The sequence below is a fragment of the Hydrogenophaga sp. FG152 genome (assembly GCF_057809615.1).
Window position 1 is genome coordinate 109664 of the sequence record NZ_JBMDKH010000011.1, and the last position, 54847, is coordinate 164510.

The 54847-nt window shown below is 69.0% G+C and carries 53 protein-coding genes (2 of these 53 cut by a window edge); 33 read left to right on the forward strand and 20 right to left on the reverse strand.

Going from position 1 to position 54847, the window contains the following annotated elements; all coding sequences use genetic code 11:
- The 6 genes from aliB to ACODTB_RS14795 all read left to right on the forward strand — a co-directional run.
- Window positions 1-514, forward strand: the final stretch of a protein-coding gene (aliB, locus tag ACODTB_RS14770; protein WP_291112708.1) for a cyclohexanecarboxyl-CoA dehydrogenase. 638 nt of this gene lie to the left of the window's left edge; 514 of the gene's 1152 nt are visible here — the last part of the coding sequence; its start codon lies off the left edge, out of view; its stop codon occupies window positions 512-514.
- 51 nt (window positions 515-565) lie between these two features.
- On the forward strand, window positions 566-2209 hold the full coding sequence (aliA, locus tag ACODTB_RS14775; protein WP_291112706.1) for a cyclohexanecarboxylate-CoA ligase: 1644 nt from the start codon (window positions 566-568) through the stop codon (window positions 2207-2209).
- 49 nt (window positions 2210-2258) lie between these two features.
- Complete coding sequence (locus tag ACODTB_RS14780) at window positions 2259-3263, forward strand: Bug family tripartite tricarboxylate transporter substrate binding protein (RefSeq protein WP_291112704.1); 1005 nt, start codon at window positions 2259-2261, stop codon at window positions 3261-3263.
- A 13-nt stretch (window positions 3264-3276) separates the two neighbouring features.
- A complete protein-coding gene (locus ACODTB_RS14785; RefSeq protein WP_291112702.1) occupies window positions 3277-4053 on the forward strand; it encodes an enoyl-CoA hydratase in 777 nt (258 codons plus the stop codon).
- 16 nt (window positions 4054-4069) lie between these two features.
- On the forward strand, window positions 4070-5230 hold the full coding sequence (locus tag ACODTB_RS14790) for an acyl-CoA dehydrogenase family protein (protein ID WP_291112700.1): 1161 nt from the start codon (window positions 4070-4072) through the stop codon (window positions 5228-5230).
- Between the two features lie 66 nt (window positions 5231-5296).
- Complete coding sequence (locus ACODTB_RS14795; RefSeq protein ID WP_291112698.1) at window positions 5297-5938, forward strand: response regulator transcription factor; 642 nt, start codon at window positions 5297-5299, stop codon at window positions 5936-5938.
- Between the two features lie 18 nt (window positions 5939-5956).
- Here ACODTB_RS14795 and ACODTB_RS14800 read toward each other — a convergent pair whose 3' ends face one another.
- On the reverse strand, window positions 5957-7306 hold the full coding sequence (locus ACODTB_RS14800) for an esterase-like activity of phytase family protein (protein WP_488929437.1): 1350 nt from the start codon (window positions 7304-7306) through the stop codon (window positions 5957-5959).
- 173 nt (window positions 7307-7479) lie between these two features.
- Between ACODTB_RS14800 and ACODTB_RS14805 the strand changes: the two genes are divergently transcribed.
- From ACODTB_RS14805 to ACODTB_RS14830, 6 genes are all read left to right on the forward strand, one after another.
- Window positions 7480-9234 (forward strand): hybrid sensor histidine kinase/response regulator, encoded by a 1755-nt coding sequence (locus ACODTB_RS14805; RefSeq protein ID WP_291112694.1) that lies wholly within the window; start codon window positions 7480-7482, stop codon window positions 9232-9234.
- A gap of 118 nt (window positions 9235-9352) precedes the next feature.
- Complete coding sequence (locus tag ACODTB_RS14810; protein ID WP_291112692.1) at window positions 9353-10294, forward strand: alpha/beta fold hydrolase; 942 nt, start codon at window positions 9353-9355, stop codon at window positions 10292-10294.
- Window positions 10288-11175, forward strand: coding sequence for a patatin-like phospholipase family protein (locus tag ACODTB_RS14815; RefSeq protein WP_291112690.1), 888 nt, complete (start codon window positions 10288-10290; stop codon window positions 11173-11175). Before ACODTB_RS14810 ends, ACODTB_RS14815 begins: the two co-directional genes overlap by 7 nt.
- A gap of 10 nt (window positions 11176-11185) precedes the next feature.
- Window positions 11186-12130, forward strand: a complete 945-nt coding sequence (locus ACODTB_RS14820) for a hypothetical protein (RefSeq protein WP_291112688.1) — start codon at window positions 11186-11188, stop codon at window positions 12128-12130.
- 26 nt (window positions 12131-12156) lie between these two features.
- Complete coding sequence (locus tag ACODTB_RS14825; RefSeq protein WP_291112686.1) at window positions 12157-12495, forward strand: SEL1-like repeat protein; 339 nt, start codon at window positions 12157-12159, stop codon at window positions 12493-12495.
- Window positions 12496-12582: 87 nt separating this feature from the next.
- Window positions 12583-13533 (forward strand): PDR/VanB family oxidoreductase, encoded by a 951-nt coding sequence (locus ACODTB_RS14830; protein ID WP_291112684.1) that lies wholly within the window; start codon window positions 12583-12585, stop codon window positions 13531-13533.
- Here the strand turns inward: ACODTB_RS14830 and ACODTB_RS14835 are convergent.
- Window positions 13530-14453 carry a LysR family transcriptional regulator gene (locus tag ACODTB_RS14835; protein ID WP_291112682.1) on the reverse strand — a complete coding sequence of 308 codons (924 nt, stop codon included), beginning with the start codon at window positions 14451-14453 and terminating at the stop codon, window positions 13530-13532. The genes ACODTB_RS14830 and ACODTB_RS14835 overlap by 4 nt on opposite strands.
- A 148-nt stretch (window positions 14454-14601) precedes the next feature.
- On the opposite strand from ACODTB_RS14835, the gene ACODTB_RS14840 reads away from it, so the two are divergent.
- From ACODTB_RS14840 to ACODTB_RS14865, 6 genes are read left to right on the forward strand one after another with little or no spacing between them, the layout of a single operon-like run.
- Complete coding sequence (locus ACODTB_RS14840) at window positions 14602-15468, forward strand: ABC transporter ATP-binding protein (RefSeq protein ID WP_488929438.1); 867 nt, start codon at window positions 14602-14604, stop codon at window positions 15466-15468.
- A complete protein-coding gene (locus tag ACODTB_RS14845) occupies window positions 15465-16286 on the forward strand; it encodes an ABC transporter permease (RefSeq protein ID WP_291112680.1) in 822 nt (273 codons plus the stop codon). Before ACODTB_RS14840 ends, ACODTB_RS14845 begins: the two co-directional genes overlap by 4 nt.
- A 47-nt stretch (window positions 16287-16333) precedes the next feature.
- On the forward strand, window positions 16334-17335 hold the full coding sequence (locus ACODTB_RS14850; RefSeq protein WP_291112679.1) for an ABC transporter substrate-binding protein: 1002 nt from the start codon (window positions 16334-16336) through the stop codon (window positions 17333-17335).
- A 17-nt stretch (window positions 17336-17352) separates the two neighbouring features.
- The gene (locus ACODTB_RS14855; protein WP_291112677.1) at window positions 17353-18420 is read left to right on the forward strand and encodes an aromatic ring-hydroxylating dioxygenase subunit alpha; all 1068 of its coding nucleotides are present in this window, start codon (window positions 17353-17355) and stop codon (window positions 18418-18420) included.
- An 11-nt stretch (window positions 18421-18431) separates the two neighbouring features.
- Entirely contained in the window at window positions 18432-19262 is an 831-nt protein-coding gene (locus ACODTB_RS14860) for a creatininase family protein (protein WP_291112675.1), read from the forward strand.
- Window positions 19256-20569, forward strand: coding sequence for an amidohydrolase family protein (locus ACODTB_RS14865; protein WP_488929439.1), 1314 nt, complete (start codon window positions 19256-19258; stop codon window positions 20567-20569). Before ACODTB_RS14860 ends, ACODTB_RS14865 begins: the two co-directional genes overlap by 7 nt.
- 57 nt (window positions 20570-20626) lie before the next feature.
- On the opposite strand, the gene ACODTB_RS14870 is transcribed toward ACODTB_RS14865, so the two are convergent.
- The 3 genes from ACODTB_RS14870 to ACODTB_RS14880 are packed head-to-tail and all read right to left on the reverse strand — an operon-like array spanning window position 20627 to window position 23231.
- Complete coding sequence (locus ACODTB_RS14870; protein WP_488929440.1) at window positions 20627-21655, reverse strand: DUF6396 domain-containing protein; 1029 nt, start codon at window positions 21653-21655, stop codon at window positions 20627-20629.
- Window positions 21652-22764 (reverse strand): class I adenylate-forming enzyme family protein, encoded by a 1113-nt coding sequence (locus ACODTB_RS14875; protein ID WP_488929441.1) that lies wholly within the window; start codon window positions 22762-22764, stop codon window positions 21652-21654. The genes ACODTB_RS14870 and ACODTB_RS14875 overlap by 4 nt, the downstream gene beginning before the upstream one ends.
- Window positions 22758-23231, reverse strand: a complete 474-nt coding sequence (locus tag ACODTB_RS14880; RefSeq protein WP_488929442.1) for a hypothetical protein — start codon at window positions 23229-23231, stop codon at window positions 22758-22760. Before ACODTB_RS14880 ends, ACODTB_RS14875 begins: the two co-directional genes overlap by 7 nt.
- 147 nt (window positions 23232-23378) lie before the next feature.
- Here ACODTB_RS14880 and ACODTB_RS14885 point away from each other — a divergent pair, with 147 nt between their 5' ends.
- Window positions 23379-24368, forward strand: a complete 990-nt coding sequence (locus tag ACODTB_RS14885) for a 2-hydroxyacid dehydrogenase (protein ID WP_291112755.1) — start codon at window positions 23379-23381, stop codon at window positions 24366-24368.
- On the opposite strand, the gene mdeB is transcribed toward ACODTB_RS14885, so the two are convergent.
- Window positions 24352-26985 carry an alpha-ketoglutarate dehydrogenase gene (gene mdeB / locus ACODTB_RS14890; protein ID WP_291112661.1) on the reverse strand — a complete coding sequence of 878 codons (2634 nt, stop codon included), beginning with the start codon at window positions 26983-26985 and terminating at the stop codon, window positions 24352-24354. The two genes, ACODTB_RS14885 and mdeB, sit on opposite strands and share 17 nt — an antisense overlap.
- Window positions 26986-27084: 99 nt before the next feature.
- Between mdeB and ACODTB_RS14895 the strand changes: the two genes are divergently transcribed.
- The gene (locus ACODTB_RS14895; RefSeq protein ID WP_291112659.1) at window positions 27085-27570 is read left to right on the forward strand and encodes an Lrp/AsnC family transcriptional regulator; all 486 of its coding nucleotides are present in this window, start codon (window positions 27085-27087) and stop codon (window positions 27568-27570) included.
- Window positions 27571-27579: 9 nt separating this feature from the next.
- Here ACODTB_RS14895 and ACODTB_RS14900 read toward each other — a convergent pair whose 3' ends face one another.
- Entirely contained in the window at window positions 27580-28365 is a 786-nt protein-coding gene (locus tag ACODTB_RS14900; protein WP_291112657.1) for an IclR family transcriptional regulator domain-containing protein, read from the reverse strand.
- Window positions 28366-28388: 23 nt separating this feature from the next.
- On the reverse strand, window positions 28389-29279 hold the full coding sequence (locus ACODTB_RS14905) for a LysR substrate-binding domain-containing protein (RefSeq protein ID WP_291112656.1): 891 nt from the start codon (window positions 29277-29279) through the stop codon (window positions 28389-28391).
- Window positions 29280-29378: 99 nt separating this feature from the next.
- On the opposite strand from ACODTB_RS14905, the gene ACODTB_RS14910 reads away from it, so the two are divergent.
- The 3 genes from ACODTB_RS14910 (at window position 29379) to ACODTB_RS14920 (ending at window position 32793) form a co-directional block, all read left to right on the forward strand.
- On the forward strand, window positions 29379-30587 hold the full coding sequence (locus tag ACODTB_RS14910) for an MFS transporter (RefSeq protein WP_291112654.1): 1209 nt from the start codon (window positions 29379-29381) through the stop codon (window positions 30585-30587).
- 22 nt (window positions 30588-30609) lie between these two features.
- A complete protein-coding gene (dkgB, locus tag ACODTB_RS14915) occupies window positions 30610-31419 on the forward strand; it encodes a 2,5-didehydrogluconate reductase DkgB (RefSeq protein WP_291112652.1) in 810 nt (269 codons plus the stop codon).
- 144 nt (window positions 31420-31563) lie between these two features.
- Window positions 31564-32793: a low temperature requirement protein A gene (locus tag ACODTB_RS14920; RefSeq protein ID WP_488929443.1), complete on the forward strand. Its 1230-nt coding sequence runs from the start codon at window positions 31564-31566 to the stop codon at window positions 32791-32793.
- Here the strand turns inward: ACODTB_RS14920 and bluB are convergent.
- The 3 genes from bluB to ACODTB_RS14935 form a co-directional block, all read right to left on the reverse strand.
- On the reverse strand, window positions 32744-33514 hold the full coding sequence (gene bluB, locus ACODTB_RS14925; protein WP_488929444.1) for a 5,6-dimethylbenzimidazole synthase: 771 nt from the start codon (window positions 33512-33514) through the stop codon (window positions 32744-32746). The two genes, ACODTB_RS14920 and bluB, sit on opposite strands and share 50 nt — an antisense overlap.
- 145 nt (window positions 33515-33659) lie before the next feature.
- On the reverse strand, window positions 33660-34586 hold the full coding sequence (locus ACODTB_RS14930) for a response regulator (protein WP_488929445.1): 927 nt from the start codon (window positions 34584-34586) through the stop codon (window positions 33660-33662).
- Window positions 34570-37995 (reverse strand): hybrid sensor histidine kinase/response regulator, encoded by a 3426-nt coding sequence (locus tag ACODTB_RS14935; protein ID WP_488929446.1) that lies wholly within the window; start codon window positions 37993-37995, stop codon window positions 34570-34572. The genes ACODTB_RS14930 and ACODTB_RS14935 overlap by 17 nt, the downstream gene beginning before the upstream one ends.
- 148 nt (window positions 37996-38143) lie before the next feature.
- On the opposite strand from ACODTB_RS14935, the gene urtA reads away from it, so the two are divergent.
- From urtA to ACODTB_RS14970, 7 genes are all read left to right on the forward strand, one after another.
- The gene (gene urtA / locus ACODTB_RS14940; protein WP_291120336.1) at window positions 38144-39421 is read left to right on the forward strand and encodes an urea ABC transporter substrate-binding protein; all 1278 of its coding nucleotides are present in this window, start codon (window positions 38144-38146) and stop codon (window positions 39419-39421) included.
- Between the two features lie 113 nt (window positions 39422-39534).
- Window positions 39535-40449, forward strand: a complete 915-nt coding sequence (gene urtB / locus ACODTB_RS14945) for an urea ABC transporter permease subunit UrtB (protein ID WP_291120339.1) — start codon at window positions 39535-39537, stop codon at window positions 40447-40449.
- Between the two features lie 24 nt (window positions 40450-40473).
- Window positions 40474-41682 carry an urea ABC transporter permease subunit UrtC gene (gene urtC, locus ACODTB_RS14950; protein WP_291120342.1) on the forward strand — a complete coding sequence of 403 codons (1209 nt, stop codon included), beginning with the start codon at window positions 40474-40476 and terminating at the stop codon, window positions 41680-41682.
- Between the two features lie 19 nt (window positions 41683-41701).
- Window positions 41702-42445, forward strand: coding sequence for an urea ABC transporter ATP-binding protein UrtD (urtD, locus tag ACODTB_RS14955; protein ID WP_291120345.1), 744 nt, complete (start codon window positions 41702-41704; stop codon window positions 42443-42445).
- Window positions 42446-42458: 13 nt separating this feature from the next.
- A complete protein-coding gene (gene urtE, locus ACODTB_RS14960; protein ID WP_291120348.1) occupies window positions 42459-43148 on the forward strand; it encodes an urea ABC transporter ATP-binding subunit UrtE in 690 nt (229 codons plus the stop codon).
- 41 nt (window positions 43149-43189) lie between these two features.
- Window positions 43190-44416, forward strand: coding sequence for a formamidase (gene fmdA, locus ACODTB_RS14965; RefSeq protein WP_291120350.1), 1227 nt, complete (start codon window positions 43190-43192; stop codon window positions 44414-44416).
- A gap of 113 nt (window positions 44417-44529) precedes the next feature.
- Window positions 44530-44874 carry an FmdB family zinc ribbon protein gene (locus ACODTB_RS14970; protein WP_291120353.1) on the forward strand — a complete coding sequence of 115 codons (345 nt, stop codon included), beginning with the start codon at window positions 44530-44532 and terminating at the stop codon, window positions 44872-44874.
- Here the strand turns inward: ACODTB_RS14970 and ACODTB_RS14975 are convergent.
- Window positions 44864-46546, reverse strand: a complete 1683-nt coding sequence (locus tag ACODTB_RS14975) for an FAD-dependent oxidoreductase (protein ID WP_291120355.1) — start codon at window positions 46544-46546, stop codon at window positions 44864-44866. The two genes, ACODTB_RS14970 and ACODTB_RS14975, sit on opposite strands and share 11 nt — an antisense overlap.
- Before the next feature lie 4 nt (window positions 46547-46550).
- Window positions 46551-47570, reverse strand: coding sequence for a Bug family tripartite tricarboxylate transporter substrate binding protein (locus ACODTB_RS14980; RefSeq protein WP_488929447.1), 1020 nt, complete (start codon window positions 47568-47570; stop codon window positions 46551-46553).
- A 100-nt stretch (window positions 47571-47670) separates the two neighbouring features.
- Between ACODTB_RS14980 and ACODTB_RS14985 the strand changes: the two genes are divergently transcribed.
- Window positions 47671-48582, forward strand: a complete 912-nt coding sequence (locus ACODTB_RS14985; protein WP_291120361.1) for a LysR family transcriptional regulator — start codon at window positions 47671-47673, stop codon at window positions 48580-48582.
- Between the two features lie 6 nt (window positions 48583-48588).
- Here ACODTB_RS14985 and ACODTB_RS14990 read toward each other — a convergent pair whose 3' ends face one another.
- Window positions 48589-49065: a hypothetical protein gene (locus tag ACODTB_RS14990; RefSeq protein WP_291120364.1), complete on the reverse strand. Its 477-nt coding sequence runs from the start codon at window positions 49063-49065 to the stop codon at window positions 48589-48591.
- 190 nt (window positions 49066-49255) lie between these two features.
- Here ACODTB_RS14990 and ACODTB_RS14995 point away from each other — a divergent pair, with 190 nt between their 5' ends.
- Window positions 49256-49504: a PsiF family protein gene (locus ACODTB_RS14995; protein ID WP_291120365.1), complete on the forward strand. Its 249-nt coding sequence runs from the start codon at window positions 49256-49258 to the stop codon at window positions 49502-49504.
- A gap of 14 nt (window positions 49505-49518) precedes the next feature.
- On the opposite strand, the gene ACODTB_RS15000 is transcribed toward ACODTB_RS14995, so the two are convergent.
- The gene (locus ACODTB_RS15000; RefSeq protein WP_291120368.1) at window positions 49519-50124 is read right to left on the reverse strand and encodes a hypothetical protein; all 606 of its coding nucleotides are present in this window, start codon (window positions 50122-50124) and stop codon (window positions 49519-49521) included.
- Window positions 50125-50222: 98 nt separating this feature from the next.
- On the opposite strand from ACODTB_RS15000, the gene ACODTB_RS15005 reads away from it, so the two are divergent.
- Entirely contained in the window at window positions 50223-50447 is a 225-nt protein-coding gene (locus tag ACODTB_RS15005; RefSeq protein ID WP_291120370.1) for a hypothetical protein, read from the forward strand.
- A 28-nt stretch (window positions 50448-50475) separates the two neighbouring features.
- Here ACODTB_RS15005 and ACODTB_RS15010 read toward each other — a convergent pair whose 3' ends face one another.
- The 5 genes from ACODTB_RS15010 to ACODTB_RS15030 form a co-directional block, all read right to left on the reverse strand.
- Window positions 50476-50760 (reverse strand): c-type cytochrome, encoded by a 285-nt coding sequence (locus ACODTB_RS15010; protein ID WP_291120374.1) that lies wholly within the window; start codon window positions 50758-50760, stop codon window positions 50476-50478.
- A 152-nt stretch (window positions 50761-50912) separates the two neighbouring features.
- Window positions 50913-52187: a PQQ-dependent sugar dehydrogenase gene (locus ACODTB_RS15015; RefSeq protein WP_291120377.1), complete on the reverse strand. Its 1275-nt coding sequence runs from the start codon at window positions 52185-52187 to the stop codon at window positions 50913-50915.
- 133 nt (window positions 52188-52320) lie between these two features.
- Window positions 52321-52716 carry a RidA family protein gene (locus tag ACODTB_RS15020; RefSeq protein WP_291120380.1) on the reverse strand — a complete coding sequence of 132 codons (396 nt, stop codon included), beginning with the start codon at window positions 52714-52716 and terminating at the stop codon, window positions 52321-52323.
- Window positions 52713-54380 carry a benzoate-CoA ligase family protein gene (locus ACODTB_RS15025; protein ID WP_291120383.1) on the reverse strand — a complete coding sequence of 556 codons (1668 nt, stop codon included), beginning with the start codon at window positions 54378-54380 and terminating at the stop codon, window positions 52713-52715. The genes ACODTB_RS15020 and ACODTB_RS15025 overlap by 4 nt, the downstream gene beginning before the upstream one ends.
- Window positions 54377-54847: the 3' end of an acyl-CoA dehydrogenase family protein gene (locus ACODTB_RS15030; protein ID WP_291120409.1), read on the reverse strand. It continues 642 nt past the right edge of the window; only the last 471 of its 1113 coding nucleotides appear in the window; its start codon lies off the right edge, out of view; it ends in the stop codon at window positions 54377-54379. The genes ACODTB_RS15025 and ACODTB_RS15030 overlap by 4 nt, the downstream gene beginning before the upstream one ends.

Below are 54847 nucleotides of genomic sequence, written 5' to 3' on the forward strand. Positions count from 1 at the left end.
CGAGAACGTGCGCGTGCCGGTGGACCACCGGCTGGGCGACGAGAACAAGGGCTTTGTGCAGGTGATGCAAGGTTTCGACTTCTCGCGCGCCCTGATCGGCCTGCAGGTGTTGGCGGTGGCGCGTGTGGCCCTGGAGGAAACCTGGGAATACGTCGCGCAGCGCGAAGCCTTCGGCAAGCCTCTGTCGGCGTTCCAGGGGGTGTCGCACCCCTTGGCCGACTTCGACACCCAGGTCGTGGCCGCGCGGCTGTTGTGCCTGCAGACCCTGTGGCTGAAAGACAAACAACTGCCCCACACCGCCGAGGCCGCCATGTGCAAGTGGTGGGGGCCCAAGCTGGCGTACGACGTGATCCACCAATGTCTGCTGATGTTCGGCCACGGCGGCTATGACCGCGGTGTGATGGAGCAGCGCCTGCGCGACGTGCTCGGCTTCCAGATCGGCGACGGCACGGCACAAATCATGAAAACCATCGTGGCCCGCACGCGCGCCGGCCGCCAGGCCGTGCCCGCCTGATTCCCTCTCTCTCTCTCTCTTTTTCCCCAACAACAAGCAGGAGACCAACCGATGGAATTCGACGCCGTACTGCTGCCCGCCCGGCGGGCAGACATGGTGGCCCAGGGCCACTGGCACGACCGCACGGTCAACGACGAGCTGGACGCCTGCGTGGCGGCCTGCCCCGACCAGACCGCGCTCACCGCGGTGCAGGGGGAAGGCGGGGCCGTGCAACGCTTCAGCTACCGCGAACTCGCGCGCATGGCCGACCGCATCGCCGTGGGCCTCACGCGGCTCGGTGTGGGCCGCAACGACGTGGTCGCCTGCCAGCTGCCCAACTGGTGGCAGTTCACGCTGACCTACCTGGCCTGCTCGCGCATCGGCGCGGTGATCAACCCCTTGATGCACATCTTCCGCGAGCGCGAGCTCTCGTTCATGCTCAAGCACGGCGAAGCCAAGGTCGTGATCGTGCCCAGGCTGTTCCGCGGCTTCGACTTCGAGGCCATGGTGACGGGGCTGCAACCCACGCTGCCCGATCTCAAGCACGTCGTGGTGGTGGGTGGGCAGGGCGCGAACAGCTTCGACGCGCTGTTGAGCGGGCCGGCCTGGGAGGACGCGCCCGATGCGCGCGAGATCCTGTCGCGCCACCGGCCCGGCCCGGACGACGTGACGCAGCTGATCTACACCTCCGGCACGACCGGCGAACCCAAGGGCGTGATGCACTCGGCCAACACCGTGATGGCCAACATCATTCCCTACGCGCAACGCCTGCAACTGGGCGCGGATGATGTGGTGCTGATGGCATCGCCCATGGCGCACCAGACCGGTTTCATGTACGGCCTGATCATGCCGATCCTGCTGCGTGCCCGCGTGGTGCTGCAGGACATCTGGGAACCCCGCCAGGCCATCCAGCTGATCCGGCAGGAAGGCGTGAGCTTCACCATGGCGTCCACCCCCTTCCTCACCGACCTGGCCCGGGCCGTGACCGAAAGCGGGCAGGGCGTGCCGACGCTGCGCACCTTCCTGTGCGCGGGGGCGCCGATCCCCGGGCCGCTGGTGGAGCAGGCGCGCGCCGCGCTCGGCGCCAAGATCGTCTCCGCCTGGGGCATGACCGAAAACGGCGCGGTCACCCTGACGCGGCTGGACGATGCCGACGAGCGCTCCGTTCACACCGACGGCTGCCCGCTGCCGGGCGTGGAGGTGAAGGTGGTCGACGTCGACGGCAGCAGCCTGCCCGTCGGCGAGCCGGGCAAGCTGCTGCTGCGGGCCTGCTCCAACTTCGGCGGTTACCTGCGCCGCCCGCACCTCAACGGCACCGATGCCGACGGCTGGTTCGACACCGGCGACCTGGCCCGCATCGACGCGCAGGGCTACATCCGCATCACCGGCCGCAGCAAGGACGTGATCATCCGCGGCGGCGAAAACATCCCGGTGGTGGAAATCGAATCGCTGCTCTATCGCCACCCGGCCATCGCCATGGCCGCGATCGTCGCGTACCCCGACGAGCGCCTGGGTGAGCGCGCCTGCGCGGTGGTCGTGCCCCGGCCCGGCCAGGGCATCGACCTGGCAGAGATCCAGACCTTCCTCAAAGCCCAGAAGGTCGCGGTCCAGTACATCCCCGAGCGCCTGGTCGTGCGCGATGCCATGCCGTCCACACCGTCCGGAAAGATCCAGAAATTCAAGCTGCGCGAGATGCTGCAGGACAGCGCGTCCTGAAACGGCACACAGCACCCGGTCCCTTTCAACCAACACGGAGACAAGCACCATGAGATTCGCCCCCCTTTCTTCTCTGGCCCGCCGGCTCGGCCGCGCGGCCTTCTCGCTCTGCGCGCTCGGCGCGGCCAGCACGCTGCTCGCGCAGACGCCGTCGGCCGCCCCGTGGCCGACCAAGACCATCCGCATCGTGGTGGGCTTCGCCCCTGGCGGCAGCACCGACGTCATGGCGCGCATCCTCGCGCAAGCGATCGGTGAATCGCTGGGGCAGACCGTCATCATCGACAACAAGCCCGGTGCGAGCGGCAACATCGCGGCGGCGGACGTGATCCGCGCCGCGCCAGACGGCTACGCCTTCCTGATCGCGCCCACGTCGGTGGAGACCGCCAACCCCTCGCTCTTCAAATCGACCATCCTCCCCTCGCGCGACCTGATGCCGGTGGGCGGCGTGGGCAAGACCCAGATGTACCTGGTGGCCAAGCCGCAGGTCGAGGCCAAGGACGCGCGCGAGCTCGTCGCCCTCGCCAAGGCGCAGCCGGGCAAGCTGTCCTACGCGTCGGCCGGCGCGGGCACCCCGCCCCACCTCGCCTGCGAGCTGTTCAAGCAGGCCACCGGCACCTTCATCACCCACGTGCCCTACCGCGGCGCGGCCCCGGCCTTGCAGGACGTCATGGCCGGCCAGGCCGACTTCGTCTGCGACCCTGGCATCGCCTTCCCGCACATCCGCGCCGGCAAGGTCAAGCTGCTCGGTGTGGTCAGCGCCAAGCGATCGCCCTTCTTTCCTGACGTGCCCACCATCGGCGAACAAGGCTTCCCGGGCGCCAACATGGACATCTGGTTCGGCATGTGGGCGCCCAACGGCACGCCCCCCGAGCTGGTCGCGCGCATGAGCCGCGAACTGGGCAAGGCCCTGGCGCTGCCCGCCACCAAAACCCGCTACGGCGATCTCGGTGCCGAGCCGGTGCCGCTGTCCACCGCCGAATTCAAGACCTTGCTGAGCGAAGAAGGCGCGCTGCTCTCCAAGTTGATCAAGGACCAGAAGATCGCCGTCGACTGAGCCCTTGAACACCATGCAAGACCAGAGCATCCGGGTAGAGACGCGCGGCCGCGTCGGCCTCATCACGCTGAACCGGCCGCGCCAGCTCAACGCCCTCAACGACGTTCTGATGGACGCGCTGGGCGCGGCGCTGCTGGACTTCGACGCCGATCCCGGCATCGGCGCCATCGTCATCACCGGCAGCGAGAAGGCGTTTGCGGCCGGCGCCGACATCGAGGCCATGGCGGACTGGTCTTTCATGGACGTCTACCAGGGCGCCTTCATCACGCGCAACTGGGAAACCATCCGCCGCGTGCGCAAGCCCGTGATCGCGGCCGTGGCCGGCTACGCCATGGGCGGCGGCTGCGAACTGGCCCTGGCCTGCGACATCGTCGTCGCGGCCGAGTCGGCGAAGTTCGCGCTGCCCGAGATCCGCCTGGCCATGTTGCCCGGCGCCGGCGGCACGCAGCGCCTGCCGCGCGCCATTGGCAAGGCCAAGGCCATGGACATGTGTCTGTCCGCGCGCACGCTGGACGCGAACGAAGCCGACCGCTATGGCCTGGTGTCGCGCGTGGTGCCCGATGCCGAGTTGCTGGACCGCGCGATGGCGCTCGCCGGGCAGATCGCCGGCTTCTCGCTGCCCGCGCTCATGGCTGTCAAGGCGGCGGTCAACCGCGCCTGGGAAAGCCCGCTCACCGAAGGGATCCTGTTCGAGCGCCACGCGCTGTACGAGCGCTTCGCCAGCGCCGACGCGCACGAGGGCATGCACGCCTTCCTGGACAAGCGTCCCCCCGAATTCCAACACCGCTGATCCTCCGATTGAACCCATGTCCCTCGACGCCGAATCCTTCGACATCCTGCTGCCCACCCTCCAGCGCTTCGTGGCCGAGCGCCTCGTGCCGGCCGAGAGCCACCTGGAGGAACACGACGAGGTGCCGGCCGACCTGGTCGAGGACATGAAGGCGATGGGCCTGTTCGGCCTCACGGTGCCCGAGGAATACGGCGGCATCGGCCTGTCGGTGAGCCAGGAAGTGCTGGTCAACCACGAACTCGGCCGCACCGCGCCGGCCTTCCGATCGGTGTTCGGCACCAACATCGGCATCGGCTCCCAGGGCATCCTGATCGACGGCACCGCCGAGCAGAAGGCGCGGTACCTGCCCCAGGTGGCCAGCGGCGAACTGATCATGTCCTTCGCGCTCACCGAGCCCGATGCCGGCACCGACGCGGCCTCGCTCAAGACCCGGGCCGAGCCGGACGGTGACCACTATGTGCTCAACGGCACCAAGCGCTTCATCACCAACGCCCCACGCGCCGGTGCCTTCACCCTCATGGCCCGCACGGGCGGGCCGGGCGCCGGTGGCATCTCGTCCTTCATCGTGCCGGCCGACACCCCCGGGCTCAAGCTCGGCAAGAAGGACAGAAAAATGGGGCAGCGCGGCACCCAGACCTGCGACGTGATCCTGGAGAACGTGCGCGTGCCGGCCACCAACATCATCGGCGGCGTACCCGGCCAGGGGTTCAAGACCGCGATGAAGGTGCTCGACCGCGGCCGGCTCAACATCTCGGCCGTCTCCTGCGGCCTGGCCTCGCGCATCCTGGACGAATCGCGCCGCTACGCGCGCGACCGCAGGCAGTTCGGCAAACCCATCGGTGAATTCCAGCTGATCCAGGCGATGCTGGCCGACAGCCAGGCCGAATGCCTCGCGGGGTGGTCGCTGGTGAAGGAGGTGGCCCGGCTTTTCGAGCGCAAGCCGGTCAACGTCTCCGATCCGGACATCTCCATGCGGGTCGCATGCGCCAAGCTCTTCGCCACGGAAATGGTGGGCCGCGTGGCCGACCGGGGCGTGCAGATCCATGGCGGCGCCGGCTACATCAACGAGTATCCGGTCGAGCGCTTCTACCGCGACGCGCGCCTGCTGCGCCTGTACGAAGGCACGACGCAGGTCCAGCAACTCATCATCGGCCGCGAACTGCTCCGCCAGGACTGAGCGGCCCGCGCGGTTCCTGCACGCGCTGCCCAGCGTCGGCGCGCGCATTGCGAAGACGGGCCGGCCTTGCGCGCGCAAGATGCGGGGGTGTGCCTCGATGCGTCCCCCATCACGATCCTGATCGCCGACGACCACGCGCTGGTGCGCGATGGCATGCGCGGCCTCGTGGCCGGCCTGCTGGGCGAGGTGGTCTGCCTCGAAGTGGGCGACGGCGATGCGCTGATGCGCGCCGCGCGGGCGCAACCGATGGCCGGTCTGGCCCTGGTGGACCTGAACATGCCCGGCATGGAGCGCGGCTTTCGCCTGGCCGAGCTCGCGCACCGCCACCCGGGCCTGCCGCTGGTGGTGATCTCCGCGCTGACCTCGCCCGACGTGGTGCGGCGCACGCTGGAGATTCCCAGCGTGCACGCCTTCGTGCCCAAGAGCGCGCCCTCGGCGCAGATCCTGGCCGCGATCGGAGCGGCGCTGCAGGGCCGCAAGCTGCCCTTCGCGCACCGCTCGCCCGAGGCGCGCCGGCCCGAAGTGGTGCTCACGCCGCGCATGGAAGAGGTGCGCCAGCTGCTGCGCCAGGGCATGAGCAACAAACTCATCGCGCGCACCCTGGGCATCAGCGAAGGCACGGTGAAGAACCACATGAGCGAGATCTTCAAGGCGCTGCAGGTGTCCAACCGCACCCAGGCGGCGCAGCTCGACGCCGACCGCCTGTGAAGCCCGCTCGGCCGGCGCTCAGCGCGCCGACAGGAAGTCGCCCACTTCGAGCAGCACCAGTTCGTTGTCGTCCGCCTTGTTGGGGTCGCGGCTGCTGGAGAACGGCAGGTTGTTGTCGTTGCCCACCACGATGTGCCGCGCATCGACGATGTCCACGTTCTCGATGGTGAAGAACGGGAAGGTCAGCACGCCGTTGTTCAGCGGCTTGCGGGCCAGCTGGTTCGGGTCGGCGATGTTCATCAGGTCGATGTAGCCGATCTTGCGCAAGGGGCCGCCCACGCTGGCCTCGTTCAGCTCCACCTTGTAGACCCGCTTGAACCTGGCCAGGTCGTGGAAGCAGTCGGCGCGCTTCGTGGCTTGCGGGCAGGCCTTGTCGGCCGTGCCTTCGCCGTTGTCGCGCTCGATGATCAGGCCTTCGGTGGGGCTGATCATGTTGAAGTCGCCGATGGCGTGGTGGTTGGCTTCCAGCAGGTACTTCCAGTGGCGGCCGGTCCACTGCTCCGTCTTCACGTCGAACTCCAGCACGCGCAGGTACTGCTTGCCGTCGATGGCTTCCGGCGCTTGGGCGGCCTCGTCCCACACGGCCCCCTCCAGCAGGGGGTAGAGCTTGCTGCCGTCGGGCGATGAGGCCATGCCCTCGAAGCCCTTGGAACGGCGCACCTGGAACTTCACCTCGCCGCCCTGCGCGCCAGGCGTCTTCACCGCCGGGTGGTCGGGCGAGACCACGGTCTTGCCATCCACCTGGGTTTCGTAGACCGCCTTCACGCGGCCCTTCATGTCGGCCTTGATCAGGTAGGGGCCGAACTCGTCGCCGATCCAGAAGTGGCCGTCCGCGATCTGGAAGCTCTCGGTGTCGAGGTCCGAGCCCGTCAGGTAGCGCTGTACCGTGCCCTCGTGCACGATGCGAAAGGGCACCTTCTTGTCGGGGTCGTGCAGGAACACGGTGCCCAGGCGCTTGAACTGCCCGCTCTTGAAGTCCACCCGGTAGTGGTTGAGGAACAGCATGAAGTCGGGCGAGTTGGCCTTGGCGCCGGCGCCGTTGTCCGTCAGCAGCCAGTAGCTGCCATCGGCCATGCGCTTGATGCCCGAGTGGCCTTGAACGGGTTGACCCTTGAAGGGCAGCGAGACCCCCGTGGGCCGGCCGGCGGACAGCCCTTCCACGCTGCCGATGGCCTCGACGCGGCGGTCGGTGGTGAACTTGCCGCTGACGCGCAGTTCGGCCGGCGCGTCCTTGGGCGCTGGGATCAGGGTCTGCGCAGGCAGCAAGGCGTGCCCGGCGAGGGTGGCCGGGTAGGCGGTCTGGGCCTGGGCGGAAAAACCCAGGCCGGCGACGGCCAGGGCGAGCAGGGCAGGGGAGTGCAGTTTCATGAGAGGGTGCCTTCGTTGTATTCAATGGATGCGGATCGGGGCCGAGCTTGCCGCCCTGCCATGACAGCGATGCGACCTTTTGATGACAGTGTGTTGACGGCCTCGCACGCCCTGCCAGGCGTTGGCGCGCGCATTGCGAAGACGGGCGGCCCGCCGGTGCGCAAGATGTCGGCATGCACCGGGACGCCCTTTCCCCCCGCGCGGGCCGGGACGATCAGCCCGACCCCGAGGACAGCGCCCACACGGTGGCCTCGCTCTGGGCCTTGCGCGCCTGCGAGCTGCTGTGCGCGCTCATGTTCGCCACCGCCTTGCCCTGGCAACAGCCGGCCGCGTGGTTCTCGGTCATCGCGGGCATGGGCCTGCTGCGCTGGTGGCACGTCAACCGCCCGGCGTTCCGCGCCCTGCCCAAGGCGCGCCGCCAGCGCGCGTACCGCCTGTACATGTGGGTGCTGATGGCCTTCGTGGGCAGCGCCTGCTGGTTCCTCTACGTGCCCGACAACGTGCCCATGCTCGCGGTGCTCATGAGCTACTTGCTGGGCAATGCCACGCTGATCGCGGTGCGCCTCACGGGCGATGTGGTGCGCACCACCATCGCGCTGTGCCTGGCGGTGCTGCCGACCTCGGTGCGCCTGATCGTCGATGGCCTGGGCGGCCACACGCTGCTGGTGCTGATGGGCATCGGCGGCCTCCTCATGACCATCACCATGGTGTTCCTCTCGCGCGCGCAGGAGATCGGCGTGATGCGCCAGGTGGAGCAGCGGCGCCGCGCCGAGGCGGCAGCCGACACGATCGCGGCGCTGGGGCTGGCGAAGTCGCGCTTCTTCGCGGCGGTGAGCCACGACCTGCGCCAGCCGGTGCACGCCATCGGCCTGTACCTCACGCCGCTGGTGAGCCTGGCCGAGCGCGCGCAGGACCGCGCGGCCCTGCGCGCCATCGACGGCATCGGCCAGTCGTGGCGCGCGCTCGACGACCTGCTGTCGCAGGTGCTGGACCTCACGCGCATGGACTCGGGCGTGGTGCAGGCCGAGCTGCGGCCCACCGAACTCGCGCCACTGGTGGCGAGCCTGGTGCGCCAGCACAGCGCCGTGGCCGAGGCGGCGGGCGTGCGCATCGTCGCGCTGGTGCGCCCCGAGGCCTTCGCGCTGGCCGATGGGCTGATGCTGGTGCGCGTGCTGTCCAACCTGATGGACAACGCCATCAAGTTCTCGCCCGCCGGGGCCACCGTGCTGGTGGCGCTGCGCTGGGGTGGCGGTGGGTGTTGGCGGCTGCAGGTGCGCGATGCGGGCCTGGGCATCGCGCCCGAGGCGCAGGCGCGCATCTTCGAAGAGTTCGTGCAGATGCACAACGAGGCGCGCGACCGCCGCCAGGGCCTGGGCCTGGGGCTGGCGATCGCGCGGCGGCTCGCGCTGCTGATGAACGGCGACATCGTGGTGCGCTCGGCGCTGGGGCAGGGCAGCTGCATGACGGTGAGCTTGCCGCGCGCCGAACCGCCACCCGAGGCCGCGCCGGCGCCGGCACACGAAGCGCATTCGATGCCGGGTGCGCTGCTGCCCTTGCCCGGGCACGCCGTGCCGTCGCCCGCGTTCGCGGTGGAGCGCGTGCTGCTGGTGGAAGACGACTCGCTGGTGGCCGGCGCCACGCGAGACCAGCTCGAGGGCTGGGGTCTGCAGGTCCTGCACGTGGAGACGGCGGCCGAGGCGCTGGCGCAGGCGGCGCATGGCGACGTGGCCATCTGCGACGTGCGGCTGCCGCACGCGGCCTCGGGCCTGGACCTCGCGCTGACCCTGCGTGAGCGGGGCCAGCGCGTGCTGCTCATCAGCGGCGAGACGCACGCGGCCTTGCGCGAATCGGCCGCGCGGCACCGCCTGCCGCTGCTGATCAAACCGGTGTCCAGCGCGCAGCTTCACGCGGCCTTGCAAGGGCTGTAGGTGCGTGCCCCTGCCCTTCGGGGCATGACCAATTTCACGTGGTTGCGCAGCGGGTGCGTCGGTAGATTCAAAACCCTGCCACGCCGTCCGTGTGGCGGGCCCGACCGAAGGAACCCCCATGAGACACCAGTTCTCGCCCGATCTCGAATCGCCCCACGCGCCCCCCGCCTTGGTGCCGAGCCCACGCCCGCCGCGCGTGGGCCGCTTTGCCGAAACGCGCGGCACGCCCTTGCTGCGCAGCGCCTACCGCTGGTTGTGCCGCTGCGCGCCCGCCGTGGCCGCGCGCCTGGCCTACCGCCAGCTCGCCACGCCACCGCGAGCGGCGCTCGGCAAGTGGCCGCTGGCGGTGCGCGAGCAGACGCGCCTGCGCCGCCTGCCGTGCGGCGCGGGTGAGCTCGCGGTGTACGAGTGGGGGCAGGGGCCGGCGGTGCTGCTGGTGCATGGCTGGGGCTCGAACGCCATGCACCTGGGTCGCATGGTGGGCCCGCTGTTGAACGCGGGCTTCCGCGTGGTGGCCTTCGATGCACCGGCACATGGGCGCTCGTCGGGCCACCGAACCGACATGGTGGAGTTCGCCAACGCCGTGGCGGCCGTGGCGCGCCACGCCGGTCCGCTGCACGCCGTCATCGGCCATTCCTTCGGCGCCGCGATGGCGATGTTCGCCGCCCGCGACTGGGGCATGGCCACCTCGCGGCTGGTGCTCATCAGCTCCTTCAACCACTGCAACTGGTTCGTCGAGATGTTCGCGCGGCACATCGGCCTCACGCCCGAGGTGCTGGGGCGCGTGCGCGAGCTCTTCGTGCAGCGCTACGGCGGCCGGCTCGACTGGGGGCGCATGTCGGTGCTGGAGATGGCGCGCCAGGCCGGTCTGCCCGCGCTGCTGGTGCACGACGAGACCGACGAAGAGATTCCGTTCGAGCACGGGCTCTCGCTCGCGGCCGCGATGCCCTGCACGCAGTTCAAGGCCATGCACGGCCTGGGGCACCACCGCGTGGCGCGCAACCCCGAGGTGATCCGCCGCGTGGTGGATTTTCTGGCCCAACAGGAGCCGTCATGCTGAGCGCCGCGTCCTCGTCGTTTCCACGCCGCCTGGCCCTGGTGCTGGGCAGCGGCGGTGTGCGCAGCATCGCCGCCCTGGGCATCGCCGAGCGCCTGGCGCGTGAAGGCATCCGGCCCGATCTGGTGGTGGGCTGCAGCTCGGGCGCGCTGTTCGGCGCGCAGGTGGCGCAGGGCCTTCACGGTGAAGAGGCCGTGCGCATGGCCACCACCCTGTGGTCGGCCGAGCTCACGCAGCAGCGCCGCTGGCGCGCCTACCTGCAACTGGTCGCGCCGAAACTCGCGGGCTTTGGCGAGGGCTTCGCGCTGCGCGACGACCGTCTGATCGCCGAGCGCATCGGCAACGCCTTCGGCGACACGCACCTGGAGCACCTGCCCACGCCATTGCGCGTGGCCGCCACCGACGCCGCCACCGGCCAGGCCGTGGTGCTCACGCAAGGCCGCCTGGTGGACGCGCTGCGCGCCAGCATGGCCGTGCCCATCCTGTTCCCCAGCGTGGCCATCGGCGGGCGGCGCCTGGTCGATGGCGTGCTCTCCGACCCGCTGCCCCTGGCGGCGGCGGCCGATGCGCGCGTCGTGCTCTCGCTCGGCTTCTTCGGCGGCCTGCCGCGCCGGGTGGACCGCGTCTCGCGCCTGGTGGCGCAGACCAGCACCACGCTCATCAACAACCTGATGCAGGCGCGCACCGAGGCCGCACAGGCCCGGGGGCAGAAGCTGATCGGTCTGGAGCTGGACCTGGAGCGCCCGGTCGGCCTGTGGGAGACCGCCGCCATGCCGGCCCTGTTCGAGGCCGGCTGGCGCGCGGCCGAGGCGCGACTGCTCGACATCGTGGCCGCGCTGGAGGCCGCGCAGGCGCCCGAGCGCGAGCTGACCTTCATTGAATGAACCCCTTCCCATGGAACTCAGACGCATGACCCACACCACCGTCCACACCGAGCGCTACGCCCATTGCATCGCCGCCTCGCGCCGCGTGCGCTGGGACATCGAGCACGACGTGATCCGCGCCCGCCGGCTCGACTTCGGCAAACCCTTCCTGCCCGACGGGCTCTCGCGCATCAGCCGGCTCGATTTCCTGAAACCCGCCGAGCAGCTGCGGCTGAGCCAGGTGCAGGGCCGCACCTACGCCAACATGTTCGGCTTGGTCGAGCGCTTCATCGGCATCCAGATGCTCTCGTGCAGCCGCCACCACTGGTTCGGCGACCAGGTCGCACTGGAGGCGCTGGTGCGCTTCACCGACGAGGAACTCAAGCACCAGGCGCTGTTCCGCCGCGTCGAGCGCCTGGCGGCGACGGGCATGGCCGAAGGCTACGAGTTCCTGCCCACCGCGAACGCCGTGGCCTCGCAGGTGCTGGAGGCCTCCACCTGGGCGGTGCTCGCGCTCACCTGCCACATCGAGCTCTTCACCCAGGTGCACTACCGCCAGAGCATCCAGCCCATGGAAGACATCGCCGGGCTCTACAAAGACGTGTTCCTCTTCCACTGGAAGGAGGAGTCGCAGCACGCCATCCTCGACGAGCTGGAGTGGGAGCGCGAACACGGGCGCCTCACGCCGCGCGAGCGCGACGTGGCGGTGGACGACCTGATCGGCCTGCTGGGCGCCATCGACGGCATTCTGCGGCAACAGGCCACCGCCGACGCCCGCTACTTCAGCGACACCAACCCGCGCCGCTTCGCGCCGGGGCAGGACGCCCGCCTCGTCGCCGGCCTGCTGGACGCCTACCGCTGGCAGTACATCGGCTCGGGCCTGCAGTCGCCGCGCTTTCGGCAACTGCTGGTGGCCATGACCACGACGCCCCAGCTGCAGCGCATCCAGGCGGCGCTGGCGCCGCTGTTGTCCTGATCCTTTTCACCCACCCGGAGATCCCCATGTCACACCCCCCCCTTCGCCGCGCCCTCTGCCTCGGTGCCATCCTGCTGGCCGCCGCCAGCCACGCCAGCGCGCAGCCCATCGGCATCGAGCAGGCCCACCATGCCCACCACGTCGGCGACTACGAACGATCGCTCGCGCTCTACGAACGGCTCGCCGCGCAAGGCGACGCCGAAGCCGCCGAACGCGCGGGCTACATGCTCATGCAGGGGCCGATCGCCTACGGGCCGCGCGTGCCGCGCGATGTGCCACGCGCCACGGCCTGGCTGGAACAGGCCGCGCACGCGGGGCGGCCGCACGCGCTCTTCCTGCTCGGCCTGGGCCACGGCACGGACTGAGCCGTGCGCAGGGCATGCGCTGGGTGGATGCGGCCCATGCGCCGTGCGCGCTTGTCGGGGACAGGGCGCGCTCCAGATACTGCGCGCATGAATCAGAACCTGTTGTTGAATGTGGTGGTCAGCGCCGTGTCGCGCCAGACCGACGAAGTGTCCTGCTTTGAACTGAGTGGCCTGGAGGGGCCCTTGCCCGTGTTCGAAGCCGGCGCGCACATCGACGTGCACACCGCCGCAGGCCCGCGCCCCTACTCGCTGTGCAACCTGCACGAGGCGAACGGCCCCTACGTGGTGGGGGTGAAGCGCGAGGCGGCCGGCCGGGGCGGTTCGCGCTGGATGCACGACACGCTGGCGGTGGGCACCCGACTGGTGATCGGCGCGCCCCGCAACCACTTCCGGCTGGTGCCGGAGGCGGCTCACCACTGCCTGCTGGCGGGTGGCATCGGCATCACGCCCCTGGTGGCCATGGCGCGCGAACTCGGGCGCCGGGGCCGCACTTTCAAGCTGGCCTGTTTCGCGCGCAGCCGCGCCCATGCGGCCTTTTTCGACAGCCTGCGGGCGGCACCCTGGGCCAGCTCGGTGCATTTTCATTTCGACGACGCGCCGGCGCAGCAGGTGGATCTGGCGGCGTTCTGCGCCGGCCAGCCCGAGGGCACGCACTTCTATGTGTGCGGCCCGGCGGGCTTCCTGGCCGCGGCCCGGCGCGCCACCGGTGAACGCCCCGGTGGGCAGGTGCACGAGGAGCGCTTCGCGGCCGAACCGCCGGCGAACCCGAAGGGGCTCGACCGCTACACCGTGGTGCTGGCGCGCAGCGGCCGCAGCGTGCGGGTGGAGGCGGGGCAGACCCTGCTGCAGGCGCTGCGGGGCGCGGGGCTGAACCCGCTCACCTCCTGCGAGGCCGGGGTGTGCGGCAGCTGCGTGACGCCCTACCTCGCAGGCCAGCCCGTGCATGGCGACGCCTTCCTCAGCGCGCACGAGCGGCAGCACCAGCTGGCACTCTGCTGCGCCGGGTCGCTCGGCGAGCGCCTCGTGCTCGACCTCTAACCCGCGCCCTTGAGGTCGAGCATCACCTGTTCCTTGAACCAGATGTGGTCCCGGTGGTGGTGCGTGCGCTCGTGCCAGTACAGGTAGACGTCGTAGGGCGGCAGCTCGATCGGCACCTCCACGGTGGCGAGCGCGAAGCGCTCGCAGAAGCGCCGGGCCAGTGACTCGGGGATCAGGGCCACCATGCCGGTCTTTTCGATCAGATACGGCACGGAGAGGTAACTCGGCGTCGTGAGCCGGATGTGGCGCGCCAGCCCGAGTTGGGACAGGGCCTTGTCGACCGCGTCGCCAAACGCGTGCACCGTCGGTTTGATCACGACGTGGTCGAGCGCGGCGAAGGCCTCGGGGCTGAGCGTCTGGGCGGCGGCCGCGTGGCCTTTGGCCGCAACGCAGGCCACGCGGTCGCGGAAGATCACGCGGTGGCGCAGGTCCTCCACCGCGGGCGGCAGCATGCCCACGCAGAAGTCGGCTTCGCCGCTCTCCAGAACCTGGTTGAGGTTGCGCGGATGCACCGGGTGGCAGACCGAGACCGAGATGCCGGGGTAGTTCTGCGCCAGGCGCGTGACCAGGGGGTCCATGAACACGCATTCCAGGTAGTCCGTGGCGACCACCCGGAAGTTGCGGCGGGCTGTCTCGGGGTCGAACGCGATGGCCTGCCCGAGCAGCTGGTCCATCTCGTGGAGGATGCGCAGCGCGAACTCGCGCAGCTGCATGGCCTTGGCGGTCGGCACAAGCCCGACCTGGGCCTTGACCAGGATCGGGTCCGAGGTCAGTTGCCGCAGCTGGCTCATGGCCCGGCTCATGGCGGGCTGGCTGATGTCCAGCGCATCGGCGGCGCGCGTCACCTGCGAGTGATCGACCAGCGCGACCAGGCACCGGAGCAGGTAGAAGTTCAGCGACAGATCATCTTTTTGGCGCATGGTTTTCATACACAGTCCGCATGGACTGGGGGTTGGCACATCGGGATACTAGTTCAACCTTGGCGCGGTGGCGCAAGGCACGAGAGTCCAGGGACATTCCAGGCAACACCGGTTCGAAGAGGCCGGTCACCCACGAGGAGCAACAGGTTTGGACACCGCAGTTTTGAACGCCTTGAACACCGCGAGGGCCGAGCTGCCCCGGTGCGATGGCAAGGGCCTCTACCACCGGGGCGCGCCGATCATCCAGGTCGACAACGTCAGCAAGCGCTATGCCAATGGCACGGTGGCCCTCGAACGGGCCCGGCTGGAGATCTGGAGCGGCGACTTCGTCACCCTGATCGGTCCCTCGGGATGCGGCAAGAGCACGCTGCTGCGCATCCTCTCGGGCCTGGGCGCGGTCACCGAAGGATCGATCCAGTGGTGGGGCGAGACCACCCCGGTGCTGGAGCGGCCCGACCAGAAGCTCGCCTTCGTCTTCCAGGACCCCACGCTGATGCCCTGGGCCCGCGTGTTCGAGAACGTGGCCCTGCCGTTGGAACTCAAGGGCACGCTGGACCGCGCCACGATCCGCCGCAAGGTAGAAGATGTGTTGAATCTGGTCGGTCTGGGGGCCTTCGAGCAGTCCTACCCGCGTGAGCTGTCGGGCGGCATGCAGATGCGCGTGTCGATCGCACGAGCCCTCGTCACCGAGCCCAACCTGATGCTGATGGACGAGCCTTTCGGTGCGCTGGACGAGATGACGCGCAACAAGCTCAACGACGACCTGATGCGCATCCAGCACGAGCGCAAGCTCACGGTGGTGTTCGTCACGCACAGCCTGCACGAGGCGGTCTACCTGTCGTCGCGCGTGGTGGTGATGGCGGCCCGGCCCGGGCGCGTGATCGCCGAAGTGGGCATCGACGCGCCTTTCCCCCGGGGCACGGCCTTCCGCCTGTCCGCGGAGTACCTGCAGTACATGACCCGCCTGAGCGCCGCGCTGGACGCGGCCAGCCGGGGCGAGGAGATCGCACCATGAAAAGCCCGGACATTTCCCGCAACGCCGCGCGCCAGGTGAACTGGGGCTCGAGCAAGCTGCCGGTGCTGGCCATCGGCGTGGGTCTGCTGGCCGTGTGGCAGCTGGTGGTGGTGGCCCTGTCGCTGCCGGTGTATGTGCTGCCGGGACCGATCGACGTGCTCAAGGCCTTGTACGCGGACTCGGACCTGCTCTTCACCGGCCTGCTGTTCACGCTGAAGGTCACGGTGCTGGCCTTCGCGGTGGCGGTGCTGCTGGGCGTGGCGATCTCGTTCCTGCTGTCGCAGAGCCGCCTGCTGGAACAGAGCGTCATGCCCTACATGGTGATCCTGCAGGTGACGCCCATCGTGGCGATCGCGCCGCTGATCATCATCTGGGTCAGCAACACCTTCGTGGCCCTGGTGACGATCGCCAGCATCACGGCGCTGTTTCCCATCGTCTCCAACATGACGCTGGGCCTGCGCTCGGTGGCGCCCAACCTGCAGAGCCTGTTCCGCATCTACCGGGCCTCCAACTGGCAGACCCTGACCCGGCTCAAGCTCAAGGCCGCGCTGCCCTACTTCTTCGCCGGCGCGCGCATCAGCAGCGGACTGGCGCTGATCGGTGCCGTGGTGGCCGAGTTCGTGGCCGGCACCGGCGGCACGCAGTCGGGGCTGGCCTACATCATTCTCGAATCGGGCGTGCAGCTGAAGGTGCCGCGCATGTTCGCCTCGCTGTTCCTGATCTCGCTCACCGGCATCGTGCTGTTCGCGCTGATGGTCTTCATCTCGAACCGCGTGCTGGGCGCGTGGCACGAGAGCACCGTCAAGACCGAGCACTGAGTTTGACCCGTTCCGTTTTCGACCCACCCCCCAACAGGAGTTCTCCCATGAATGTCCGATCGATTCTTGGTTCGGCGCGCGGCGCCCTGGCCGCCTGTCTCGTGTCGCTGACCGCCGTGGCGCTCCCCGCGCAGGCACAGGCCCCGCGCGAGGTCAACGTGGCGCTCAGTTTCTACGCCTCCGCCGAACACGGCGGCTACTACGCGGCGCTGGCCGAAGGCATCTACGAAAAACACGGCCTCAACGTGAAGGTGACGCAGGTGGGCCCGCAGGGCAACAACATGCAACTGATGGTCTCGGGCCGCATGGACTTCGTCAACGGCTGGAGCATGCGGGCCCTCAACGCGGTGCGCGAGGACATCCCGCTGGTGTCGGTGGCCGCCGTGTTCCAGCGCGACCCGCAGTGCCTGGTGCACCACCAGGGTGCGTACGCGAAGCTCGAGAACATGAAGGGCGCGCCGATCCGCGTGGCCCAGCTCGCGCGCGGCAGTTTCTGGCCCTGGCTGAAGGCGCGCCACGGTTTCGACGACAGCCAGCTGCGGCCGTTCGACACCAGCTACGCGGCCCTGCTGCAGGACCCCAGGATGGTGCAACAGGGCTTCATCACCAACGACGGCTTCCAGTTCAAGCGCCAGAACCTCGCCATGGACTGCCTGCTGCTGGCCGACGAGGGCTGGTCCAGCTACAGCTACACGATCGACACCACCCAGCGGCTCATCAAGGAGAACCCCCGGCTGGTGGCCGACTTCGTCAAGGCCACGGTGGAGGGCTGGCGCGCCTTCTTCAAGGACCCTGCGCCGGCCTCGCGCCTGATCAAGGCCAACAACCCGCAGATGAGCGACGAGCAGATCGCCTACGCCATGGCTCAGATGAAGCGCCATGGGCTGGTCGAGTCGGGTGACGCCTCGGGCGGCCGGATCGGCGCCATGAGCGATGCCCGCTGGGCGGCCTTCTACCAGGAGATGGTGGCCGCCAAGGCCCTGCCCGCCGGACTCGACCCACGCAAGGCCTACGACCTGCAATTCATCAAACAGCTGTACCCCCAATAACCGAGAGAGACACACCCATGCTGATCACCCAACAACCCATGTTCCGCCACTTCTGGTACCCCGTCATGCCGACCCACCTGCTGGACGCCGGCCACCCCAAGGCCTTCCGGCTGCTGGGTGAAGACATCGTGCTCTGGAAGGTGGGCGAAGGGCGCTACGCCTCGATGGAGGACCGCTGCTGCCACCGCACCGCCAAGCTCTCGATGGGCTGGCTGGAGAACGACCGCATCGTCTGCGGCTACCACGGCTGGGCCTACGACTGCACGGGCCAATGCGTGTCCATGCCGCAGAGCCCCGAGGCCCAGAAGATTCCCTACAAGGTGAAGAGCCACCTGACGGAGGTGCGCTACGGCTACGTCTGGGTCTGCCTGGAGCCCGATCCGATCAACACCATTCCGGTGCTGGAAGAAGACGGGGCGCCGGGCTTCCGCCTGATCCACGAGTTCTACGAACCCTGCCGCGCCACCGGCCTGCGCCTGATGGAAAACTTCTTCGACTTCTCGCATACCGGCTTCGTTCACAAGGGCACCTTCGGCAACATGGTGGACGCCAAGCCGCGCAAGACCGAGATCGAGGAAACCGAGCACGGCCTGGTGCTGCGTGGCGATGTGCCGGTGCTCAATGCCGACGAACACATCCAGCGCGTGGTGCGCGACAGCGGGCTGGAGTCGGTGCGGCACATGGTCAGCCAGTGGTACATGCCCTTCATGCGCAAGTCGCAGATCAACTACCCCAACGGCCTGATCCATTCGCTGGTGACCTCGGCCACGCCCATCGACGACGAGCGCTCCATGCTGTGCCAATGGATCTACCGCAACGACACGGAAGCCGAGGTCAGCGCGGCCGACTGCATCGAGATGGACCGCCGCATCACCAACGAGGACATCCTGATCCTCGAAGGGCTGGACCCGGACGTGCCGCTGGCACCCGCCCACGCCGAGGAGGCCCACATGTACACCGACCGGCCGGGCCTGGCGATGCGCCGGCGGCTGCTGAAGATGATGGAGGCGCGCGGCGAGAAGGAGGTGCGCACGCCGCGCAACCTGGCGCGTTTCGGCATCCGTGTCGAAACCGCCTCGGCGTGAAGGGCGCTGCCATGGCCGAGACCTTCTCCGCCACCGTGCCCTCCCGCTTCTGGGCCGACCTGACCAGCGAGGCCTTCTCGCGCCTGGACCGGGCCAGCGTGATCGCCGTGCTGCCCGTGGGCGCGATCGAGCAGCACGGCCCGCACCTGCCGATGTCGGTGGACACGGCCACCGTCAACGCCATGGTGGCGGCCACGCTGCCGCACCTGGGCGCGGAGCTGCCGGTGCTGTTCCTGCCCACGCAGCCCATCGGCAAGAGCAACGAGCACTCGCGCTACCCGGGCACGCTGACCCTGTCCGCGCAGACGCTGATCACCCTGTGGAGCGAGATCGGGGCCTGCGTGGCCGCCGCCGGTGTGCGCAAGCTGGTGCTGTTCAACAGCCACGGCGGGCAGGAGTCCGTCATGGACATCGTGGCCCGTGACCTGCGCGAGCGCTTCGACATGCTGGTGGTGTGCGTGAACTGGTACCAGCTCGGCCTGCCCGATGGGCTGATCGGCGACGACGAGATGCGCCACGGCATCCACGCGGGTGAGCTGGAGAGTTCCATCCTGCTGCAGATCCACCCCGAGTTCGTGCACATGGACCGGGCCAAGGACTTCGCCAGCACCGACCGTGCCCTCAGCGAGGGCTCGCGTTACCTGTCCTACGTGGAGGGCAAGGCCCGCGTCGCCTGGCAGACGCAGGACCTGAACCCGCAGGGCGCCTGCGGCAATGCGATGCTGGCCACGGCCGAGAAGGGGCGTGCCACGCTGGACTTCGTGGGCGGCCAGTTCGCCCAGGTGCTCGAAGACGTGCATCGCGTGCCCCTGGTCTCGCTGCACAGCGCCACGGCGTGGTAGCCGGGGCAGCGGCGTTTCCGGCGGGCGACTGCTGGCTGGCCCGCGCGCGCGTGCCCGAACCGCTGCTCGACGCCGCAGCGCGCGAGGCCTTCGCGCCGGCCGCACCGGGCCTGCGCACGGTCTGCCTGCGCATGCGGGGCGGCCGCATCGATGCGCTGGCGCCGGCCGTGGCGGACGACGGCCTGCCGGTGGTGGACCTCGCCGACGGCATCGTGAGCTCGGGCTGGGTGGACCTGCACACCCACCTGGACAAGAGCCACACCGCAACCCGCATCGGTGGTCACCACCACACGCTGCGCGAAGCCGTAGCCGCCTCCGGCGAAGACCGCGCGCGCTGGACGGCCGCGGACATCCGGCGCCGCATGGAATTCTCCTTGCGCACGGCCCACGCGCACGGCACGCGCGCGATGCGCACGCACATCGACTGGGTGAGCGCGGCCACACCGCCGGCCTGGGCCGTGGGCCAGGCCCTGCGCCGCGCGTGGTCGGACCGCATGGAGCTGCAACTGAGCTCCCTCTCGCCGCTGGCCCTGTTCGCCGACACCGGCGCAGGCGCCGCCGTGGCGGCGGTGGTGGCCGAACAAGGCGGCGTGCTGGGCGCCTCGGTGCACCCCATGCCGGGCCAGCGCGGCCTGCTCGAACGCGTGTTCGACCTGGCCGTGGCGCACGGCCTGGACCTGGACTTTCACGCGGACGAACACCTGCAGAACGACATCGAAGGCCTGCGCGGCATCGCCCGCCTGACCACGCGCCATGGCTGGCAGGGGCGGGTGACGGTGGGGCACGCCTGCGCCCTGTCGGTGGTGCCGGCCGACGAAGGCCACGCCGTGCTGCGCGCGCTGGTCGAGGCCGGCGTTGCGCTGATCGGCCTGCCGCTGGCCAACCTGCAACTGCAGGACGGTGGCGAAGGCCGCACGCCGCGCCTGCGCGGCATCGCGCCGCTGCGGGAGGCGCGGGCGCTGGGCGTGGCGGTCAGCCTGGCCTCCGACAACGTGCAGGACGCCTTCGTGCCCTTCGCCGATTTCGACCTGCTGCAGGTGCTGGCACTGGGTTCGCTCGCGGCCCACCTGGACGACCCGCTCGCGCGCTGGATCCACAGCATCACCACCACGCCCGCCGCCGCGATGGGGCTGGCCTGGGATGGCCGGCTGCGCGTGGGCGCACCGGCCGACCTCGTGCTGCTGGCGGGCCGCAACAGCGCCGAGGCCTGCGGCCGGCCGCAGCGCCGCGTGCTGCACCGGGGCCGCCTGCTCGACGCTGGCCTGCCGGATTTCCGGGAACTCGACGCACCCGGGCCCACGAACTGAGCCGCTTGGTGCGAGGACTTGGTCTTTTCTGAAGGATGTTCGACGGCAGGAGTTTCTTCAGGTCGTGATGGGTGTGCCAGAGCCCACTTCGCAAGCCTGCATCAACCACCAGCCCACCTGGTCGTCTTCCACGGGCAGGCCCTGTGCGCCCAGGCGGGGCATGCGCTCACCCTGCTGCACGAATGCCTGGCGCTTCCAGTTTTCGTTCAACACGGCCGTGCTCAGCAGCGGTGCTGCGGGGTGCGCCTTGTCCAGTGCGTAGGGCTGCCAGATGCCGCTCTGCGGGCAGCGCTCCCCGCTCAGGCAGGTGGTGCGCGTGGCCGTGGTCAGGGCATGCACGAGATCGGCGCGCGCCAGCCAGTCTGGCGGCAGGCGCTGGGGCAGGGCCACGCCCACGAAGTGCCAGTCCACGAGGTCGTGCACCCAGTCCTCGTGCGGCACATCGGTGTGGCCCATGGTCAGGCGCATGAACTCGCCTTGCTGGAAGCGCAGGGGCGGCAGTTGCGCGAATTCGCTGCGAAGCTGGGGGGCGCGGGGGTTGTGGTGGGGGCGGTCGGGCAGCACACGGGCCTGCCAGTAGCCGGTGTGCGGGGCGCGGGTCACGTCGCTGCTGTAGCGCGACCCGAGCCAGACGGTGGTGATGCCCTCCAACGGGGTGCGGCGGGCCAGGTTGGCCAGTTCGGCGGGCAGCTGCACGCTGTGGCCCGGGGGGATGTGGGCGCGGTCATGGGGCGGGAGCTGGTGGGCCGAGGTGGTGAGCGGCTGGGGGGCGAGGCGAACGCCCTTGGCGGCGTCGATCAGGCTCTGGCGCTGACCGTCCCAAGGCGGCAACACGGCCGGCGGTAGGGGGAGGACTTTGTCGAGGTTGGGGAAGCGCAGGTCGGGGTTGCGCCGCAGTGCATCGCCCAAGGTGCCATAGCGGTCGGCGCGAATCCTGTCAATTGCACGGCCCACGATGGGTTGACCCGTTCTAAACTTCACCGACAGTGCATCTGCCGCTTTCGCGTTGCCGAACTTGACTGCGCTGTGCAGCGCCGCCAAGGCACGTCCGTAGTCGTCACCCAGGGAGGCATCGTTGCCATTCAAGGCCAACCCCAACTCGTATGCCGCCTGCCCATGGCCCTGCGCCAAGCCGCACCCCAGCATCTTGAGCGCCACAGTGCGGTTTTCCCAGAATCCGGCTTGCGGGTTGTTGTACGTGGCATCCAGCGCCTTGCCCAGATAAGCCATCGCACTCGGGCTGCCCATGTCCGCCGCCAGTTGCCAGAACGCGTAGGCGCGGCTGGCGTCTCCACCAGCGGCAGGCGCAGTTCGTCGCGCCAGGCGCGCTTGAGGGTCGGCGGCACCGGCCCGCCGCCCGAGAGGCCCATGCGCAGGCGGCCGGGCGCGCGGCCGCGCAGGGCGCTTTCGGTGCGCAGCTCTTCCAGCAGCGTGGGGTTGCCCACCAGGATGCTGGCCTGCGCCTGTTCGAGCGCGTCCCAGCCGGCGGTCTGGGTCCAGAACCGCATGACGTGCACGGTCGCGCCGCGCGAGAGCGCGGGCAGCAGGTTGCCCACCAGCTGGTAGGAGCTCGACAGCGCGGTCGGGCCGAACGAGACGTCTTCCGCTCGCACGCGCAGGCGTTCGGCAATGCAGCGGCTGGCGCGCACCGTGGGTTCGTGGCTCAGGCAGGCGCCCTTGGGTTTGCCGGTGGTGCCCGAGGTGTAGGAGAGGTGGGCGATGCCGGTCTCGTCCTCGGGGTCGGGCGGCGCCGCGAAGGCCTGGGCCATCAGCTCGGGCAGGGCGTGGGCGCCCGGCTGCGCGCCGTCCATGCACACCAGGTGGTCGATGCCCGGCACCTGGGCCACGGCCGCGAGCACGGCGTCGCGCATGTCGTGGGTGTAGATGAGCACGCGCGGGCGGTGGTCGGCCAGGTAGTAGGCCAGGTCGTCCTTGAACTTGACGTTCACCAGCGCCGCGATCGCGCCGATGCGCCACGCGCCCAGCATGGCCAGCAGGTAGTCCATGCCGTTGTGCGCGAACACCGTGACGCGGTCGCCTTGGCGCACGCCCAGGTGCGCGAGCGCGCCGGCCATGCGCTCCATCTGCGCGACGGCCTCGGCGTACGACAGGCGGGCCTGCCGGTCCACCCAGACGAAGGCGGTCTTGTCGGGGTGGCGCATCGCGCCGTCGGTGATCAACTGATGCATCAGCATGGGGAAAGTCCTTTCTGTGGGGTGGAGGGGTGGGCGGTCTCTGCGGCGCTGGCTTCCTCGCAGCGCACGGTGACGTCCAGGCTCGCCAGGTCCTGCACGTATTCGAAGGACGCCTGCAGGCCGTCGAGCCATCGCAGCGCGCTCGCGTGCGACCGCAAGACCATGGCGCCCTGGTAGACGATGGTGTTGCCCCGCCGTTGGCCCTGGCCCCGGCTGCGCGTCGTGACCGTGCCCGCGCCCAGGAAGAGCGCGCCACGCCCTTGCCACTGGTAGTGGCCGTCGGGGCCGAGGCGGCCGATGAAGCTGCAGGCCGCGCTGCCCGGGCCCAGGCGGGCGGACGCGAGCGCGGCGCTGAAGCTGATTTCCATGCGCGGTCCATCGGGCGCGGGCCGCAGCACGCGCCGCGATTCGACGCGCCCCTGAAGCAACATGAACGGGGCGATGGTCTCGGTGGGGGTGGCGGGCATGGGGGGCTGAAGAATGGGCACTGGCCGCCGAGTATGGGAACAGGGCCCTTGGCATTCCATGCCCGCGCCCGCATGACGCCGATCCGCTGAATGCATGGACCGAAGGACCGGGTGCTCGGGATACTGGGCCACACCATGAACCCACGCTTGCCCAAACCCCGCCTGCTGATCGCACGCGCCGTTTTTCCCGAAGTGATCCAGCGCCTGGAGGCCTGTTTCGAGGTGGACAGCAACCAGGCCGACACCGTGCTGGATGCCACGCAGCTGGCCAGGCGGCTCGGGGACAAGCACGCGCTGCTGTCCACGGCGGGCGATGTGATCGACGAGGCCTTGCTGTCGCGTTGCCCGTCGCTGAGCATCTGCGCCAATCTCGCGGTGGGCTTCGGCAACCTGGACCTGGTGGCGATGTCGGCGCGGGGCATCGTGGCCACGCACACGCCTGGCGTGTTGACCGAGACCACGGCCGACTTCGGCTTCGCGCTGCTGATGGCGACCGCGCGGCGCCTGGGCGAGGGGGAGCGCTGCGTGCGCGAGGGCCGATGGACGAAGTGGTCCGTCGACTTCATGGCCGGGCAGGACATCCACGGCAGCACGCTCGGCGTGCTGGGCATGGGGCGCATCGGGCAGGGCGTGGCGCGCCGGGGCGCGCACGGCTTCGGCATGCGCGTGATCTACCACAGCCGCACGCGCCTGAGCCCGGCCGACGAGGCCGCGCTGCCGGCCCGCCTCGTCGGCATGGACGAACTGCTGCGTGAGGCCGATCACCTGGTGCTGACGCTGGCCCACACCGCCGCCACGCACCACCTCATCGATGCCCGGGCGCTCGCGCACATGAAGCCGGGTGCCACGCTGGTGAACATCGCGCGCGGCGGCGTGGTGGACGAGGCCGCGCTGGTCGAGGCCCTGCGAAGCGGCCGCATCGCCGCGGCCGGGCTGGACGTGTTCGAGCACGAGCCAGCGGTGCACCCGGGGCTGCTCTCGTTGCCCAACGTGGTGCTCACGCCGCACATGGCCAGCGCGAGCCGCGCGACCCGCCTGCGCATGGCCCACCTGGCGGCGGACAACCTGATCGGATTCTTCGAGACCGGCCGGGCGTTGACGCCCGTGCCGGCCCCCGCGCTCAGCGCGCCGGCCTGAGCAGCGCCGCCGTCGCCTGCCGCGCGATGTGCTCGGCGTCGACCTGGAAGAAGGCGCGCAGCGCGGCGCGCGTGTCGCTGCGGCCAAAGCCGTCGGTGCCCAGCGTGTGGAAAGCCCGACCTTCGGGCACGAAGGCGCGCACGCTCTCGGGCACGGTGCGCACGTAGTCGGTGGCGGCGATCACCGGGCCCGCGCTGTGGGCCAGCAGTTGCGTGAGGTGCGAGCGTTCGCCGCGCGCCACACCGTCGCGCGCGAGCTCGCTCCAGCTGGTGATGCTGAACACGTGCACGCCGATGCCTTGTCCGGCCAGTTGCGCGGCGGCCTTGAGCACCTCGGTAAAGATCGCGCCCGAGCCCAGCAGGGTCACCTGCTGCGCCGCCTGGTCGGGCCCGAAACGGCCAAAGCGGTAGCCGCCCTGGAGCACGCCCTCGGCCGCGCCTTCGGGCAGGTCGGGCTGGGCGTAGTTCTCGTTCATGAGCGTGACGTAATAGAACACGTCCTGCTGCTCCACCAGCATCTCGCGCATGCCCGCGTCCAGAATGACGGCGAGTTCGCCCGCGAAGGCCGGGTCGTAGGCCTTGCAGTTGGGGATGGTGGCGGCCACGAGGTGGCTGCTGCCGTCCTGGTGCTGCAGGCCTTCGCCGCCCAGCGTGGTGCGCCCGGAGGTGGCGCCGAGCAGGAAGCCGCGCGAGCGCTGGTCGGCCGCGGCCCAGATCGCGTCGCCCACGCGCTGGAAGCCGAACATGGAGTAGTAGATGTAGAACGGCAGCATGGCCAGGCCATGCACGCTGTAGCTGGTGGCCGCCGCCGTCCAGCTGGCGATGGCGCCGGCCTCGCTGATGCCTTCTTCCAGGATCTGCCCGTCCAGCGCCTCGCGGTAGCTGAGCACCGAGCCGATGTCTTCGGGCGCGTAGCGCTGGCCCACGCTGCTGTAGATGCCGACCTGCTTGAACAGGTTGGCCATGCCGAAGGTGCGCGCCTCGTCGGCCACGATGGGCACGATGCGCGGGCCCAGTTGGCCATCCTTGAGCAGGCTGCCGAGCATGCGCACGAAGGCCATGGTGGTGCTCATCTCCTTGCCGTCGGCCTTGAGCGCGAAGGCGGCATAGGCGTCGATCGCGGGCACGGGCACCACCTCGCAGGCGGTCTCGCGCCGGGGCATCGAGCCGCCCAGGCGGGCGCGGTGCTCGCGCAGGTAGCGCATCTCGGCGCTGTCGTCGGCGGGTTTGAAGAAGGCCAGGCCCGTGGCCTGCTCGTCGCTCAGCGGCAGGTTGAAGCGGTTGCGGAATTCGATCAGGTCGGCGCCGTCGAACTTCTTCTGGCTGTGCGTGGTCATCTTGCCCTGGCCTGCGCTGCCCATGCCGTAGCCCTTCTTGGTCTGCGCCAGGATCACGGTGGGTTGGCCGGTGTGCGCGGCGGCGGCCGCGTAGGCGGCGTGGATCTTCACCAGGTCGTGGCCGCCGCGTTTCAGGCGGTCGATTTGCTCGTCCGTCATGCCCTGCGCGAGGCGGGCCAGTTCCTCGTTCTGGCCGAAGAAGTTGTCGCGGTTGAAGCGGCCGTCCTTGGCGGCGAAGGTCTGCATCTGGCCGTCCACCGTGTGGGCGAAGGCGCGCACCAGCGCGCCGGTGACGTCGCGCGCGAACAGGCCGTCCCAGTCGCTGCCCCACACCAGCTTGATCACGTTCCAGCCCGCGCCGGCGAAGAGTTTTTCCAGCTCGTCGATGATGCGGCCGTTGCCGCGCACCGGGCCGTCCAGGCGCTGCAGGTTGCAGTTGACCACCCACACCAGGTTGTCGAGCTTCTCGCGCGCGGCCAGGGTCAGCGCGCTCATGCTCTCGGGCTCGTCCATCTCGCCGTCGCCGAACACGCCCCACACACGTCGCTTGTCGACGTGCACACCGTTCTCGTTGCGGCCGTCGCAGTTCTGCAGGTTGCGGTGCGTGAGGTAGCGCATGAAGCGCGCGTGGTAGATCGAGCTGATCGGGCCGATGCCCATGGAGCCGGTGGGGAACTGCCAGAAGTCGGGCATGAGCCAGGGGTGCGGGTAGCTGGAGAGGCCGCGCGCGCCGCTGGCCGGCGCGGTGATTTCCTGGCGGTAGTGCAGCAGGTCGGCTTCGTTCAGCCGGCCTTCGAGGAAGGCGCGCGCGTACACGCCGGGCGCACTGTGTGGCTGGAAGAACACGAGGTCGCCGCCGTGTGGGTCGCTGCGGGCGTGGAAGAAGTGGTTGAAGCCGGTCTCGAACAGGTCGGCCGCGCTCGCGTAGCTCGCGATGTGGCCGCCGAGTTCACCGTAGGCCTGGTTCGCGCGCACCACCATGGCCAGCGCGTTCCAGCGCATCAGCGAGGCCAGACGTTCCTCGACGGCGAGGTCGCCGGGGAAGGCGGGCTGGTCCTCCACCGCGATGGTGTTCACGTAAGGCGTGTTCAGTTCGGGCTGCCAGCCGATGCGCTGCTGGCGCGCCAGGCGCGCGAGTTCGTCGAGGATCTGCCGCGCCCGCGCGGGCCCCTGGCTGGCCGCCAGCGAGAGCAGGGACTCGCGCCACTCGAGGGTCTCCTGCGGGTCCGGGTCGGCCGACAGGGACTCGCTGAAATGCAGCTGCTTCGAAACGTCGTTCATGGGGTTCTCCTGGATCCGCCACTGTAGGCGCGCCCCGCTGGCAGTTGGTGTCAATCGGACGCACGGATGCGCGACCGCCAGGCATAAAATGTGTCGATCATGAAGTCAGACGGCACAAACCACTTCGATGTCACCGATCTGAAGATTCTGGAAGAGCTTCAGAACGACGCCAGCCTGTCCAACGTCGAGCTGGCGCGGCGCGTGCACCTCTCGCCGTCGCCCTGTCTGGCGCGGGTGCGGGCACTGGAGGCGCGTGGGCTGATCCGCCAGTACGTGGCGCTGCTGGACGCGAAGCAGCTCGGGCTGCACCTCAACGTGTTCATCTCCATCAGCCTCAAGCAGCAGAGCCGCGAGGCGCTGGAGGAGTTCGAGGCGCGCATCGGCATCCGCGACGAGGTGATGGAGTGTTACCTGATGACGGGCGACGCCGACTACCTGCTGCGCGTGGCCGTGCCCGACATGCCGGCGCTGGAGCGCTTCATCCTCGAGCAGCTCTCGCCGATCGCCCAGGTCGAGAAGATCCGCTCGAGCTTCGCGCTCAAGCAGGTGCGCTACAAGACGGCGCTGCCGCTGGACGCTGCCTGAGGGGCGCGCTCACAGCAGGGGCCGCGCGCTGCGCGCGGTGTCCTGCAGCACCGGCAGGATGCGCTTGACCGCGAGCTCGCTGGTCTCGTTGTTCATGGGCATGGTCACGCTCATCGCGCCCAGCAGCTCGTCGTTGTGGTCCCACAGCGGCACGGCGATGCCCCGGTAGTTCATCTCCAGCTGCTGTTCCGAAATCGCCCAGCCCTGTTCGCGCGCCTGCAGCAGGTTCTGGTGCAGCTGCTGTTTGTCCAGCACCGTGTGCGAGGTGAAAGGGCGCAGCGTCTGCGCCGCGAGCCAGGGTTCCCAGAAGCCTGGCCCGAGCGCGGCCAGGATCACCATGCCGGCGGCCGTCAGGTGCGGTTGCACGCGCGAGCCCAGCATGTAGCCGGTGTTGAGTTGGCGCTGCGTGCCGCTGCGCGCGATGTAGACCAGCTCGTCGTGGTCCAGCACCGCGCCGTAGGCGACCTCGCCGGTGCCGGCGGTCACGCGCTGCAGGTAGGGCTGCACGGCGCGCGGCAGGCGCGCCGATTCCAGGTAGGCCTGGCCCAGGCGCATCACGCGTGGCGTGAGCCAGAACAGCTTGCCGTCGGTGGTCACGTGGCCGGTGTGCACCAGCGTGAGCAAATACCGGCGGGTGGCGGTGCGCGTCATGCCGCAGCGCTGCGCGGCCTGGCTGGCGGTCAGGCGCGAGTGTTCGGCGTCGAAGGCCTCGATGAGGTGCAAGCCCTTCTCCAGGCCGGCGATCCAGTCGCGGCGTTCCATGTCCTGGGGGGCGTTGTAGGGCGGTGGTGGCATGCGGTGGATTCTGCCGGCTGCGTTCAGGCGCTGGCCAGGCGCAGCGCGAGGAAGTCCACGAAGCAGCGGATGCGCGAGGCCAGCTCGGTGTTGCGGTAGTAGACCGCGTGCACCGGCTGGCGTTGCTCCAGCGTGTCGCGCATCAGCACCTGCACCAGGTCGCCCCGCGCGCGGTCGGGCCCGGTCATGAAGTCGGACAGGCAGGCGATGCCCGCGCCTGCGAGCGCGAGCTGGCGCACCGTCTCGCCGCTGGAGGCGGCGATGGTGGGCGTGATCGCCAGGCCGTCGCCATCGGGGTGGCGCAGCGGCCAGGTGTTGAGGACCTCCGGCTGGGTGAAGCCCAGCAGCGCGTGCCGCGCCAGGTCCTCCACCTTGGTCGGCCGGCCGGCCTTCTTCAGGTAGGCCGGGCTGGCGTACAGGCGCAGGCGGTACGAGGTGAGGGGCCTGGCGTGCAGCGTGGAGTCGCGCAGCGTGCCGATGCGCACCGCCACGTCGGCGCGGTGCTCGATCAGGTCGATGATGCTGTCGCCGCTGTGCAGCTCCAGCTCGATGTCGGGGTACTCGGCCAGGAAGTCGTTCACCAGCGGCACCAGCACGTGCAGGATGAAGGGCGAGGCCGCGTTCACGCGCAGCTTGCCGGCGGGCTTGAGGTGGCGGCAGGCCAGCTCGTCCTCGGCGGCTTCGACCGACTGCAGGATCTCGCGCGCCCGCGCGAGGAACAGCTGGCCTTCTTCACTCAGCTCCAGGCGCCGCGTGGTGCGCCGCATCAGCGTGGTGTGGAGCTTCTGCTCCAGCCGGCTGAGCGCGCGGCTGATGCCCGAGCTGGTCTGGCCCAGCTGTTCGGCGGCGGCGCTGATGGAACCCGTGTCCACCACGGTCCTGAAGGCAAGCAGTTCATCGAGGGTGGTCTTCATTCTTGAATTTTCGGCACAAATGTTGTTCCAGGCAACCGCTTTTTCTCAAGAAATAACCGGCCCACACTGCGAACCTTTCCAGCCCTTCGGAGTGGTTTCATGCCTTTAGCCTTGCTCGCGCTGACCATCAGCGCCTTCGCCATCGGGACGACCGAGTTCGTCATCGTCGGTCTCATCCCCACCATCGCGGCCGACCTCGGCGTGAGCCTGCCCTCGGCCGGCCTGCTGGTCAGCCTGTACGCGCTGGGCGTCGCCGTGGGCGCGCCGGTGCTCACCGCGCTCACCGGCAAGCTGCCGCGCAAGACGCTGCTGCTCTCGCTGATGGCGCTCTTTACCGTCGGCAACCTGCTGGCCTGGCTCTCGCCGGGTTACGAGACGCTGATCGCCGCGCGCGTGCTCACCGGCCTGGCGCACGGTGTGTTCTTCTCCATCGGCTCGACCATCGCCACCGGCCTGGTGCCCAAGGAGAAGGCAGCCAGCGCGATCGCCACCATGTTCAGCGGCCTCACCGTGGCGCTGGTCACCGGCGTGCCGCTGGGCACCTTCATCGGCCAGCACTTCGGCTGGCGCGCCACCTTCCTCGCGGTCGCCGCGTTGGGTGTGATCGCCATCGTCGGCAGCCTGCTGTTCGTGCCGCGCAAGCTCGCGCACAGCCAGCCCGCCTCGCTGCTGCAACAGCTGGCGGTGCTCAGGCAGCCGCGCCTGCTGCTGGTGTACGCGATGACGGCCGTGGGCTACGGCGGCACCTTCGTGGCCTTCACCTACCTCGCGCCCATGCTGCAGCAGGTCACCGGTTTCCAGGCCAGCGCGGTCGGCGGCGTGATGCTGGCCTACGGTCTGTCGGTGGCGGTGGGCAACATCTGGGGTGGCCGGCTGGCCGACCGCAGGGGTCCCATCCCCGCGCTGAAGCTCATCTTCTCGCTGCTCGCGCTGGTGCTGCTGGTGCTGACCTTCACCGCCGCCAACCCCTGGCTGATGGTGCTGACCGTGCTGGCCTGGGGCGCGGTGGCCTTCGGCAACGTGGCCGGCCTGCAGGTCTACGTGGTGCAGCAGGCCGAGCGCTTCGCGCCGCGCGCCATCGACGTGGCCTCGGGCCTGAACATCGCGGCCTTCAACCTCGGCATCGCGCTCGGCGCCTGGGGCGGTGGCTGGATCGTGGACGGCATCGGCCTGCGCCACACCCCCTGGATCGGCGCCCTGGTGGTGCTCGGCGCGCTCGGCCTGACCGTGTGGAGCGGCCGCCTCGATGCGCGCGACCCGGCGCCCCAGCGAACCGCTTCACGCGCCGCCTACGCCGGTGGCCACTGAAACCTCTTTCGAAAGACATACCATGAACAACACCATCCCTTCCTTCGGCCTCGGCACCTTCCGCCTCAAGGGCCAGGTCGTGATCGACTCGGTGCGCCAGGCGCTCGAACTCGGCTACCGCCACATCGACACCGCGCAGATCTACGGCAACGAAGCCGAAGTGGGCCAGGCCATCGCCGAGAGCGGCGTGCCGCGCAGCGAGCTCTTCATCACCACCAAGATCTGGACCGACAACCTGTCGGCCGACAAGCTCGTGCCCAGCCTGCGCGAGAGCCTGCGCAAGCTGCGCACCGACCACGTGGACCTGACGCTAATCCACTGGCCCTCGCCCGCGGGCGCCGTGCCCGTGGCCGATTCCCTGCACGCGCTGCAGGCCGCGAAGGCGCAAGGGCTCACGAAACACATGGGCGTGTCCAACTTCAGCGTGAAGCTGCTGCAGGAGGCCATCGCCGCGGTGGGTGCAAAGGCCATCGCCACCAACCAGGTCGAGCTGCATCCCTACCTGCAGAGCCCGAAGCTTGTCGCGTTCGCGCGCGAGCAGGGCATCCACCTCACCTCGTACATGACGCTGGCTTACGGCAAGGTGCTGGGCGATGAGGTCATCACCGCCATCGCACAGGCGCACGGCTGGACGCCGGCGCAGGTCGCGCTGGCCTGGGCGTTGCAGCGCGGCTTCGCGGTGATCCCGTCGTCCACGAAGCGCGAGAACCTGAAGGGCAACCTGCTGGCGCCCACGCTGCGCCTGAGTGAAGAAGAGATGGCGCGCATCGACGCGCTGGACCGCGGCGAGCGCCTGGTGAACCCGGAAGGCCTGGCGCCGGCCTGGGACTGAACGCCGGGCTCAGGCGCCAGGCACGGCGGACGCGACCCCGCGCTTGAACGCGCGGCTGAATACCGCTTCCGACCCGTCGCCATGGCGCGATGAAAGCGGTCCGTGCAGTCGGTCCCTCGCTCCGGACCTTGCTGTTCATGGCACATGCTTGCTGCGAACTTGGGTCGCGAGGGACTTCCAGGGGCCGAGTCGGCCTGGACGCGCGCCTGGCCGGGCTCCAAGCCCTACGATGGCCGCGTGAAGGACTTGAGATACTTCGACCCGCACCGGCACGCGACCTGGCTGGAGCTGTTCTTCGACCTGATCTTCGTTGTCGCCTTGCGCGACGTCGGCGAGATCCTGGCGGAAGCGCACGACGGCCACATCGCGCCACAGCAGTTCCTGCACTTCGTGCTGGTGTTCCTGCCGGTGTGGTGGATCTGGGCGGGCCACACGATCTACGCCAATCGCTTCGACACCGACAGCCGCCAGCATCGGTTCTCGACGCTGCTGATGATGTTCCTGCTGGTCGTCATCTCGTCGCAGGTCTCGCACGCCACCCAGGACGCTGGCACGTACACGCTGACCGTCGCCTGTTACTGCGGCGCGCGGCTGATCGTTGCAGGGATGTACTTCGTCTCCAAGCGCAAGCACCACGACCGGGGTGGCATCGCGACGACGGTGGGCGCCGTGTTCGCCATCGGCGCCACGGTGAGCCTGTCCTCGGTCCTGCTGCCGCCGCCCTGGAGCTACAGGGTTTTCTACGCCGGGATCCTGTTCGACATGGTGGCCCTGGTGGTGCTCAACCGGCGCCTGCATGTGGTGCCCGCGCACACGGCGCACCTGGTCGAGCGCGTCGGCCTGCTGACCATCATCATGCTCGGCGAATCGGTGATCAGCATCTCCGCGGCACTGGCGGGCATCACCTGGAACCGCTCCAACGTCATCGCCGCCGTCAGCGGATTTGTCATGGTGTCGGCGATCTGGTGGATCTACTACGACAGCTTCCACCTGCTGGAGCGACGCAAGTTGACGACCGGGCACTCGATCCTCTACTCGCACTTCTTCCTGTTCATCGGGCTGGCGATCCAGGCCTCGCTGATCCGGTATGCGATCCTGGGCGGGCTCGACCCGCATGACTTCCGCCTGCTCGCCGCTGCCGGCACCGTGCTGTTCTTCGTGGGCAAGCAGTACGGCTACTACATGGAGGTGCCGGAGCTGCGGCCCTATCTGCTGTCCAACACCTCGGCGGTGTTGGCGCTGACGGCACTCGTGCTGATGTTGCCACTCGGGCTCGAGGCCATGCTGGTGGGCCTTACGGCGACGATGATCTGCTACGTGCTGCTCAACCTGCGCTACCGCCATCTGGTGCGCTCCGCGCACCGGCCGGCCTGAGCCGTGTGTGCACCGCACGGTCCACACCACCCGCCGAATCGCGCGGGTCCAGGGGCTGACCCCAGGCGTCTTCAAACAGCACATCGTCCAGGGCGCAACGCGAGGCCCAGCGCTGCTGCTGAAGCATCGGTTCCTCGTAAAAGCCGTGCACGGGACCGATGCACAACAAGGCGATCGGCTCGGCCCCGTCCGGCATCCCCAGCAGGCACGCCACAGCCGCCGGGTCGAACAACGAGACCCAGCCCACGCCCAGCCCCTCGGCTCGGGCGGCCAGCCAGAGGTTCTGGATCGCGCAGGCGGTCGAGGCGAGGTCCATCTGCGGCAGGGTCCTGCGACCAAACACATGCCGCTCACGGCCGTCCGCGAGTGCGACCACCCAGACCTCGGCCGCGTCGATCAGGCCCTCGACCTTGAGGCGCATGAAGGCTTCCTCTCGCTCGCCCAACGCCCTCGCGGTCTGCACGCGCTCCTGCTCCACCAAGGCGTGCAACCCGCGCCGCAGCGCGGGCGAGGCCACGCGCAAGAAACGCCAGGGCTGCATGAAGCCCACGCTGGGCGCGTGGTGCGCGGCGGTGAGCAGCCGGCGCATCAGCTCGGGCGCGACCGTTCCGCCAGCGAAGTGGCGCATGTCGCGCCGCTCGAAGATGGCGCGGTACACGGCATCGCGCTGGGCCGGGGGGAAGGCCTGATCGGGGGTGGGCGGGTGGGGCATGGCGGTCATGGCTCGATCTTGCGCAGCGCCGGGGATGTCGGCGCTGCAGGCGTGTGGGATCCGGGTTGTTTCGGCCATAGTGTCGGTCAGTTCCCGCGCCCCGGGCGGACCGGGGCCGGCCCGTACGGCCTGTGGCCAACCCTGACCGCTGCGCTCAGTCCTGCGGCAGCAACCGCCCCGCGATCGCCGCGGCGGCCGAGCGCGTCTCCACGCCGAGTTTTTCGAACACGTGCTCCAGGTGCTTGTTCACCGTGCGGTGGCTCATGCCCAGGATGTCGGCGATGTCGCGGTTGGTCTTGCCTTTGGCCAGCCACGACAGCACCTCCGTCTCGCGCGGCGTGAGCGCAATGTCGCGCAGGCGCTGCGCGGCGTCGCTGTCGGGCGGCGTGAGCGTGAGCAGCAGCATGGCTTCGCCCAGGTTGCCCTGGCCCATGTGGCGCGCCAGCAGGCGGCCGTGGCGCCCGAGGTCGCGCGTCGTCTCGCGCTGGTTCAGCGAGGCGCCCAGCCATTCGCGCGCGCGCTGGCCGGCGGCGGCGTCCTGGCCGAAGGCCAGCGCCAGCCAGGCGGTGGCCTGCGGCGAGCGCCAGGCCAGGCGGCCCTGCGTGTCCAGCACCACGGTGCCCATGCCGGCCACGTCCACCGCTTCCTGCGCCAGCCGGGTCACGCGCGCGTTGCGCACGTGGGTGGCCAGGCGCGCCATCACCTCGGGGATGCGCAGCGGCTTGACCACGTAGTCCACCCCGCCGCTGGCGAAGCCACGCAGGATCTGCTCGCTTTCGGACAGGCCGGTCATGAAGACGACGGGCACGTGCGACCAGGCCGGCGTGGCCTTGAGCCGCTCGCACAGCGTGAAACCGTCCATGCCGGGCATCACCGCGTCGAGCAGCACGCCGTCGGGCACGGCGACCTCGAAGCGCTCCAGGGCCTCGTCGGCGTCGCGCGCGGCGAGCACCACGTAGCCTTCGGCCACCAGCGCATCGCCCAGCATGCGCAGGGTGTCCACGGCGTCGTCCACCACCAGGATCACGGGGGGCGTGCCCGGCGGCGGCACGGGGACCATGGGGTCAGTTGTCGATGTCATCTTCCGTCAGCTCCGCGGTGTCTCTGAGGTACTCGATCAGGGTCTGGAAATCGAAGCGGTCCGCGCAGGACTGCAGCAGCGCCAGCGTGGCGGCGTGCGCGGGTTCGGCGGTCTGCGCCTGCCACAGTCGCTGGCGCAGCGCGGCGGCCTGCCCCTGGCGGGCCAGCCGCTGCAGTTCCTCGCGCAGGTCTTCGGGCAGCGGCAGGCCGGTGACGCGGTGGCGCACGAAACTCACCGGCGGGGTGGCCGGCGCCTGCTCGGTCACCCACTCCAGCGCCAGCGCCTGCTGGAGCGCGTCGAGCAGTTCCGACTCCATCATGGGCTTGGCGACGAAGCCCTGGCAGTCCAGCGCGGTCAGCTGCTCGGGCCGGTTGTCGAACAGGTTGGCCGAGACGAACACGATGGGCAGGCGGGAGGCGGGCAGCAGTTGGCGCACGGCGGCGGCGGTCTGCCAGCCATCGAGTCCGTCCATGGTGAGGTCCAGCAGCAGGCCGTGGGGCGCGTGCTGTTCGATGATCTCCAGGCATTCCTGGCCGCTGGCGGCCTCGCGCACCACGAAGCCCAGCGGCACCAGGATGCTGGCGAGCAGCTGGCGGTGCAGCGGCTGGTCGTCCACCACCAGCAGCGTGCGGCGCTCGCCGAGGTAGCCGGTGACCGCGCGCAGTGTGGAGGGGATGGGCAGCGGGTGTTTCGGGTCGGAGGGAATGGGCGGCAGGTACAGGCGCAGCGAGAAGGTGCTGCCGTGGCCGGGTCGGCTCCTGAGCAGCAGTTCGCCGCCCATCATGTCGGTGAGCAGGTGCGTGATCGTCAGGCCCAGGCCGGTGCCGGTGTCCGCCGCGCGCCGCCCGGCGCTGCCGCGCTCGAACGGCAGAAAGATGCGCTTCTGGTCCTGCGCGGCGATGCCGATGCCGGTGTCGATCACATCGATGCGCGCCACCTGCTGGCGGAAGTCCAGCCGCAGCGTGACCTCGCCCTGGTCGGTGAAGCGCACCGCGTTGCTCAGCAGGTTGATCAGGATCTGGCGCAGGCGCTTGGCGTCGGCCCGCACCCAGGCCGGCAGCTCGCCTTCCTGCTGCACCACGAAGCGCAGGCCCTTGGCCTCGGCCTGCGGGCGCACCATGCGCTCCACGTCTTCCAGCAGCTGGCCCAGCGGCAGCGGCACCGGATCGAGCTTGAGGCGGCCAGCCTCGATGCGCGCGAGGTCCAGCGAGCCGTCGATCAGCGCGTGCATGTGCTGGCCGCTGCGCTGCATGGTGGCGATGGTCTCGCGCACCCAGACCGAGATCTCGTTGTTCTTCAGCAGGATCTGCGCATAGCCCAGGATGCTGGTGAGCGGCGTGCGCAGCTCGTGCGTCATGCCGGCCACGTAGCGCGTCTTGGCCTGGCTCGCGGTCTCGGCGCGGTCGCGCGCGGACTGCAGCTCGGCATCGGTGCGCTGGTGGGCGTCGATCTCCCGCATCAGCAACTGCGTCTGCCGCTCGGACTCGTCCTGCGCCATGCGCCGGCTGTCGGTGGTCAGCACCACCCACCACGAACACACCGCCGCCAGCAGCACCAGGAAGGCATAGATCTTGAGCAAGGGCGATTGCAGGGCCTCGGCCGGCGCGTGCAGGCTCTCCTGCAGGTAGACCATGCCGATCAGGAAGGCCATGACCGCGCTCAGCGACAACCAGACCGCGAGGAACTGGCCGGCGCGGAAGTTGACCCGCACCATCACGCCCTGCGGCAGCACGGCGGTGAGGGCGGCGCGCACCTGGTCGATGGCGCGCGAGTTGGTCTTGCAGCGGTCGTGGCAGCGCGATTCGAGCGAGCAGCACAGCGAGCAGATGGGCGCCTGGTAGGCCGGGCAGCTGGCCATGTCTTCCGACTCGAACTGGTTCTCGCACACCGAGCAGCGCACCGCCTCGCCGGGCGCCCAGCCGCCCGAGGGCGTGCGCGCCAGGTAGTACCTGCCCTGGGTGGCCCAGGCGATCAGAGGCGAGAGCACCAGCGCCAGGCCGAGCGCGATGAAGGGCGAAAAGGCCGCCGCGTACTCGCCCATCACGCCCGCGTAGGCCAGGCTCGCCACCAGCGCCGCGATGATCATGGAACCCATGCCCACCGGGTTGAAGTCGTACAGGTGGGCGCGGCGGAACTCGATGCCCTTGGGGCTCAGGCCCAAGGGCTTGTTGATGATGAGGTCGGCCACCAGCGCGCCCACCCAGGCGATCGCCACGTTGCTGTAGACGCCCAGCACCTTCTCGATGCCGGCGAACACGCCCAGCAGCATCAGCAGCGTGGCGATGCAGACGTTGAACACCAGCCAGACCACGCGGCCGGGGTGGCTGTGCGTGACGCGCGCGAAGAAGTTGGACCAGGCCAGCGAGCCGGCGTAGGCATTCGTCACGTTGATCTTGACCTGCGCCAGGATCACGAACACCACCGTCATCACCACCGCCAGCCCGGGGTGGCCCACGGCCTCGGTGAAGCCCGCCAGGAACATCTGCGTGGGCTCGGTGGTGCGCTCGGGGTTCACCTCGAACTGCATGGCGGCGAACGCGAGGAAGGCGCCGCCCACCATCTTGAGCATGCCCATGACGATCCAGCCCGGGCCGGGGATCAGCACCGCGGCCCACCAGCGCCAGCGGTTCTCGCGCTTGCGCTCGGGCATGAAGCGCAGGAAATCGACCTGCTCGCCGATCTGCACCACCAGCGAGAAGATGACGGCCGCCGCCGCGCCGAACATCAGAGGGTGGAACTCGCTGCTGCCCGAGCGGATGCCGGTGAGGCTGGTGAAGTCGCGGTAGAGCTGGGGCTGCGAGAGCCCGATCCACACGAAGGGCAGCACCAGCAGGAACAGGTAGAGCGGCTGCGTCCAGGCCTGCAGCCTGGAGATGAGGGTGATGCCCCGGATCACCAGCGGAATGATGACCACCGCCGAGATCAGGTAACACCAGGCCAGCGGCCAGTCGGTCGCCATCTGCAGGGCCAGCGCCATGATCACCGCCTCGATGGCGAAGAAGATGAAGGTGAACACCGCGTAGATCAGCGAGGTGATGGTCGAGCCCAGGTAGCCGAAGCCGGCGCCCCGGGTGAGCAGGTCCATGTCCAGCCCGTAGCGGGCCGCGCAATAGGCGATCGGCAGGCTGGTGAAGAAGATCACCAGCCCCACCACCAGGATGGCCCACATGGCGTTGGCGAAGCCGTAGTTGACCGCGATCGCGCCGCCGATGGCCTCCAGCGCCAGGAAGGACAGCGAGCCGAAGGCGGTGTGCCCCACCCGCCACTCGCTCCATTTGCGGAAGCTGCGCGGCGTGTAGCGCAGGGCGTAGTCCTCCATGGTCTCGTCGGCCACCCACGAGTTGTATTCCCGGCGGAAGCGGAAGATTTTCTGCGTGGCAACGGGGTGGGCGGGCTCGGGCGAGGGCATGCCCGGGACGCTAGCAAGAACCGGCCCTACCCACCAGACGGGGCCTCTACGTTATTTGACGTATGGGCCGGATCAAGGGGTTTCCCTAGTCTTCACCCCAGTCGGCACACCGCCGGTTCCACCGCCCCAAACGTCCCAGGAGTCCTCCATGAAACACCTCTCCGATCCGAACGCCCAGTCGCCCGAGACCCTTGAAACCCCGGAAGCCAGCCGCCGCCGTGTGCTGCAGATGCTGGGCGTCGCCGGCCTGGCCGGCCTGCCGGCCTGGAGCTTCGGCCAGCCCACGGCCTCGGTGAACACCACCAAGCTGGCCGTGACCGACACCGAAGTCACCGTGGGTCAGCTGCACTCGTCCACCGGCACCATGGCGATCTCGGAAACGGGCTCCATCCAGGCCGAGCAGCTCGCCATCGACGAGATCAACGCCATGGGCGGCATCCTGGGCCGCAAGATCAAGGTGATCAAGGAAGACGGCGCCTCCGACTGGCCGACCTTCGCCGAGAAGTCCAAGAAGCTGCTGATCAACGACCGCTGCGCCGCCGTGTTCGGCTGCTGGACCTCGGCCTCGCGCAAGGCCGTGCTGCCGGTGTTCGAGAAGGAAAACGGCCTGCTGTACTACCCCACCTTCTACGAAGGCCTGGAGCAGTCCAAGAACGTGATCTACACCGGCCAGGAAGCCACGCAGCAGATTCTCTATAGCCTGGACTGGGCGCAGAAGGAGAAGAAAGCCAAGACCTTCTTCCTGATCGGTTCCGACTACATCTGGCCGCGCACCTCGATGAAGATCGCGCGCAAGCACATCGAGAACTTCCAGAAGGGCAAGGTCGTCGGCGAGGAGTACTACCCGCTGGGCAGCACCAACTTCGGCTCGCTGATGAACAAGATCAAGCTGCAGAAGCCCGACTGCATCTTCTGCGCGGTGGTGGGTGGCTCCAACGTGGCCTTCTACAAGGCGCTCAAGGCCGCGGGCATCACCGGCGACAAGCAGCTGCTGGTCACGCTGTCGGTGACCGAGGACGAGATGACCGGCGTGGGCGGCGAGAACTTCGCCGGCTTCTACTCGTCGATGAAGTACTTCCAGACGCTGGACAACGCGAACAACAAGAAGTTCGTGGCCGCCTTCAAGGCCAAGTACGGCAAGGACGCGGTGATCGGCGACGTGACGCAGGCCGGCTACCTCGGCCCCTGGCTGTGGAAGGCCGCGGTCGAGAAGGCCAAGAGCTTCGACGTGGACAAGGTGGTGGCGGCCTCGCGCACCGGCATCGAGCTCACCACGGCGCCCGAGGGCTACGTCAAGCTCGACCCGAACCACCACCTGTGGAGCAAGTCGCGCATCGCCATGGGCATGCCGGACGCGACCTTCAAGGTGGTCGCCGAGTCGCCCGAGCTGATCAAACCCGACCCATTCCCCAAGGGTTATCAGTGACCCACCCCCGCCACGGCGCACCTGCGCCGTGACCCCCTCAAGGGGGCAACGCCTGCGGGCCGGCGGAGCCGGACCCGCGGCGTTCTGGATGAACTTTGCCCTGGAGATCTGTCATGAGTTTCAACGACCTGCTCAACATCGGCCTGATGCAGGGCTTCGCCGGCCTCAGCCTGTTCGCGGTGCTGCTGCTCATGGGGCTGGGCCTGGCCATCATCTTCGGGCAGATGGGCGTGATCAACATGGCGCATGGCGAGTTCATGACCATCGGCGCCTACACCGTCTTCCTGGGCTCGACGCTGGCCAATGAGATCAGCCCCGGCGCGGTGGCGGCGTACTTTCCGTTCGCCATCGTGGCCGCTTTCTTCTTCGCCTTCATCGCGGGCTGGCTGGTGGAGTGGGCGCTGATCCGCCACCTGTACAAGCGCCCGCTGGACACACTGCTGGCCACCTGGGGCATCAGCCTGGCGCTGCAGCAGTGCTTCCGCACCTTCATCGGCCCCAAGGAAGTGAGCCCCACGCTGCCCGACTGGCTGCTGGGTTCCTGGGCGCCGGCCGAGGGGCTGGACATTCCCATCAACGGCATGTTCGTGCTGGCCCTGGCCATCGTGGTCACCGCCGGCGTGCTGGTCGCGCTGCACAAGAGCCGCTGGGGCCTGCGGGTGCGCGCCACGGTGAGCAACCGCGTGATGGCCAACGCCATCGGCATCGACACCAGGAAGACCGACCGCCTGACCTTCGCCATTGGCTGCGGCATCGCCGGCGTGGCCGGCGCGGCCTTCACCACCATCGGCTCCACCGGCCCCACCTCGGGTTCGCTCTACATCGTCGACGCCTTCCTGGTCGTCACCTTCGGCGGCGCGGCCAGCCTGCTGGGCACGGTGGTCTCGGCCTTCGGCATCGCCCAGACGCAGTCCATCACCGAGTTCTTCATGGCCGGCTCGATGGCCAAGATGCTCACGCTGTCGCTGATCGTCGTGATCCTGATGCTGCGGCCGCAGGGCCTCTTCGCCAGCAAGGTCCGCCGCTGATTCTTCTGTCTCCCGGAGTACGTCATGAACGCCCTGAAAGCCTGGATCACCCGCTACCAGCTCGCCAGCCTGGTGCTGCTCACCGTGCTGCTCGCGGTGGTGCTGCCGCTCAGCCTCGACATCTTCCGCCTCAACCTGGTCGGCAAGTACCTCACCTACGCCTTCGTGGCCATCGGCCTGGTGATGCTGTGGGGCTACGGCGGCGTGCTCAGCCTGGGGCAGGGCGTGTTCTTCGGCCTCGGTGGCTACGCCATGGCGATGTTCCTCAAGCTGGAGGCCTCCGACCCGGAAGCGACCAAGATCCAGTCCACCCCCGGCATCCCCGATTTCATGGACTGGAACCAGCTCACCGAGCTGCCCTCGTTCTGGGTGCCGTTCAAGAGCTTCCCGTTCGCGCTGGCCGCCGTCATCGTGGTGCCCACGCTGCTGGCCTGGCTCATCAGCTTCGCCATGTTCAAGCGGCGCGTGGGCGGCGTGTACTTCGCCATCATCACGCAGGCCGTGGCGCTGATCCTCACGGTGCTCATCATCGGCCAGCAGGGCTACACCGGCGGCGTCAACGGCATGACCGACCTCAAGACCCTGCTGGGCTGGGACACGCGCACCGACAGCGCCAAATACATCCTGTACTACGTCTGCGTGGGCCTGCTGGTGCTGTCCATCGTGGTCTGCCGATGGATCCAGACCAGCAAGCTCGGCACCCTGCTGCTGGCCATGCGCGACAAGGAAGACCGCGTGCGCTTCTCGGGCTACGACGTGGCCGACTTCCGCATCTTCGTGTTCTGTCTGGCCGCCGCGTTCTCGGGCATCGGCGGTGCGCTGTTCACGCTGCAGGTGGGCTTCATGTCGCCCAGCTTCGTGGGCATCGTGCCTTCGATCGAGATGGTGATCTACGCCGCGGTGGGCGGTCGCATGAGCCTGGTGGGGGCGGTGTACGGCGCGCTGCTGGTCAATGCCGGCAAGACCTTCTTCTCCGAGAGCTTCCCCGACCTCTGGCTGTTCCTCATGGCCGGCCTGTTCATCGGTGTGACCATGGCCTTCCCGATGGGGCTGGCCGGGCTGTGGGAAAGCAGGATCGTGCCCTGGTGGAAGTCGCGCCAGGCCGCCCTGCGCGAGGCCTCGGCCGCGCGGCCCCAGCCGCCTTCGCCGCCGCCGCACGCGCCCATGGCCAAGACCAACCCGCCCGCCGTGGATGTGGCGCTGCCCGAAGGCACCCGCAGCCAGGGCGTGTGAGCCAACGGAGAACCCCACCATGAGCAACACCGACTTCGCCCTCTCCGTGGAAGACCTGACGGTCTCCTTCGACGGCTTCAAGGCCATCGACGCCCTCACGCTTTACGTGGACAAGAACGAGCTGCGCGTGATCATCGGCCCCAACGGCGCGGGCAAGACCACGCTGCTGGACCTGATCTGCGGCAAGACCAAGGCCAGCGCGGGCAGCATCAAGTTCAAGAACGAGGAAATCATCCAGGTGCCCGAGCACAAGCGGGTGCGCAAGGGCATCGGCCGCAAGTTCCAGACGCCGTCGATCTACGAGAACCTCTCGGTGTTCCAGAACCTGGAGGTGTCCTTCCCCTCCGGCCGTTCGGTCTGGGGGGCGTTGGCCTTCACCGCCACCGAGGAGATCCAGGCCCGCGTGAAGGCGGTGGCCGAGGACATCGGTCTGGGCGACAAGCTGGAGACCGAGGCTGGTCTGCTCTCGCACGGGCAGAAGCAGTGGCTGGAGATCGGCATGCTGCTGATGCAGGAGCCTGAGCTGCTGATGCTGGACGAGCCCATCGCCGGCATGAGCGCGCGCGAGCGCGATTTGACGGCCGAGCTGCTGCAGCGCATCTGCCAGAACCGCGCCGTGATCGTGATCGAGCACGACATGGACTTCGTCAAGAAGATCGCGCACAAGGTCACCGTCATGCACCAGGGAAAGATCCTGGCCGAAGGGCCCATGGATCAGGTGCAGGCCGATCCGAAAGTGATCGACGTGTACCTCGGCCATTGAAGGAATCACCACCATGCTGAAAGTCAAGGACCTCGTCGTCGCCTATGGTCAGAGCCAGGCGCTGCACGGCATTTCGTTCGAAGGCCGCGAGAACGAAACCGTGGCCATCATGGGCCGCAACGGCATGGGCAAGACCACGCTGTTCAAGAGCCTGATCGGCGTGCTGCCGATCAAGAGTGGCCACATTTCGGTGGCCGGCCAGGAGGTCTCGCAGCTGGAGAGCTTCCAGCGCGTGGCCAAGGGCATCGCCTACGTGCCGCAGGGCCGCATGATCTTCCCCACGCTCACGGTGGAAGAGAACATCCAGACCGGCCTGGAGAACGCCAGGGACAAGACCATCCCCGAAGAGATCTACGCGCTGTTCCCGGTGCTGTGGGACATGCGCCGGCGCAAGGGCGGCAACCTCTCGGGCGGCCAGCAGCAGCAGCTGGCGATCGCGCGCGCGCTCGTCACCAACCCCAAGGTGCTGCTGCTCGACGAGCCCACCGAGGGCATCCAGCCGTCCATCATCAAGGACATCGCCAAGGCGCTCAACGAGATCCGCAAGATGCGCAAGATCACCATCGTGGTCTCCGAGCAGGTGCTCTCGTTCGCCATGGACGTGGCCGACCGCCTGTTCGTCATCGAGGGCGGCCGCCTGGTGCACGAGACCGATCGCGCCGACACCGACCAGCAGCGCATCAAGTCCTACCTCTCCGTCTGATCTCTCCCCTCTCTTTTCCCGCCCACCCAAGGAGCCAAGCCATGCCCGAGACCCTCATCAAAGTCGACCTGAACGCCCCCGCACCGTCCAACGAGATGGTGCACAACCGCTGGCACCCGGACATTCCCATGGCCTGCTGGGTCAACCCGGGCGACGACTTCGTGCTCGAGACCTACGACTGGACCGGTGGCTTCATCCAGAACAACGACAGCGCCGACGACGTGCGCGACATCGACCTCACCACGGTGCACTACCTCAGCGGCCCGGTGGGTGTGAAGGGCGCCCAGCCGGGCGACCTGCTGGTGGTCGAGCTGCTCGACATCGGCGCCAAGGACGACAGCCTGTGGGGCTTCAACGGCTTCTTCAGCAAGAAGAACGGCGGCGGCTTCCTCACCGAGCACTTTCCGCAGGCGCAGAAATCCATCTGGGACTTTCACGGCATGTTCACCACCTCGCGCCACGTGCCGGGCGTGAAGTACGCCGGCCTGATCCACCCGGGGCTGATCGGCTGCCTGCCCGACCCCAAGATGCTGGAGACCTGGAACACGCGCGAGCAGGCGCTGATCGATTCCGACCCGGCCACCAGCGGCCTGGCCAACCCACCCTTCGCGGGCACCGCGCACATGGGCAAGCTCACCGGTGACGCCAAGGCCAAGGCGGCGGCCACCGGCGCGCGCACCGTGCCGCCGCGCGAACACGGCGGCAACTGCGACATCAAGGACCTCTCGCGCGGCTCCAAGGTGTTCTTCCCGGTGTACGTGGACGGCGCGGGCCTCTCGGTGGGCGACCTGCACTTCAGCCAGGGCGACGGCGAAATCACCTTCTGCGGCGCCATCGAAATGGCCGGCTGGGTGCACATGAAGGTGTCCATCATCAAGGACGGCATGGCCAAGTACGGCATCAAGAACCCGATCTTCAAGCCCAGCCCGATCACGCCGACCTACAACGACTACGTGATCTTCGAGGGCATCAGCGTGGACGAGAGCGGCAAGCAGTACTACCTGGACGTGAACGTGGCCTACCGCCAGGCCTGCCTGAACGCCATCGAGTACCTGAAGAAGTTCGGCTACTCGGGCGCGCAGGCCTACTCCATCCTCGGCACCGCACCGGTGCAGGGCCACATCAGCGGCGTGGTGGACGTGCCCAACGCCTGCGCCACGCTGTGGCTGCCCACGCAGATCTTCGACTTCGACATCAACCCCAACGCGAACGGCCCGATCAGGCACCTCGACGGCTCGGTGGTGATGCCGCTCTCCCCGGACCTGTAAGACGACACCCCCGCGCCGCTTCGCGTCACCCCCTCAAGGGGGCCACACCAACGGCCCGGCAAAGCCGGTTCCGTGGTGTGTGCTGGAGAAGGCACGTCAACTCTGGAGCTGTTATGCCAACCTACGACTACGACTGCCCGTCCTGCGGTGGCTTCGATGCGTTCCGCTCCTTGAGCGAGCGCAACGAGCCCGCCTGCTGCCCGGACTGCGGCACCGCTTCGGCGCGCGTCTTCGTGAGCGCGCCGCGCCTGGCGCTCATGGACGGCGGCGCGCGCACCGCCATCGGCATCAACGAACGCGCCCGGCACGAGCCCAAGATGTCGCGCGACTACCAGCGGCTCAAGCACCCGGCCGGCTGCGGCTGCTGCAGCACCGCCGGGCGCAGCAAGGCGACCGTGACCGCACCCAATGGCGCCAAGGCTTTCCCGTCAAAGCGCCCCTGGATGATCAGCCACTGACCGCCTCGGGCACCCGCGCATGGGCGCGGCCGCACAGGCGGTCGACCAGCGCGCCGGTGTCCTCGGGCAGCCGCTCGCCGCGCCACGCCACGTGCTGGTCGGTGCGGCACAGCACCAGCGGGTGGCGGTAGCCGTCGGGCAACTGCGCGGCCACCACGTCGATCACCGTGAGCGGCATGCCCGCCTGCCGCGCCGCCCGCAGCAGCGGCTCGATGTCGACCGCGCGGTGGCTGCGCAACAGCGTGTAGCCCGGGCCGAAGGCGTCGTACACCGAGCGGCCGTCCTCCAGCCAGAAGTGGGGGGCGCGACAGCCGGGCACGGTGGACGCGGTGAAGCTGCCCATGGCGTAGGGCGGTGGCGCCTCGCCATCGGACACGATCAGCGGCGAGTCCGCGTAGAAGTAGCCGAAGTTCAGGCCGGCGCAGCAGAACTGCTGCACGTTGAGTTCGTAGGCTTCCTGTCCCAGCCTGGCGCGCAAGGCTTCCCCGTGCGGGCCGGGGGCTTCGATGTCGGGTGGCACGGCGCTGCGCGCGCGGATCATCTTCTGCGCGTGGTCCATGGCGAAGCGCGACACCTGTTCCGTGATCGGCTGGCGTTCGAGCGCATAGGCGTCCAGCACCGGCTCGTCGGCCCAGCCCTGCAGCCGGGCGCCCAGCAGCCACCCCAGGTTGATGGCGTCGGCAATGCCGGCGTTCATGCCGTAGCCCGCGTACGGCACCCACAGGTGCGCGGCGTCGCCGGCGAGGAAGACGCGGCCCTGCCGGAACTGGTCCGCCACCAGGCGCCGGCCCACCCAGTCTTCCTTGCTGATCACTTCGTATTCGAAGTCGGGCCCCACGCCCAGAATCTCCCGGATCGAATGGTCGCGGTCGATGGACTCGAAGTCCGGCTCGTCGGGGTTGAGGTGGTTGTGCACCAGCCAGCGCTCCTGCCCATCGATGGCGAAGACCGTGCCGCAGCGGCGCGGGTTGACCGCGTAACACGACCACGCCGGCGCACCGGGCACGCGCTCGCGCAGGCCCGGGGCCCGGATGTAGGTCGATTGCACGCGCTGGATCACGGGCGTGCCTTCGAGCTTCGCGCCCATGGCCTTGCGCACCGTCGAACTGCCGCCGTCGCAACCGACCAGGTAGCTGCAGCGGATCTCGAACCGGTGGCCGTCCTCCAGTCGAAGGGCCGAGGCCACCACGCCGTCGGCGTCCTGGGTGAAGCCGGTGATCTGCGTGCGGTCGAGCAGCGACACGCCGGGCAGGGCCGCCGCATGCTCCAGCAGGATCGGCTCCAGGTAGATCTGGTTGATGCGGTGCGGGGGCTCCGGCGTGGGCCACCAGGTGTCCGGCCCTCCTTCGGCGGAGAAGCGGTCGCGCCGGCAGGGGATGGGAATGCGCGTCAGCTCCTGGCCGGTGAAGGAGGTGCGGAACACGACATCGTTCGGGTAGTCCTCGGGCAGGCCCGCCTGGCGCACCTTCTGCGCCACGCCCAGCCGGCGGAACTGCTCCATGGTGCGGGCCGCCACGTGGTTGCATTTCACGCTCGGCGGCTCGCCGCGGCGGCGGGTTTCAGCGATCAGGACGCTCACGCCACGCGTGGCGAGGTCCATGGCCAGGGTCAGGCCCACCGGGCCTGCGCCCACGATGAGCACGTCGGCGGTGAAAGTCTGCTGCTGGTTCATCAGGTCAGTCGAGCTTGATGCGGGCGGTGCGGATCACCGTGGCCCACTTGGTGGTTTCGGAGGCGATGTAGCTGGCGAATTGCGCGGGTGTGCCCGGTGCCGCGGCCACGCCCATGGCGTTCATGCTGGCGCGCGTCTGTTCGTCCCGCAGGCCGGCATTGATCTCGGCGTTCAGGCGCGAGACGATGGCGTCCGGGGTGCCGGCCGGCGCCACGATGCCGAACCAGCCGGTCGAGTCGTAGCCCGGCAGGCCGGCCTCGGCCATCGTCGGCACCTCGGGCAGGGTGGGCACGCGCTGGGTGCCGGTCACGGCATAGGCGATCAGCTTGCCCGCCTGGATCTGTTGCAGCGACGCCGGCAGGTCCACGATGGCCAGCGGCACCTGGCCGCCGAGGGTGTCCAGCGCCGCCGGGCCGGAACCGCGGTAGGCGACCTCCACCAGCTTGATGCCGGCCATCTGCATGAAGAGGGCGCTCGACAGGTGCATGGCGGTGCCGTTGCCGCCGTGCGCGATCGACAGCTTGTCGGGCGCGGACTTGGCGCGCTCGATCAGCGCCTTCAGCGAGCGCTGCTCCACCGAGGGGTGGCCGACGAGCACGAACGGGATGCCCGCCAGCATGGCCACGGGCTTCAGGTCGCGCTGCACGTCGAAAGGCATCTGCTCGTACAGGCTCACGTTGGCCGACAGCGCACCGGCGGCACCCAGGCCCAGCGTGTAGCCGTCGTTGGGCGCCTTGGCCACCAGCGACATGCCGACGTTGCCGCCCGCACCCGGCCGGTTGTCGACGATCACGGGCTGGCCGAGTTTTTCGCTCAGCCTGGGCACCAGCAGGCGGAAGACCGCGTCGGCGCTGCCGCCGGGTGGGAACGTCACCACCACGCGGATCGGCTTGTTGGGGTAGTCCGACGCGCCCTGGGCGCGCGCGAGGCCGGCGGCCGACACACCGGCCGCGGTCATGGCGGCTAGTGCCGTGCGGCGGGTGATTCCGGTGGGCCCGCCGGTGGCGGTCGATGCTTCATTCATGCGCTTGTCTCCATTTTTTGTGGTGGCGGGAAGTGGCATTGAACGCTGTCTTTATTCATTCGTAAATCAATAAATTCAGCATCAAATATGATGTTTGCTGATGAATTCCAACTTCAACCCGACGATCCGTCAGCTGCGCGCCTTCGTGCAGGTGCACCACCTGCGCAAGCTCAGCGCTGCGGCGGAAAAACTGTTCGTCACCCAGTCGGCGGTCAGCATGCTGCTGCGCCAGCTTGAGGAAGGCCTGGGCGCGCGGCTGTTCGACCGCACCACCCGGTCGCTCCAGCCCACCCCGGCGGCGACCGAAATGCTGCCCATGGCCGAGCGCATCCTGCGCGACGTGGATGCGCTGTCGGCAGGTTTCCGGGACCTGGCGCAGCTCGAGCGGGGCCGCATCAGCGTGGCCATCACGCCCACGCTGGCCTCCTTCCTGCTGCCGCCAGCGATCCAGCATTTCATGCAGAAGCACCCGCATGTGCGGCTCCTGGTGGACGATTGCGCGCCCGACCAGTTCGTCTCGCGCATCCTGGGCGAACACGTGGATTTCGGGATCGGCACGCCGGAGCGGCCCGGTGCCGAGATCGATGTGGAGACCCTGCTGCGCGACCACCTTGCGCTCGTGTGTCTGACAACGCACCCCCTGGCCCGGCTGCGCAGCGTGCGCTGGGCCGACCTGGCCGGGCACTCGCTGGTCACGGTGCGGCCCGGCTACGGCATCCGCTCGCTGATCGAGACCACCGCGGCGCAGGTGGGTGTGAGCCTGGAGGTGAGCAACGAGGTGTCGTTCCTGTCCACTGCGCTGTGGATGACGTCCAGCGGCATGGGCGCGGCCATCATGCCTTCGGCCTTCGCTCGCGCCGAAGGCCATCCGGATCTCGTGATCCGGCCGATTTCGGCGCCGCGCGTCTCGCGCGATGTGTCCGTGGTCACCAAGCGCGGCCGTTCTCTGTCTGCCGCCAGCGTCAGCTTCATCGACACCTTGCGCGGCACGCTCGCGCGCCATTCGCGCTGAACGGCGTCACCGGCCCGGGCTGGCTGCCAGGCGGCGCACCGGCACGGTGACGACCACGGTGCTGTGCTGGTTGCGTTCGCGCACGTCGCCGTGCGCCTCGATGCGCAGGCCCAGCTCGCCTTCGTGGTCGCGCAGTTCCTGCACCAGGCCGGCCACGGGAATGCGGCAGTTCCACGAGCCCATGTCGCGCGGGCCGCAGCTCACCTGGTCCCGCAGGCCGGAGGGTGGCTCGGACAGGCGCCGCACGTAGGGAAACACGCTGACCTGCGACAGCGGATCGGTGGCGATGAAGGTGAGCGTGAGGTGGCTGGCGCCAGTGTCCAGCCGCGTGGGTGTGACGCCGAAAAGGACGAACGGCGCATCGTTCTTCAGGTACCGGGTGACGGACGGGTGCCCGTCCAGCGTCGATCCCGCCTGTGCGAGCGTGGCCGCCAGGGCCGCAAGGGCGAGGGTGTGTGCCCGCCTCCGGTGCCGGGTTCGCATGGTGCTTGTCTCCCGTGTTGATGCGGATTCTGAGCCCGCCCCCAGCCACGTCAATGGGCGTATGCACCGAGCCCGGAGCGACTTTCACGATGGCCGCCTCAGGGTTTGTAGGGTGGTCTACCCCTGGGGGGTATTCTTGACAGCGGCACCGCCAGCGCCTTCAATGGGGCTTTCGTCCCTGGAGAACTTCATGCGCCTCGTTGTCCTGTGCTCTTTCGCCGTTGCCGCCCTGATGCCCATCGCGTCCTTTGCCGAGGGCCCCAGCTGCAACGCCGCCGCCGCCGAGAAGAAACTCGCCGGCGCGGCCAAGACCTCGTTCCTGAAGAAATGCACGCGCGACGCGGCGGCCAGCTGCGACATGGCGGCGGCGGAGAAGAAACTCGCGGGCGCCGCGAAGACCAGCTTCAACAAGAAGTGCAACCGGGACGCCGTGGGCTGATGGGCCGGCCGCCTTCAGAGGCGGATGAGTTCCTCGTAGGCCCGCTGCGTGTAGGGGGAGACCGACGCAAGCACCTGCCGGTACCCAGTCTTGTGGCTGCGCACCAGGCGCGTCGACGCGGTGCTGAACGAGCGGCAGAACCAGTGGCAGGTGTGCTGCATCAGGAACAGCTCGGCCAGGATGAGGTAGGCCTTGTCGCGCGGTGGCCGCTTGGCGTTGTTGTCGACCGCCTCGGTGATGGCGTGCGCGTGGACCATGAAAGCCGCGCGCAGGTCGAACGTGGCGCGGCGACACCAGCGGTGCGCCCAGGGCAGGGCGAAGGGCAGCTTGCTGACGCGCGTGGCAGCCGCCTCGACATCGACAAAAAAGTGAACGAACTGGGTGAACTGCCTCGCGATGGAGCGCTCGGCCCCTTCCAGCATGCTCCAGATCTGCTCCCGGCGCTCGGGATCGTCCTCCGCCAGGGCCCGCTGGTAGCCTTCGGCGAGTTTTTCCAGCATGACGTCGATCTGATAAGGGCCCAGGTGCTGGCGCAGCAGTTCGATGCGTTTTCTCTGGTCCAGTGAATTGAGGAAGGCGAGGCCGGCAAAAAAAGCCAGCACCAAGAGCAGAATTTCCATGGCCGAAACGGGGGGTGGAGAGGCCGCCAGTGTAGAGTCCCCAAACGGCGGCGGGAATGCGAGAATGATTTCCCCGTGATGCCCGCCTTTTGCCATCCATGCCCCACCACCTTCCCCTGATCATCGCCGCCGCTGCTGGGTGGGCCGCCTGCCTGACCGGCATCGCCTGGGTCATTTCCGCCTGGCTCGGCCGGTCGCTCTCCATCGCCGAGACGGTGCTGCTCGGCGGCACGCTGGGCGTGGTGGTGGCGGTGATCGTGCAGGTGCGCCTGCAGCGCCAGCGCCGCAAGCTCGACGACATGCGCGACTCCGCGCTCTGGTGAAGCCGGCGGCTCGCGCGCTGCGCCGCCTTCAGGGGGCTTCCACCCGAACCTGCAAGGACGAGTACCAGAGCGCGAGGTTGTCGATCTCGGCGTCCGTCAGCGGTTTGGCGATCACCGACATCACCTCGTTCGCACGTTTGCCGCTGCGGTAGTTCCGCAGCTGTTCCGTGAGGTAGAACAGCGGCTGCCCCGCGAGGTGGGGCACGTTGGGCTGCATCGACAGGCCCACCGGCCCGTGGCACACCGCGCACGCGGTGGCCGCGCGGGCCTTGCCCGCCTCGAGGTCGGCGGCGCTGGCGGTGCCCGCCATCATGAGGAGAGGCGCGATGCGCAGCGCACGAAGCAGCGCCCGCCAGAGGCAGCGAGGGTCCGGCTCCGCCGGCCCAAGCTGCCGTCCCCCCTCGAAGCGCCGAAGGCGCGCCACGGAGGGGGGAAGCCGCGTCAGCGGCGCAGGGGGGTGTCCCATCAATTCGCGTACGTCACGCGGTAGATCGCGCCGACGTAGTCGTCCGAGATCAGCAGCGAGCCGTCCTTCATCGGCGCCACGTCCACCGGCCGGCCCTTGTAGACCCCGTTGGCGTCCAGCCAGCCTTCGGCAAAGACCTCGGACTTGCCGGCGGTGCCGTCGGCGTTGACCGGCACGTAGTTGATCAGCGCGCCCGTGGCCTTGGTGCGGTTCCAGGAACCGTGGGCCGCCACGAACATGCCGCCCCGGTACTTGGTGGGGAACATGCTGCCGTTGTAGAACGCCATGCCCAGCTGCGCCTGGTGGGCCGGGAACTCCACCTGCGGGAACACCGCGTTGGCCGGCTCCTTCATGTCCTTGAGGTCGGGCGCGGCGGCCGAGCCGGCCACCTTGAACTTGCCGTTCCAGTAGGGGTAGCCGAAATGCTGGCCGGCAGCGGTGGAGCGGTTGAGCTCGCCGGGTGGCACCTCGTCGCCCAGCCCGTCGGTCTGGTTGTCGGTCCACCACACCGTCTTGTCCTTGGGGTTGATGTCCATGCCCACCGAGTTGCGCACGCCGCGCGCGAACACCTCGCGCCCGGAGCCGTCGAAGGGGTTCAGGCGCACGATGCCGCCGATGCCGATCTGGTCGTACAGCGCGAGCTTGCCCGCCGGCTGCACGTTGTGCGGCTGGCCAAGCGTGATGTAGAGCTTGCCGTCGTCGCTCACGCGGCACACGCGCGCGCCGTGGTTGAAGGACTCCTCTTCCTCCGGGATCAGCTTGCCCTGGCCCACCACCTCGATCACCGCCACGTCCGGCCCCTCATAGAAGAACTCGGCAGCCGGGAAGTTGAGCACGCGGTTGTGCTCGACCACGACGAGGAAGCCGTCCTTGGTCCAGCACACGCCATTGGGCACCTTGAAGTTGAGCGAGGGCGCGAAGGGCTTGACCTCGTCGGCCGTGCCGTCGCCGTTGCGGTCGGTCACGGCCCACACGCGGGTCTTGCGCGTGCCCACGAACAGCATGTTGGTGCTGGGCGCCACCGCCATGTGGCGCGCGTCGGGCACCACCGCGTACAGCTCGATCTTGAACCCCGGGGGCAGCTTCACGGACCGGAGGTTGGCACGGATCGCCTCGGCATTGCGACCCTCCTGGGGCACCGGCGGAATGTTCAGGTCGACGCCCGAAACCTTCATCTGCTTGAGCGTGGCGAGGTTGTCCTTGCCCGCCTGCGCCATCGCGCCCGTCGCCAACCCGCAGGCCAGCAATGCCATCCACAGTCGTGTGCTTTTCATGGGTCTCCTCCGAGGGGTGAATCCCGAAGGACCATCCTTCGGAACCGGCCATTCTGGAATCAAACCCGCGGCCGCACCCGGGAGCCCCCTGCGCCATCGTTGTCTTGGTGCACTGCAGCGTGCACGCCGGCGCTCAGTCCGGCACCACCGCCGTGACTTCGATCTCCACCTTGGCGCGGGCTTCCATGAGCGCGCTCACCTCCACGCAGGTCATGGCCGGGAAGTTGCGGCCCATCACCTCGCGGTAGACCTCGCCGAGTTCGCGCAGGCGCGCGTTGTACTCCACCCGGTCGATCACGTACCAGGTCATGCGCACCATGTGCTGCGGCCCGGCCTCGGCGCAGGCGAGCACGTCACGCACGTTGAGCAGGGTCTGGCGCGTCTGGGCGATGAAGTCGTCGCTCTCGAACACCTGGGCGGCGTTCCAGCCGATCTGGCCGCCCACGTAGACGTGGGTGCCGCGCGCGGCGATGCCGTTGGCGTAGCCCCTGGGTGCTGCCCAGCCGGGCGGTTGCAGGTGTTTCATCATGTCGGTTGGCTTGGATGTTGTTGGGCTTGCTGGCGCAGCGCGAAGCGCTGCAGCTTGCCGGTTTCGGTGCGCGGGAGCTGGTTCACGAAGATCACCTCGCGCGGGTATTTGTAGGGCGCCATGTTCTGCTTCACGTGCTCCTGCAGCGCCTTGACCTGCGCCGCGTCGGCGGCTTCGCCGGGCTTGAGCACCACATAGGCCAGCACGATCTGGCCGCGCTCCTCGTCGGCCTTGCCGACCACGCCACACTCGGCCACCGCCGGGTGCTGCAGCAGCGCGGCCTCCACCTCGGGGCCGGCCACGTTGTAGCCGGCGGTGATGATCATGTCGTCGGTGCGCGCCTGGTAGAAGAAGTAGCCGTCGGCGTCCTGGCGGAAGGCATCGCCGGGGAAGTTCCAGCCGCCACGCACGTACTGGGTCTGGCGCGGCTCGTCGAGGTACTTGCAGCCGGTCGGGCCGATCACGGCGAGCTTGCCGACCTCGCCCACCGGCAGCGGCCGGCCGTCGTCATCCACCACGCGCGCCTCGTAGCCCGGCACCACCTGGCCGATGGCGCCGCGGCGCACGGCCTCGGGCGGCGAGGAGATGAAGATGTGGAACATCTCGGTGGCGCCGATGCCGTCGAGCATCTCCAGCCCGCTGGCTTCCTTCCAGAGCTGGCGCGTGGCATCGGGCAGGCCCTCGCCAGCGCTCACGCTGATGCGCAGGCGGCCGATGCCGTGCTGGCGCGCGAACGCGGCCATCTGGCGGTAGAAGGTGGGCGCGGTGTAGCAGATGGTGGCGCCCACGCGGCTGATGAGCTGCACCATGGCCTCGGGCGTGTAGGGGATGGACGGGAAGTACACCGAGGCGCCGGCCCACATGGGGAAGACCAGCAGGCCGCCCAGGCCGAAGGTGAAGGCCAGGGGCGGCGAGCCCATGACGATGTCGTCCGGCGTCGCGCGCAGCACGTGGCGCGGCCAGGTCTCGCAGGCGGCAAGCACGTCGCGGTGCGTGTGCACGGCGGCCTTGGGCGTGCCGGTGGTGCCCGAGGTGAAGGCCAGCAGCGCGATGTCGGTGGCGGCGGTGGGGCAGGGCGTGCCGTGTTCGCACTGGCGCCGCGCCAGGGCTTCGAGCGAGTGCGGCGCTTCGCCTTCGGCGGTGTTGAAGGTCAGCAGCTTCATGCCCACCATGGCCGGGTCGGCGGCGAGCGCCGCCTTGAGTTCGTCCTGCAGTTTCACGTCGCACAGCGCCACCGAGGGCTGGGCCTTGGTGAGGATGGCGCCGAGCTCCTTCGCGCGCAGCAGCGGCATGGTGGCCACCGCGATCAGGCCGGCCTGCACCGTGCCCAGCCAGGCCAGCGCCATGGCCACCGAGTTGCCGCCGCGCAGCAGCACGCGGTTGCCGGGCACCAGGCCCAGCTCGACCGTGAGCGCGTTGGCGATGCGGTTCACCTCGATCTGTGCCTGGGCGTAGGTCAGGGTGCGCTCATCGCTGCGGAACAGCGGGCGATCGCCATGGCCCGCCGCGATGGCGCGCTGGAACAGCGCGTCCACGGCGTTGACCTGCGCGGGCAGTTGCAGCTCGGGCCGGTCGAAGCGCAGCTCCGGCCACTGCCCGGGCGGTGGCAGGTGGTCATGCACGAAGTGGTCGGGCTGAGCGGACGGGATGGCGATCTTGTTCATTTCAGCGCGGCTTTGCCGAGGATCAACAGCTGGACCTCGCTCGCACCTTCGTAGATGCGCAGCGAGCGGATGTCGCGGTAGAGGCTCTCTACCTTCTGGCCCACCTGCACGCCGCGCCCACCGAACATCTGCAGCGCCATGTCGATCACGCGCTGCGCGTTTTCGGTGGCGGTGAGCTTGGCGGTGGCCGCGGCCGTGGTGTAGGCCGGCGTGCCCGCGCCCTGCGTGGCGCTGCAGTCGCGCTGCCAGGCGGCGCGGTAGGTGAGCACGGCAGCGGCGTCGATCAGCGCGCTCATCTCGCCGAGCCGGGCCTGCGTGAGCTGGAAGTCGGCCAGGGTCTGGCCGAACATCCGGCGTTGCTTCGCGTGTGCCACCGCCTCGGCGAAGGCGCGCCGCGCCATGCCCAGCGCGGCGGCGGCGACCGAGGCGCGGAAGATGTCCAGCGTCTGCATGGCGAGCTTGAAGCC

Bases quoted from the DNA above. Each gene is read 5' to 3' on its own strand.
- aliA (WP_291112706.1), top strand. From the start codon at position 566: ATGGAATTCGACGCCGTACTGCTGCCCGCCCGGCGGGCAGACATGGTG.
- ACODTB_RS14780 (WP_291112704.1), top strand. From the start codon at position 2,259: ATGAGATTCGCCCCCCTTTCTTCTCTGGCCCGCCGGCTCGGCCGCGCG.
- ACODTB_RS14785 (WP_291112702.1), top strand. From the start codon at position 3,277: ATGCAAGACCAGAGCATCCGGGTAGAGACGCGCGGCCGCGTCGGCCTC.
- ACODTB_RS14790 (WP_291112700.1), top strand. From the start codon at position 4,070: ATGTCCCTCGACGCCGAATCCTTCGACATCCTGCTGCCCACCCTCCAG.
- ACODTB_RS14800 (WP_488929437.1), bottom strand. From the start codon at position 7,306: ATGAAACTGCACTCCCCTGCCCTGCTCGCCCTGGCCGTCGCCGGCCTG.
- ACODTB_RS14805 (WP_291112694.1), top strand. From the start codon at position 7,480: ATGCACCGGGACGCCCTTTCCCCCCGCGCGGGCCGGGACGATCAGCCC.
- ACODTB_RS14810 (WP_291112692.1), top strand. From the start codon at position 9,353: ATGAGACACCAGTTCTCGCCCGATCTCGAATCGCCCCACGCGCCCCCC.
- ACODTB_RS14815 (WP_291112690.1), top strand. From the start codon at position 10,288: ATGCTGAGCGCCGCGTCCTCGTCGTTTCCACGCCGCCTGGCCCTGGTG.
- ACODTB_RS14820 (WP_291112688.1), top strand. From the start codon at position 11,186: ATGGAACTCAGACGCATGACCCACACCACCGTCCACACCGAGCGCTAC.
- ACODTB_RS14825 (WP_291112686.1), top strand. From the start codon at position 12,157: ATGTCACACCCCCCCCTTCGCCGCGCCCTCTGCCTCGGTGCCATCCTG.
- ACODTB_RS14830 (WP_291112684.1), top strand. From the start codon at position 12,583: ATGAATCAGAACCTGTTGTTGAATGTGGTGGTCAGCGCCGTGTCGCGC.
- ACODTB_RS14835 (WP_291112682.1), bottom strand. From the start codon at position 14,453: ATGCGCCAAAAAGATGATCTGTCGCTGAACTTCTACCTGCTCCGGTGC.
- ACODTB_RS14845 (WP_291112680.1), top strand. From the start codon at position 15,465: ATGAAAAGCCCGGACATTTCCCGCAACGCCGCGCGCCAGGTGAACTGG.
- ACODTB_RS14850 (WP_291112679.1), top strand. From the start codon at position 16,334: ATGAATGTCCGATCGATTCTTGGTTCGGCGCGCGGCGCCCTGGCCGCC.
- ACODTB_RS14855 (WP_291112677.1), top strand. From the start codon at position 17,353: ATGCTGATCACCCAACAACCCATGTTCCGCCACTTCTGGTACCCCGTC.
- ACODTB_RS14860 (WP_291112675.1), top strand. From the start codon at position 18,432: ATGGCCGAGACCTTCTCCGCCACCGTGCCCTCCCGCTTCTGGGCCGAC.
- ACODTB_RS14875 (WP_488929441.1), bottom strand. From the start codon at position 22,764: ATGCTGATGCATCAGTTGATCACCGACGGCGCGATGCGCCACCCCGAC.
- ACODTB_RS14880 (WP_488929442.1), bottom strand. From the start codon at position 23,231: ATGCCCGCCACCCCCACCGAGACCATCGCCCCGTTCATGTTGCTTCAG.
- mdeB (WP_291112661.1), bottom strand. From the start codon at position 26,985: ATGAACGACGTTTCGAAGCAGCTGCATTTCAGCGAGTCCCTGTCGGCC.
- ACODTB_RS14895 (WP_291112659.1), top strand. From the start codon at position 27,085: ATGAAGTCAGACGGCACAAACCACTTCGATGTCACCGATCTGAAGATT.
- ACODTB_RS14900 (WP_291112657.1), bottom strand. From the start codon at position 28,365: ATGCCACCACCGCCCTACAACGCCCCCCAGGACATGGAACGCCGCGAC.
- ACODTB_RS14905 (WP_291112656.1), bottom strand. From the start codon at position 29,279: ATGAAGACCACCCTCGATGAACTGCTTGCCTTCAGGACCGTGGTGGAC.
- ACODTB_RS14910 (WP_291112654.1), top strand. From the start codon at position 29,379: ATGCCTTTAGCCTTGCTCGCGCTGACCATCAGCGCCTTCGCCATCGGG.
- dkgB (WP_291112652.1), top strand. From the start codon at position 30,610: ATGAACAACACCATCCCTTCCTTCGGCCTCGGCACCTTCCGCCTCAAG.
- ACODTB_RS14920 (WP_488929443.1), top strand. From the start codon at position 31,564: ATGCTTGCTGCGAACTTGGGTCGCGAGGGACTTCCAGGGGCCGAGTCG.
- bluB (WP_488929444.1), bottom strand. From the start codon at position 33,514: ATGACCGCCATGCCCCACCCGCCCACCCCCGATCAGGCCTTCCCCCCG.
- ACODTB_RS14930 (WP_488929445.1), bottom strand. From the start codon at position 34,586: ATGACATCGACAACTGACCCCATGGTCCCCGTGCCGCCGCCGGGCACG.
- ACODTB_RS14935 (WP_488929446.1), bottom strand. From the start codon at position 37,995: ATGCCCTCGCCCGAGCCCGCCCACCCCGTTGCCACGCAGAAAATCTTC.
- urtA (WP_291120336.1), top strand. From the start codon at position 38,144: ATGAAACACCTCTCCGATCCGAACGCCCAGTCGCCCGAGACCCTTGAA.
- urtB (WP_291120339.1), top strand. From the start codon at position 39,535: ATGAGTTTCAACGACCTGCTCAACATCGGCCTGATGCAGGGCTTCGCC.
- urtC (WP_291120342.1), top strand. From the start codon at position 40,474: ATGAACGCCCTGAAAGCCTGGATCACCCGCTACCAGCTCGCCAGCCTG.
- urtD (WP_291120345.1), top strand. From the start codon at position 41,702: ATGAGCAACACCGACTTCGCCCTCTCCGTGGAAGACCTGACGGTCTCC.
- urtE (WP_291120348.1), top strand. From the start codon at position 42,459: ATGCTGAAAGTCAAGGACCTCGTCGTCGCCTATGGTCAGAGCCAGGCG.
- fmdA (WP_291120350.1), top strand. From the start codon at position 43,190: ATGCCCGAGACCCTCATCAAAGTCGACCTGAACGCCCCCGCACCGTCC.
- ACODTB_RS14970 (WP_291120353.1), top strand. From the start codon at position 44,530: ATGCCAACCTACGACTACGACTGCCCGTCCTGCGGTGGCTTCGATGCG.
- ACODTB_RS14975 (WP_291120355.1), bottom strand. From the start codon at position 46,546: ATGAACCAGCAGCAGACTTTCACCGCCGACGTGCTCATCGTGGGCGCA.
- ACODTB_RS14980 (WP_488929447.1), bottom strand. From the start codon at position 47,570: ATGAATGAAGCATCGACCGCCACCGGCGGGCCCACCGGAATCACCCGC.
- ACODTB_RS14985 (WP_291120361.1), top strand. From the start codon at position 47,671: ATGAATTCCAACTTCAACCCGACGATCCGTCAGCTGCGCGCCTTCGTG.
- ACODTB_RS14990 (WP_291120364.1), bottom strand. From the start codon at position 49,065: ATGCGAACCCGGCACCGGAGGCGGGCACACACCCTCGCCCTTGCGGCC.
- ACODTB_RS14995 (WP_291120365.1), top strand. From the start codon at position 49,256: ATGCGCCTCGTTGTCCTGTGCTCTTTCGCCGTTGCCGCCCTGATGCCC.
- ACODTB_RS15000 (WP_291120368.1), bottom strand. From the start codon at position 50,124: ATGGAAATTCTGCTCTTGGTGCTGGCTTTTTTTGCCGGCCTCGCCTTC.
- ACODTB_RS15005 (WP_291120370.1), top strand. From the start codon at position 50,223: ATGCCCCACCACCTTCCCCTGATCATCGCCGCCGCTGCTGGGTGGGCC.
- ACODTB_RS15010 (WP_291120374.1), bottom strand. From the start codon at position 50,760: ATGATGGCGGGCACCGCCAGCGCCGCCGACCTCGAGGCGGGCAAGGCC.
- ACODTB_RS15015 (WP_291120377.1), bottom strand. From the start codon at position 52,187: ATGAAAAGCACACGACTGTGGATGGCATTGCTGGCCTGCGGGTTGGCG.
- ACODTB_RS15020 (WP_291120380.1), bottom strand. From the start codon at position 52,716: ATGATGAAACACCTGCAACCGCCCGGCTGGGCAGCACCCAGGGGCTAC.
- ACODTB_RS15025 (WP_291120383.1), bottom strand. From the start codon at position 54,380: ATGAACAAGATCGCCATCCCGTCCGCTCAGCCCGACCACTTCGTGCAT.